Source organism: Brenneria roseae subsp. roseae (assembly GCF_003115845.1).
Taxonomy (GTDB): domain Bacteria; phylum Pseudomonadota; class Gammaproteobacteria; order Enterobacterales; family Enterobacteriaceae; genus Brenneria; species Brenneria roseae.
The window spans coordinates 230,686-288,356 of record NZ_KZ819024.1; the positions used below are offsets into that span (position 1 = coordinate 230,686).

Genomic DNA, 57,671 nt, shown 5'->3' on the forward strand with positions numbered 1-57,671 from the left:
TAACGCTGGGAACCTGCATCAATAGCCGGGTGGTTGAAATCGATAGTGAAATCCAGGCTGAAACCGTTGAACGGCGTCATCTCGGCCCACTTATCGCCATCTTCAACCCGCACAGGCTGTTTGATACGCACAAATTTCTTGGCACTGTTCAGCTCTTCAATACCGGCATCTAACAGCAGGTAAACGAAAGGACTGGCACTACCATCCATAATTGGAATTTCCGGTGCATCAACTTCAATGACAATATTGTCAATTCCCAACCCTGCAAGGGCAGCGTTAAGATGCTCCACCGTAGAAATGCGCACGTCATGCTCATTAACCAGGCAAGTACAGAGCATGGTATCACGCACGGATTTTGCATCAGCCGGAAAATCAACCGGGGGATTCAAGTCAGTGCGACGATAGATGACCCCGGTATTTGCCGGTGCAGGACGCATAGTCAGGGTGACTTTCTTGCCGGTATGTAAACCGACCCCTGTCGCCTGAACAATACGTTTTAATGTACGTTGTTTGATCATCATTTTATCTCGCATGTTACTGAACCTACCGACCTAGTATATACCAGGCTCGGCGGGACAGTTTAGCACAAAGAGCGGAGATTCCAACGTTATATGACAGTATTAATCTGCCTGCTTACGCAAGAACGCCGGGATATCCAGATAGTCTGGCTCTTTATTGGTTTGCGGATTCTGGTCATTCACCACCTTCGCAACCGGTTTTTCCTGAGTCAGCGGCGTCATGCCATGCTGCTGATAGCGATGATCCATCACTGGCTGAGACTGCTTATTGGTCACCAGCGTAATTTCAGGACGCTTGTCCATACCGATACCCGTGGCAACAACGGTTACACGCAGCTCATCATTCATATCAGGATCGAGGGAGGTACCGATAACGACCGTCGCATTGTCGGAAGCAAAGGCACGGATGGTATTACCCACCGTTTCAAACTCATCCAGACGCAGGTCGAAGCCGGCGGTGATGTTAACCAGCACACCGCGTGCGCCAGACAGATCGATATCTTCCAGCAGCGGGCTGGAAATCGCCATTTCGGCCGCTTCTTCAGCGCGATCTTCACCACGGGCCACACCGGAACCCATCATGGCATAACCCATTTCGGACATCACTGTGCGCACGTCCGCAAAGTCGACGTTCATCAGGCCAGGGCGGGTGATCAGTTCGGCAATACCCTGCACCGCACCTTTCAACACGTCATTGGCTGCGCCAAACGCATCCAGCAGGGAAATACCACGCCCCAATACTTTCAATAATTTATCGTTTGGAATTGTGATCAGAGAATCGACGTGCTTGGACAGCTCGGCGATACCCTGCTCAGCAAAAGCCATACGTTTTTTGCCTTCAAAATTGAAGGGTTTGGTCACGACGGCCACCGTCAGAATACCCAGGTCTTTCGCGACTTCAGCCACGACAGGTGCCGCGCCGGTACCTGTACCACCGCCCATACCGGCGGCGATAAACACCATATCCGCGCCTTCAAGCGCAGCACGCAGCGCTTCACGATCTTCTTCTGCGGAATTGCGGCCGACTTCCGGATTGGCGCCAGCCCCCAGACCTTTGGTAATACCGCTACCAATCTGAATCGTCTGGCCCACGGCGGTTTTACGCAATGCCTGCGCATCCGTATTGACCGCGAAGAATTCAACGCCCTCGATGCGCTCGCGCACCATGTGTTCGACAGCGTTACCGCCGCCGCCGCCGACGCCGATGACTTTAATCACCGCGTCGTTGGTTAATTCCATTGGTTCAAACATAGTTTCTCTCCGTTTTGTGCCTGTAACTGCGAGATCATAAAATTGTGCCAGGTGATCTCTTTGATAAAATTAAAATTCTTTCCTCAACCAGCTATTGATTTTTTTGAACCAATTGCTCACTGAGGCACGTTTTTCGACTTCATGCTCACCGCCAAGGTGAGATTCCTTACCGTAATGCAGTAACCCTACCGCAGTGGAGTAGTAAGGCTCCTGAGCATAGTCGGTGAGACCTGTAATATTTAGTGGCTGCCCAATGCGTACCTGTGTATGAAACACACGCTGCGCGCAAGCGGCCAATCCGTCGATTTGCGCGGCACCGCCAGTCAGTACAATACCCGCTGCCAGATGGTGCTTGACGCCCTGTTGACGTAACTGCTCCTGCAACTGTAAAAGTTCGTCGTTTACCAAATTCAAAAGTTCGGTATAACGTGGCTCGATCACTTCAGCCAGCGTTTGCCGTTGTAAACTACGCGGCGGACGCCCCCCAACGCTTGGGACTTCCACATTTTCATCTTTGCCGACAATCGCGCCCAATGCGCAACCGTGGCGAACCTTGATCGCTTCCGCATCCGTCGGCGGTGTACCGAACGCATAGGCAATATCGCTGGTCACCACGTTGCCCGCGTAAGGAATCACTTTGGTATGCCTCAGGGCGCCGCCGGTATAAACGGCGATGTCCATCGTGCCGCCGCCGATATCCACGACACACACCCCCAGCTCACGTTCATCTTCCGTCAACACGGCGTAGCTGGACGCCAGACCAGCGAAAATCAGCTGATCTACCTTCAGACCACAGCGTTCTACCGCTTTGACAATATTCTTCGCCATATCGTTATGGCAGGTAATCAGGTGGACTTTCGCCTGCATGCGCACGCCGGATAATCCAACCGGATTTTTAATCCCTTCCTGATAGTCAATGGCATACTCCTGCGGGATCACATGAAGCACCCGGTGTTCATCACGCACGCGCACGGACTTGGCGGTATGCACCACGCTTTCCACATCTTCCTGAGTCACCTCTTCTTCAGAAATAGGCACCATCCCTATTTCATTCTGGCAACTGATGTGTTTTCCCGACAACGCCAGATACACAGAGGAAATCTGGCAGTCCGCCATCAGCTCGGCCTGGTCAATGGCGCGCTGCACGCATTTGACGACGGATTCGAGATCGTTGACGCCGCCTTTATCCATACCACGTGACGGGCAACTGCCCACGCCAATAATATTGACCATGCCATCGGGCAGAACCTCCCCTACCAGCGCAGCCACTTTCGCTGTACCGATCTCCAGCCCAACTACCAGTTTTCTGTCCGTCGACTTGATCATTGTTGTTTAGCCTGTGCCTGATTCTGTTTCTGATTACTGTTCTGTTGCTGATCAATGTCTTGTTTCTGATCAACGCTTTGCTGATCAAACAAGGCCGGCGCCCAACCTACGGCTGCTCCAGAGTCATAACGCAGATCAACATAGCTGATACGCTTGTTATCGCTCTGCGCCTGCCGTTGCAACAGCGGATAAAGCTCGATAAAGCGTTCCAGTCGCCGCTCCCGATCATCTCGACCCAATTCAAGACGGATGTCGTCATCCAATGCCAGTTGCCACGAGTGACGTGCGCTCATCGCAACCATTTTTAACGTAAACTTTCTTGCCGCCAGTTCCTGATTCATTGTCCGGTAACCCTCCAGCACATCGGTTTCACTCCCTTCCGGGCCGTACAGCAATGGCATCTTGCGGTTACCTACCCGCTCTGCGGGAACACTGAAAGAATTGCCTTGAGCATCAACCATCAACAAATCATTCCAACGAGCCACCGGAACATATTCAACCAGATGAATCTTTAATTCATCCGGCCACTGCTTACGAACACTGGCCTGTTTTATCCACGGCAAACGTTCAATCTGCTGCTGGATAACATTCACATCCTGTGTCATGAACGTGCCGGGCGATCCCAGCGCTAAAATCGCCTGACGAATATCGTCATTGGTGGTGTATTGCCTCTCGCCTGTCACCACCATTCGCGATAAAGGTAAACGGCTGGCATCTTTCATCCATTCGACAACCATCCAGCTACCCCAGACGATCGTCCCTATCACCATCAGCAGGAACAATATTCCCGCCAGCTGTCCCCCGTTACTGCGGCGCGTTCCTTTAACTTCCGGCTCCCGGCCGCGTGTATTCAGCGCTGCCTGCGACATATCAGCCAGCCAGCTCCAATACCTTTGCCACCAGTTGCGAGAAGCTCAGGCCATGTTGACGCGCCGCCATCGGCACCAGGCTATGACTTGTCATGCCCGGAGACGTATTCACTTCCAGCAGATAGAACGCGCCATCGCTATCCATCATCAGGTCAACGCGTCCCCAGCCGCTGCAATCAAGCGCGCGGTATGCTGCCAGCGACAACGCCGCCAGCTCCTGCTCTTTCTCAACCGACAGACCACTGGGACAAAAGTACTGGGTATCATCGGACAGATACTTCGCTTCGTAATCGTAAAACGTGCCCGCCGCCTGAATACGGATAGAAGGCAATACTTCATCGCCAAGAATCGCGACGGTATATTCCGGGCCGCTCAGCCATTTCTCCACCAACACTTCGTCGTCATGACGGAACGCTTCTTCGATCGCCGCATGCAGTTCGCTGGTTTGATTCACTTTGCTCATACCAACGCTGGAACCTTCACGACTTGGCTTCACAATCAGCGGTAGTCCCAGATGCGCCAGTTTCTCCAGCAGTTCGTCCTGACTGATCGCGGCAAATTGCTGACGATTCAACGCAACATACGGAGAAACAGGTAAACCCATCGCCGTCCACACCAGCTTGGTGCGTAACTTGTCCATCGTCAGCGCCGACGCCATCACACCGCTGCCGGTATAGGGGAGTTGCAAAAACTCCAGAACCCCCTGCAATGTGCCATCTTCCCCACCACGACCATGCAAGGCGATAAAGACTTTGGTAAAGCCTTCATCTTTTAAATGCGTTACCGGAAACTCGCGGGTATCGACAGCGTGGGCATTAATCCCCGCTTCTTTCAGACCGTCCAGTACCGCCTGACCTGAAAGTAACGACACTTCGCGTTCAGCCGAGGTTCCACCAAGCAATACAGCAATTTTCTCAGTCATGATGAGCCTCATTCATTTATCTGCGGCTGCAATCGGGAATCAGCCAGTTTGCGCGCCAGTTTGCCGATATTGCCGGCGCCCTGAACCAAAATCAGATCGCCGTCTCGCAGGGCCTGTGACAATAGTTCAGGCAAGGTATCCACATCCGTCACCAAAATCGGATCTATCTTACCCCGTCCGCGGATGGTGCGGCACAGAGAGCGGCTATCCGCGCCAGGAATCGGCGATTCCCCTGCCGGATAGACATCCAACATCAACAGAACATCGACCTGCGATAACACGTGAGCGAAATCATCATAGAGATCGCGGGTACGCGTATAGCGATGCGGCTGGAAAACCATCACCAGACGTTTGTCCGGCCAGCCCGCCCTTGCCGCTTTAATCGTCGCATCCACTTCCGTCGGGTGGTGACCATAATCATCTACCAGCATCGCACTGCCGCTTTGTCCGTTCACCGTCTCAAGCGCGTATTCACCCAGGAAATCAAACCGACGTCCCGTACCTTGAAAACGCTCCAGCGCCCGCAGAATAGCGTCGTCGTCAATCCCTTCATCTGTCGCGACCGCGACGGCCGCCGCCGCATTCAAGGCATTGTGACGGCCAGGAGCATTCAACGTCACATTCAGCACCGGCTTATCCTGGCGTTCCAGCGTGAAATGCCCCTGCGCCCCGATCTGTTGATAGCCGGCGACACGGACATCCGCATCGTCGCTGAACCCGTAAGTCGTGATATGACGCCCAACGCGTGGCAGCAATTCCCGGATAACCGGATCGTCAATACACATCACGGCCTGACCATAAAACGGCAAATTATGTAAAAAGTTGATGAACGTCTGCTTCAGGTTTTCAAAATCACCCTGATAGGTATCCATATGGTCGGCTTCAATATTGGTGACTATCGCGACCATGGGTTGCAGATGCAGGAAAGACGCATCGCTTTCGTCCGCTTCGGCAATCAAATAACGGCTCGATCCCAGACGCGCATGCGTTCCCGCCGCCTTAACCAAACCACCGTTTACAAACGTTGGATCCAATCCCGCTTCGGCATAAATACTGGTTACCATTGCCGTCGTCGTGGTCTTACCATGCGTTCCCGCAATCGCAATGCCATGGCGGAAGCGCATTAGCTCGGCCAGCATTTCGGCCCGACGAATCACCGGGATACGCGCTTCATGCGCGGCGACAATTTCCGGGTTATCCGCTGAAATCGCCGTGGATACCACCACCACGCTGGCATTCAGAACATTCTCGGCACGATGGTGGAAATAGATCTGCGCGCCCAGATCAGCCAACTGCTGCGTTACCGCATTAGGAGCCAGATCGGAACCACTGATTTCATAACCTTCATTGGCCAACACTTCGGCGATACCACCCATGCCGGCACCGCCGATGCCGACAAAGTGTATGTGCCGGACGCGATGCATCTCGGGCACGATTGAACGTAGTTTCGCCAGTTGTTGAGTATTCACTTTTTTCTATCGCTACCTTGTTTCATCCCCGGACACGCTATCGTCCGGCAATACTGTATGAATTAACCATGAACCATTTACCCATGAACGACACGGGTGGTTCGACTGTCCGCTACGGCGCTCACTTCCGCCGCCACACGTTCGGTGGCGTCCGGAATTGCCGCCGCGCGGGCCTGCTGCGCCATTTTCATCAATGTTGCCCGATCCCAGCCCGCCAGCGTTTCACTCACGGTGTCAACATTGAACTGCGGCTGCTCGATAATCTTCGCCGCCCCCACGTTTTCCAGCGGCAAAGCATTCCAATACTGCTGTCTGTCTTTATGCTGAAACGGCACAAATAACGCCGGCAACCCGGCAGCGGCAATCTCACTGACCGTCAGCGCGCCAGCGCGGCAAACCACGACATCCGCCCAGGCATAGGCGGCGGCCATGTCATCGATAAATTCCGTAATCTTGTGCTGCGACTGCCCCGCCCGTTGATAAGCCTGTTCAACCTCCGGCTGAGCGCCTTTCCCAACCTGATGCCAAATCGTAACGCGGTCACCCAATCGTGCGGCGACGCCGGGGAGCGTCTGATTAAGCACCCTTGCCCCCTGACTTCCCCCGAAAACCAGCACGCGTACGGGGCCGGTACGGTCAGCCAGACGGCGCTCGGGAGCCGGTAATGCCAGCACATCCGTTCTCACCGGATTACCCACGACGTCAGCGTCAGGAAACGCGCCGGGGAAAGCCTGCAACACTTTTTTGGCAATGCGAGACAACCAACGGTTGGTCAGTCCGGCAATGCCATTTTGTTCATGCAACACCACCGGGACGCCACACAGCCATGCCGCCAGACCACCGGGGCCGGAAACATAGCCGCCCATACCCAGCACCACATCCGGCTTATACGCGCGCATAATCGCCTGAGCCTGACGAACCGCACGGAAGATGCGCAATGGCGCACTTAGCTGGGCACGAAGCCCCTTTCCACGCAGGCCGGAAATACGGATAAAATCAATTTCAATCCCATGCTGCGGCACCAAATCCGCTTCCATACGATCCGCTGTCCCCAGCCAGCGTACCTGCCAGCCTTGCGCCATCAGATGATGCGCAACAGCCAGTCCCGGAAAGACATGTCCCCCCGTTCCTCCCGCCATCACCATCAAACGCTTGCCTTCGCCACTCATCGGGCACTCCTCGTAAACGCCTGTGCTTTTGTCAGTCGCGTTTCAAAATCAATACGTAACAGTAAAACGATAGCCGTCGACATAATGAGCAGACTGGAGCCACCGTAGCTGATCAAGGGTAATGTCAGTCCTTTCGTCGGCAACATACCCGCAGCGGCGCCCACGTTTACCAAGGTCTGAAAGCTGAACCAGATGCCGATGGAACAGGCCAGAAAACCCGAAAAACGCTGATCAATCTCCAGCGCGCGCCGCCCGATGGACATCGCACGAAAAGCGACGAAGAATATCATTAACAGCGCCAAAACCACACCGATATAGCCGAGCTCTTCACCCAGAATAGAGAAAATGAAGTCGGTATGCGCTTCCGGCAGATATTCCAGTTTCTGCACCGAGTTTCCCAATCCTTGTCCCCACAGTTCGCCACGTCCGAACGCCATCAGGGATTGCGTCAACTGGTAACCGCTACCGAAAGGATCTTCCCAGGGATTCCAGAAGGAAGTCACACGCCGCATACGGTAGGGTTCGGCAATAACCAACAGGACAACCGCGAACATGCCGCACCCGATAATCGCCAGGAACTGCCATAATTTCGCCCCGGCCAGAAACAACATCGCCAGCGTCGTAATAAACAGTACAACCACTGTCCCCAGATCCGGCTGGGCAAGCAGTAAAACCGCCAACACCACCATGACGCCCATGGGTTTGCAAAAGCCCCAGAAGTTGTTACGGACTTCTTCCACCTTGCGCACCATGTAGCTGGAGAGGTAACAAAACAGCGACAGTTTCGATAATTCCGCAGGCTGAATACGCAACGGCCCCAGTGAAATCCAGCGAGACGCTCCGTTAACCGAACTGCCTACCGCTAGCACCACCAGCAGCATCACCATTGATGCCAACAGCAACACCGGGCTGTAACGCTGCCAAATCTCCATCGGCACACGCAACGTCACCAGCGACAAAGCAAACGCCAGCCCCAAATACAGAGCATCACGCTTGGCGAACAGAAATGGATCGCTGGCAAGGCGCTGTCCAACCGGCATTGATGCGGAGGTCACCATCACAAATCCCGTCACAGCCAGCCCCAGCGTCAGCCATACCAGCGTACGGTCGTACAGAACGATGCTCAGCGTATCGCTTTCACGCGTTCCCATGACCCAGCTTTTTAGACGCTCGATAAATGCCAGCCGGAAAAAACTCATCAGCCTAACTCCTCCGCCAGTCGGGCAAATTCCTCACCCCGATGCTCAAAACTGCGGAATTGATCGAGGCTGGCACAGGCAGGCGACAGTAAAACAAGGTCACCCGCTTTCACACGCGCAGCGATCAGTTGCATGGATTGTTCCATCGTTTCGGTTTGCTCAGCGATCTCCGGCCGCAAAGCGGCCAATTGGGCGCCATCACGACCAAAGCAATACAAACGGATGTTGTCGCCCTGGAAATAACGCTGCAATGGCGAAAAATCGGCCGACTTACCGTCTCCGCCCAATAGCAGATGCAATGTTCCTTCTACTTGCAGGCCGCTGAGTGCCGCCTCCGTACTACCGACATTGGTCGCTTTGGAATCATTTATCCATCGAACGCCATTGCGCTCCCACACCAGTTGGAAACGGTGCGCCAGTCCTGTAAATGTCGTCAGCGCCGTCAAGGCGGGCGCACGGGGAATACCGACCGCATCTGCCAACGCCAGGGCGGCCAGCGCGTTGGTATAGTTATGCTGTCCCACCAGCTTGATCTCGCGGGTGTTTAATACACGTTCGCCCTTGACCCGCAACCAGGTTTCACCCTGCTGTCGATTCAGATGATAATCACCAACGTCAACCCCGAAACTCCGGCAGCGCGCGTCTGCGCCCCGCACCGGCATGGTCAGCGCGTCATCAGCGTTAACCACGCACACCTCGGCGTGTTCATAAATACGTAACTTTGCGGCACGATACTGTTGTAAACCAAAGGGATAGCGATTGGTATGATCTTCGGTTACATTCAGAATCGTCGCAGCGGCGGCATGCAGGCTGCGGGTAGTCTCCAACTGAAAACTCGACAATTCAAGCACATAGAGCTGATACTCTTGCTGCAACAATTGCAGTGCCGGTAAGCCGATATTACCGCCAACGCCGACTTGCCATCCGGCAGCTTTTGCCATTTCGCCGACCAGCGTAGTCACCGTACTTTTACCATTAGAACCGGTAATCGCCACAATAGGCGCCTGAGCCTCGCGGCAGAACAGTTCAATATCACCAACAATCTCAATGCCGGCTTCCTCAGCCTCACACAATATTGGCGTTGCCAATGCAATCCCCGGACTTGCCACAATCAGGTCGGCATCCATCAACCAGTCATCATTGAGACTGCCCAGATGACGTTCTATCGTCGGTGGCAACTTATCCAGGCTTGGCGGACTGACACGGGTATCCACCACGCGCGGCACCACGCCACGCGCGAGAAAGAAATCAACACAGGAGAGCCCGGTCAGCCCCAACCCGATAATGACAACTTTTTTACCCTGATAGTCCACCATCTTTTACCGTACCTTCAGTGTTGCCAGGCCAATCAGAACCAGCATCAACGAAATAATCCAGAAGCGCACGATCACGCGCGGCTCTGGCCAACCTTTAAGCTCATAGTGATGATGAATCGGCGCCATGCGGAAAATCCGCTGACCACGCAGCTTAAAGGACCCGACCTGCAAAATGACCGACAGCGTCTCGACAACAAACACGCCGCCCATGATGACCAGTAAAAATTCCTGACGCAGCAGAACCGCGATAGTGCCTAATGCGCCACCCAGCGCCAGAGAACCGACATCCCCCATGAACACCTGTGCCGGATAAGTGTTAAACCACAGGAATCCAAGCCCTGCGCCGACAATCGCGGTACACACCACCACCAGTTCACTGGCATGGCGGATATACGGAATATGCAGATAACCCGCAAAATTCATGTTCCCGGTTGCCCAGGCGACCAGAGCAAACCCGGCGGCAACAAATACGGTAGGCATAATGGCCAGACCGTCCAGACCGTCAGTCAGGTTTACCGCGTTGCTGGTGCCGACAATCACAAAATAGGCCAGCACGATATAGAGCAGCCCCAACTGGGGCATGATGTCTTTAAAGAACGGCACAACCAGCTGCGTGGCCGGCGTATCCTTACCAATCGAATACATAACAAAGGCGACCACCAATGCGATGACTGACTGCCAGAAATATTTCCAGCGTGCGATCAACCCTTTGGTGTCTTTACGTACCACTTTGCGATAGTCATCGACGAAACCGACCACGCCATATCCCATCAGAACAAACAGTACGCACCAGACATAGGGATTAGAGAGATTGACCCACATCAGCACCGAAATAATGATGGATGCCAGAATCATGACCCCACCCATAGTCGGCGTACCTCGTTTGCTGAAATGCGACTCCGGCCCTTCGTTACGAACGACCTGACCAATCTGCAAACGTTGTAGCCAGGCAATCAAATGCGGTCCCATCCATAGGGAAATAACCAATGCGGTCAGCAGGCTGACAATGGCGCGGAACGTCAAATAGGAAAAGACGTTAAAGCCGGAATAGAGTTTGACCAGATGCTCGGCCAGCCACACTAACATTTTGCATACTCCTGTAATGCGTGTACTACCTGCTCCATCGCTGAACTGCGGGAGCCTTTGACCAGTACGCTGATGGTTTTATGTTCAGACATCAGCCCGTTAAGACGAGAAATCAGTGAGGGTTTATCCTGAAAGTGCTCGCCATCACGACTGGCATGGCTAATCAGCTCACTCAGCGTTCCCACGCTCAATACTTTATCGATACCCGCCACCCGAGCGGCTTCGCCGACCTGACGGTGACATTCGGCGGCATCGTCACCCAGTTCGCCCATATCGCCCACCACCATCACACGGTATCCCGGCATGTCCGCAAGGACCTGCGCGGCAGCGGTCATAGAACCCACATTCGCGTTGTAACTGTCATCCAGCACTAACTTGCCGTCGGCCAGCACAATCGGGAACAAACGCCCGGGAACGGCCTTAAGCTGTGCCAACCCGGCTTTTACCGCTTCCAGCGTGGCGCCAACGGACATCGCCAGGGCGGTAGCGGCCAAGGCATTAGCCACGTTATGACGCCCCGGTAACGGTAAGGTAATCTCTGCCTGCCCGAATGGGGTATGCAAATTGAACCGGGTACCCTGCGTGACGGCATGCACGTCACTGGCAAAAAAATCGATATCACTGCCAGCCTGTGGGGAAAAACGCCATACCGTTTTATGATTCAACAATGTCTGCCAGTGCGGAAAGTCATGGCTGTCTGCATTGATAATCGCCACACCGTCGACAGAAAGCCCGGCAAAAATCTCCCCTTTTGCCTGCGCGACGCCGGCCAAAGAACCGAACCCTTCCAAATGCGCCGCCGCAAGGTTGTTAACCAATGCGCTTTCTGGACGCACCAGATCGGTGGTATAGGCAATCTCTCCGATATGGTTGGCGCCCAACTCAATCACGGCAAACTGATGTTCCGGCGTCAGACGTAATAATGTTAACGGCACGCCAATGTCATTATTAAAATTGCCCGCGGTATAAAGCACATCGCCACACTGACGCAAAATGGCCGCCGTCATTTCCTTAACCGACGTTTTACCGGAAGAACCGGTTAACGCCACGACGCGGGCCTTCGACTGCGTTCTTACCCATGCTCCCAGCGTCCCTAATGCCAGACGCGTATCCTGCACCAGCAGTTGCGGAACTTCGACGGGTAAGCGCTTACTGACCAGTAGAGCCGACGCACCGTTTTTTACCGCGTCCAGGGCATAATCATGTGCATCAAACTTCTCGCCTTTTAACGCGACAAACAGGCACCCGGCGGACAATTTACGGGTATCTGTCGACACCTCGGCGATATCAATGCTATCGCCGATCAATTGAGCGCTCAGCACGGAGGCTAGCTGTTGCAGGGAAACGCGAATCATACGATCACCCCCAGCAAACGAGCGACGGTAATGCGATCCGAGTAATCCAGACGGCGATTGCCAACCAGTTGGTAATCCTCATGCCCTTTACCCGCAATCAGCACAACGTCATTTTCTTTCGCTTGCATGATGGCGCTGGTCACCGCCTCGGCGCGACCGTGAATAACCTGAACGCGACCGGCATCCAGTAATCCCGTCAGAATATCCGCCACAATGGCCTGCGGCTCCTCGCTACGGGGATTGTCATCAGTGACGACGACCCGATCGGCCAGCTGTTCCGCTATCCCCCCCATAAGTGGGCGCTTACCTTTATCACGATCGCCACCACAGCCAAACACGCACCATAATTGCCCCTGGCAATGTAAGCGCGCGGCTTCAAGCGCTTTTTCCAACGCATCCGGCGTGTGGGCATAATCCACCACCACCGTCGGTTTGCCTTCGGCGTGGAACACTTCCATCCGGCCGCACACCGGTTGCAGTTGCGATCCGGCGGTAATCAACTGACTTAGCGGATACCCCAGAGACAACAGCGTCGCCAACGCCAGCAGCATGTTGCTGACATTGAATGCGCCCATCAATTTGCTCTGAATTTCGCCCTGTCCCCAGCTTGAATCGAAACGGATGGTGGCGCCGTTGTCGTGATAATCGACATCAATCGCTTTCAGCCAGCGGCCGCGACAGCCGGGAACCAGATTGTTTTCCATGGTAACGCTGACGGCATCAGGCAACTTTGCCAGCCAGCGACGTCCCACTTCATCATCCGCATTGATAATCATCTGCCCGACCTGGTGATCGACAAACAGCGACCACTTGGCCGCCTCATAGCTTTCCATATCACCGTGATAATCAAGGTGATCGCGGCTCAGATTGGTGAAGACGGCCGCCGCAAACGGTAATGCCGCGACCCGATGTTGAACCAGTCCATGAGAAGACACTTCCATCGCCGTGACGGTGGCGCCTTGCTCGGCCAATTGGCTTAATACCTGCTGTACGTCTACGGCGGAACCGGTGGTATTTGCCGTCGGCACAACGCGCCCCAGTAAACCATTCCCCACCGTGCCCATCACCGAACCGGTTTCCCCCAGCGCCTGACTCCACTGCGCCAGCAACTGGGTGGTGGTGGTTTTACCATTCGTACCGGTCACGCCGATAAGCTGCAATCGCTCCGCCGGTTGCTGGTAGAAACGCCCGGCCAGCGCCGAGAGGCGCTGATTAAGATTGCTCAGATAAACCACGGGTACACCGTGCATTTCACGCACCGTGCCATCACTGGTATCGCCTTCAGCCTCGGCAACGATTGCCGCCACACCTTGCGCAATTGCCTGCGGAATATAGCGCCGTCCGTCCGTCTTGTGGCCGACAACAGCAACAAACAGATCCCCGGCAGCCGCCGAGCGGCTGTCTAACGTCATTTCCCGCAGTACACACGCCGGCGTGTCTTGCACCCACGGCGCTAATAAATCGCGCAAATTACGATCTGCCACCTGAACCCTCTTTTTGGTTAATTACAAACTCGTTCTTGTCATCGGAGGGTAATGCATCAGGTTCTACGTTCATCGTACGTAAAACCCCTCCCATGATGGCGCCAAATATCGGGGCCGAAACCGCGCCGCCGTAATATTTCCCTGCCTGCGGATCGTTAATGACAACGACCAGAGCAAATCTTGGGTTACTGGCAGGTGCAACGCCTGCGGTGTAAGCAATATACTTGTTGATGTACTTGCCATCCGGGCCAACTTTTTTTGCCGTACCCGTTTTTATGGCGATTCGATAGCCTTTGATGGCGGCTTTCGTACCGCCACCACCCGGCAGCGCCACACTTTCCATCATATGAACCACGGTCCGTACCAGCGCTTCGGGGAAGATACGTTCGCCGGCAACGGGTGGATCAACTTTGGTAATCGACAGCGGCCGATGAATGCCAAAACTGCCGATGGTGGCGTAGACTCGCGCTAACTGTAACGGTGTTACCATCAGCCCGTAGCCAAAAGAAAAGGTGGCCCTCTCTATGTCAGACCACCGTTGTTTTTGAGGATATAAGCCACTGCTTTCTCCGACCAACCCCAAATTGGTCGCTTTTCCCAATCCAAAACGAGAGTAAGTATCTACTAACGCAGAGGAAGGCATCGCCAACGCCAGCTTTGACACGCCGACGTTACTCGACTTCTGTAAAACCCCCGTAAGGGTCAATTCGTTGTAGCGTGCTACGTCTTTGATTTCATGGCCATTGACGTAATACGGTAAGGTATTGAGAACGCTGTTTTCTTTTATCACGCCACGCTGTAGCGCGGTCATGACCACCATCGGTTTGACGGTAGAACCCGGTTCAAAAATATCGGTAATGGCGCGGTTACGCATCACGTCTTTAGGCGTACCAGACAGATTATTCGGGTTGTAAGACGGGCTGTTCGCCATCGCCAGCACTTCACCGGTATTTACATCAACCAGTACTGCCGTACCGGATTCAGCCTTATTAAACGCGACAGCATTGTTCAACTCACGGTAGACCAATGCCTGCAGGCGCTCATCAATACTCAGCACCAGATTATGAGCCGCCTGACTGTCAACTGAGGAAATATCTTCGATCACCCGCCCAAACCGATCTTTACGCACCGTCCTTTCACCCGGTTGCCCGGTAAGCCAGCGATCGAAGCTTTTCTCAACCCCTTCAATACCCTGACCATCAATATTGGTAAAACCAATCAGATGGGAGGTCACCTGGCCCGAGGGATAGTAACGACGTGATTCCTGACGAAGATTAATGCCGGGTAGTTTCAGTTTATGGATATATTCGCCGATGGCGGGATTAACCTGGCGGGCAAGGTAAACAAAGCGCCCTTTGGGATTGGCGTTAATCTTGGCGACCATCTGGTCAAGCGGGATTTCCAGTGCGTCGGAAAGTGCTTTCCAGCGCGTATCCAGCGTGATACCGCCATGATCGTTCAATTCCTTCGGATCGGCCCAGACCGCATTGACGGGCACACTCACCGCCAATGGACGACCGGCGCGATCGCTAATCATGCCGCGGGCCGTTGGCACTTCCTGTACCCGAAGAGACCGCATGTCCCCTTCACGAACCAATTGCTCAGGATGAATCACCTGAAGATAGGCGGCCCGCACCATCAGAGCAACCATCGCCAGCAGAATACAGCTACAAAGCAACGCAAAACGCCAGCTGACAAAGCTGGCTTGATCTTCCGGGCGCTTTAACTTTCCTGTACGGGCTGCTTTCATGCTGTATTTAGTTGCCTATTTAGTTCATTGCTTAACCACAATATTTTCCTGTGACGGATCGACATGCCCCATTTGCAGTTTTTCCATCGCGATCCGCTCTACGCGGCTATGATCCCCTAACGAATTCTCTTCCAGAATCAGGTTGCGCCACTCAATGTCCAGCGCATCACGCTCCAACAGCAATTGTTCACGTTCCGCCGTCAGCAAGCGCGTCTTGTGAGCCGTCGTCACGACAAACACGGCTGACACCAGAACCGCAATCATCAGCAACATGGGCAGTTTGGCATGACGCAGCAAATCGTCGCCGATAACGCCGACCAGCCCATGACGCTCATTGCCTATCATGCTGGCAATCTCTCAGCAAACCGCAGGACAGAACTGCGCGCGCGCGGGTTTTCCGCGACTTCCTCAGCGGAAGGCATCATTTTTCCCACGGCTTTTAACGTTTGTCCGCCCTGGCTACGCAACTGTTCTTCCGTCAGCGGCATACCCGCCGGTACCTGCGGGCCACGGCTTTGATGACGGATGAAGCGTTTAACAATCCGGTCTTCCAGCGAATGGAAACTAATCACGGACAAACGACCATGCGGCGCCAATACGCTCAACGCACCGTTCAATGCCTGCTCGATCTCTTCCAGTTCGCTGTTGATATAAATTCGGATCGCCTGAAAGCTGCGCGTCGCCGGATGCTTGTGCTTTTCACGAATCGGACTGGCGGCGGCAATCAGCTCAGCCAGCGCTTTCGTCCGCGTCACGGGTTCTGTACGGTTACGCTCAACAATGGCGCGGGCAATCCGTTTGGCAAAACGCTCTTCACCGAAGGTTTTCAGTACCCAGGCGATATCATCGGCTTCCGCTTTCATCAGCCATTCGGCCGCGGACACCCCGCGGGTGGGATCCATACGCATATCCAGCGGGCCGTCGCGCATAAATGAAAAACCGCGCTCAGGATCGTCGAGCTGCGGCGAGGAAACGCCCAGATCCAGCAGAACACCGTCAATGCGCCCGGTCAGGTCACGCTCAGCCATATAATCCGCAAGCGCGGAGAAAGGGCCGTGAATAATAGAAAAACGGGGATCGTCTATCGCTTTGGCGGCTTCGATAGCTTGAGGATCGCGATCGATAGCCAGTAAACGTCCTTCCGGTCCCAATTGGGAAAGAATAAGGCGAGAGTGCCCGCCACGGCCAAAAGTACCGTCTATATAGACACCGTTGCTGCGAATGTTCAGACCGTTAACAGCCTCATCAAGCAGTACGGTGGTATGTTTATAATTTTCCAGCATGTCTATAGTGATAAGTCCTGCAACCGCTCAGACAACGGTTCCTGAGTCGATTGTTCAGCATCGATATCTTCCCTGACCTGTTGATACCAGGTCTGTTCATCCCACAATTCAAACTTGTTGAACTGTCCGACCAGCATCACTTCTTTTTTCAGACCTGCGTGCTGCCGTAGCGTGTTGGCTAATAACAAACGCCCGGCGTTATCCATCTGACACTCACTGGCATGCCCCAGCAACAAACGCTGAACACGCCGTTCAGCCGGATTCATACTCGACAGACGAGAAAGCTTTTGTTCAATAATTTCCCATTCGGGCAAGGGATAAAGCAGCAGGCACGGCTGATGAAGATCAATGGTACAAACCATTTGACCTTGCGATTCCTCATTCAGCGTTTCCCGATAACGGGTTGGTACGGCAAGCCGCCCCTTGCTGTCGAGGTTAACCAGCGTAGCCCCACGAAACATGCGTGAATTACTCCTTCATAACCTTTTTCACCACTTTATCCCACAAATCCCCACATTGAAGAGTGTACGGAGGGTATTAAAACCTTGTCAAGCCAGAGCGGGCGTGCTTTGGAATTATTTCTATATGATTCTTGGCTGCCATGAGGGGAAAAAGAATAGCGGTGAAGAATTAATAAAGATTAACGTCATGAAAATTTAAGAGAAATTCGCTGATTAAATAAGATCGCTTAAAGATATAGCAATAATTTCATGCTGGCCGATTATTTTTCCTGTCACAGGATGATACCAAATATAAACCTTTCCAGAATAGTCTTAGTCCGCCTAAGGCCTTGCATCACAAGGCTTTCGCTTGGCATGTACAATTATACCGCAGTTGTTAACATTTGCTCAACGTCACATATCTGACATTGTCATCGTCGATTCTTTATTAATCAGTCGATTTACTTTAATTTACGTTTTTTAACGAGCTAAATCAGTCAGCAAAAAAGGAAACCTCCATTTTGGCTGACACGGAATAAATAGCGCCGCTCATATCCGTTTTCGCGCCATCAAAAAGAGAATGGGTATAACTCACCATTTTTTGCCGGCCATACCTCCCTTTCTTTAACGCTATTTTTCTAACCGCTGCACCTGGCGGCGTAACAACAGCAACCATTTGTTAAAAAACAACTTTTAACCGGGATAGCGCGGTAAATACGTAAAAAATTGGCGAATCGAATATAAAGTAGCGAAAAAGCTGACCACGAAGTCAAAAATAAAAATTTATAGCTACTTATTTATCCAATTAGTAGTGATGTAAACTACACATAACTTATAAAGCAAAAATAAAAACCTTTATTAAGCGTCATTACCTGATTTTTATCCTAGGCTTCGATTCGGAGTGAACTGGTATGTTTTCCCCTACGTCAAGATTGCGCAGTGCAACAGCAGATACCTTTGCATTAGTCGTGTATTGCTTCATCACCGGCATGATAATCGAGATGGTGTTGTCCGGCATGAGTTTTGAACAGTCGCTTTCGTCAAGACTGTTATCCATTCCTGTCAATATTGCTATTGCCTGGCCCTATGGCATTTATCGCGATCGCATCCTGCATTTTGCCAGACACCACGGTTCAAACCACTTCATCGTGCGTAATCTGGCCGATCTGTTCGCCTATGTCAGTTTTCAGTCCCCGGTCTATGCTGCCATCCTCTGGACCATTGGCGCTGACTCATCACAAATGCTGACTGCGGTTACCAGTAATGCAGTGATTTCGATGGTGATGGGCATCCTGTACGGATATTTTCTGGAATACTGCCGTCGGCTTTTCCGAGTGACCGTCTCAGGATAAAAGAAAAGCGCCATACGTCAGGAGTATGGCGCTATAAGAATAAAAGCGGAATTTAGTGCCGGCTGAGTGAACCGCGGCGATACAGATTACGTCGGATACGATTCAAGCCAGGCTTCGGTTTTTTCGGTTCATCCAGACTCGCCAGAACCAACTCCAACACACGCTCGGCCACTTCACGATGACGCTGAGCAACCGACAATACCGGACATTCCAGATAATCCAGTAGTTCATTATCGCCAAAGGTCGCGATAGCCAGATTACTCGGTAAACGTCCGCTTTGTTTCAGCGTCACATCCATCACGCCCTGCAACAGCGGGAAAGCCGTGGTGAACAGCGCCTTCGGCATCGGGTGATCTTTAAGATAGTCAGCAAATGCCGCCGCTGCCGCTACGCGTTCATAGCTATTGGCATAAAGATAATTAACCTCCCGGGGATCATCCGCCCAAGCCTGACGAAACCCCTGTTCGCGCAGAAAACTGACGGAAAGCTCCGGTAATGCGCCGAGATACAGGACAGACTCTGCCGGTATTTTCCTGAGTTCCTGAGCCAGCATTTCGGCGTCTTCCAGATCGGCGCCCACCACACTGGTAAAATGCTCACGGTCCAACGCCCTGTCCAATGCAATAATCGGCAGGCTGTTATTCGCCCAGCGTTGATAGAACGGATGCTCAGGCGGCAACGCCGTGGAGACGATGATCGCATCAACCTGGCGTTGCAGCAGGTGTTCGATGCAGCGCATTTCATTATCAGGTTGATCTTCAGAGCAGGCGATCAACAGTTGGTAGCCACGTTGCCGCGCCTGACGTTCCAGATAATTGGCAATTCGCGTATAGCTGGTATTTTCCAGATCCGGAATAACGAGCCCAATAGAACGCGTACGTCCGGCACGTAATCCAGCAGCAACAGCATTGGGATGATAATTGTACTTTCTAACCACAGCCATGACTTTCTCAACGGTCTTATCGCTGACGCGATATTGCTTGGCTTTCCCGTTAATCACATAGCTGGCGGTAGTGCGTGAAACACCCGCAAGACGCGCGATTTCATCCAGTTTCACGTTAACCCCTCAGTAAGCCGGATAAATAAAATAGCGATGACCATAAGCTCATCATGGATATCGCGTAGATCTAACAGCAGAAGTTGCCGAACGGCAACCGCTTTTATCATATCGCCTTCAGATTTCAAGCGCCGTGATGTTGGTTGAACCGGTCCGTTCTCTCCTTTTCCACGTGTTGAAATCTATTGGTATAGATAGGATATAGCAGGGAAAAATTAAGAGGCTCGATATATATTTATATTATCGAGCCTCTTAAGGGAAAAAGCAGCGAAAAATAAAATTAACGCATGATCTTATCGCCACGGGCGACGCCAACGATACCAGAACGCGCCACTTCCACGATTTCCGCCACTTCACGCACGGCGTTCAGGAACGCATCCAGTTTATCGCTGGTGCCGGCCAGTTGGACGGTATACAGCGAAGACGTCACGTCGACAATCTGTCCGCGAAAAATATCGGTGCAACGTTTCACTTCCTCACGCCCGTATCCCGTTGCCTGTAATTTGACCAGCATGATTTCACGTTCGACGTGGGATCCCTGCACTAACTCACTGACACGCAGCACATCCACCAATTTATGCAGTTGCTTCTCGATCTGCTCCAGCACTTTCTCATCACCAACGGTCTGAATCGTCATGCGCGATAGCGTTGGATCGTCGGTAGGCGCAACCGTCAGGCTTTCAATATTGTAGCCACGCTGTGAAAACAGACCGATAACACGTGACAATGCACCTGATTCATTTTCAAGTAATACTGATAAAATCCGACGCATGATCAGGTCCTCTCCGTTTTGCTAAGCCACATTTCATCCATTGCGCCACCGCGAATCTGCATAGGATAAACATGCTCACTGCTGTCGATCTTGACATCGACAAACACCAGACGATTTTTCTGCGCCAGCGCCTGCGCCAATTTTTCTTCCAGTTCATCCGGCGTATTAATGGAAATACCGATATGTCCGTAAGCCTCGGCCAGCTTCACAAAATCCGGCAGAGATTCCATATAGGAGTTGGAGTGGCGGCCTGAATAAATCATATCCTGCCATTGCTTTACCATGCCCAGAAAACGGTTGTTCAGATTAACCACCACAACAGGCAAGTCATACTGCAACGCGGTAGACAGCTCCTGAATATTCATCTGGATACTGCCGTCGCCGGTCACACAGACAACGGTTTCTTCCGGCAGAGCAAGTTTGATCCCCAACGCCGCGGGCAGACCGAATCCCATGGTTCCCAATCCACCGGAGTTCACCCAGCGGCGAGGCAAATCAAAGGGATAATAAAGCGCGGCAAACATCTGATGTTGGCCCACGTCTGATGCGATATATGCGTTACCGTCCGTCAGGCGGTACAGCGCTTCAATCACGGCCTGTGGCTTGATGCTGTCGCTTTCGGTGCTGTATTTCAGACAATGCCGGGCACGCCATTGCTCAATGTTCTGCCACCAGTCACGCAACGCGTCAAACTGCTGTCTGGTTTCATCCTGAGCCAGCAATTCGAGCATCAGACCCAGTACCTGTTTGGCGTCACCCACAATCGGAATATCCGCACTTACCGTTTTGGAAATTGATGCGGGATCGATATCGATGTGCAGAACGGTAGCATTAGGACAATATTTCGTCAGATTATTGGTCGTGCGATCGTCAAAACGCACGCCAACCGCAAAAATAACATCGGCGTGATGCATCGCCATGTTGGCTTCATAAGTACCGTGCATACCCAGCATGCCGAGACATTGGCGATGCGTCCCCGGAAAGCCGCCCAGCCCCATCAGTGAACAGGTAACGGGAATATTGAGCTGCTCGGCAAACGCCAGAAGCTCCTCGTGACAACCGGAATTGATAACCCCGCCGCCGCTGTAGATAACCGGTTTTTCAGCCGCCAGCAGCGTTTGCAATGCGCGGCGAATCTGTCCTTTATGTCCCTGAACCGTCGGGTTATAGGAACGCATGCTGACATGATCGGGATAAACGTAAGGCAATTTGTTGGCCGGATTCATCACATCCTTCGGCAAATCCACCACCACCGGGCCAGGACGACCGCTGGACGCCAGATAAAACGCTTTCTTCAGTACCGTCGGTACATCTTCCGCCTGTTTGACCAGAAAACTGTGCTTCACGATCGGCCGGGAAATTCCCACCATGTCGCATTCCTGAAATGCATCGTAGCCAATCAGCGATGTCGCCACCTGACCGGACAGCACGACCATCGGAATTGAATCCATATAGGCAGTCGCAATACCGGTAATCGCATTGGTTGCGCCGGGACCAGACGTTACCAGCACTACGCCGACGTCGCCCGTGGCACGCGCATAGCCATCGGCCATATGGACCGCACCCTGTTCGTGGCGCACCAAAATATGTTCAATGCCACCGACCGTATGCAGGGCATCGTAAATATCCAGTACGGCACCGCCGGGATAGCCGAACACATGTTTTACGCCCTGATCGATCAACGATCGAACCACCATCTCGGCGCCTGACAACATCTCCATGGGTTTGCCTCTTTTGTTCAGAAAGCGAATACGCTTCTGTATTGACAGGGGAAATCCCCGTACTCACATTGATTTAATACTGTTAACGTTTATGCCTGTCATCATTTCAGATTACAGGTGTATTGCCGCCCGCCGTCCGAAATCAGTCTGGCGCAAGCCACGCTTAATAGCATGACATTTTAATAAAACGGGGCTTTAAATATAACTAATTACAATAACGCCAGATTCTGATGCAGGCAAACAGCAAAACCCGTCCTACTTTAAGGGGAAAACCGGGAATGAATCGCAGAAAGAGCAAGAATTAAGATAAAACGCTGATGAGTGACCTTCGAGCCTGAAAAATCTGCCACGAAGGCCATAAATTACAGAGTGAAATCTTGATACCGAAAATTAACGATTCGGGTTCCGCAACACGGCCTCAGGACTCCGAATACATGGCGTCGATTTCCAACCGGTAGCGCTGATTAATCACCTTACGACGCAGTTTCAACGTTGGCGTAAGCTCGCCCTCCTCCATCGAAAACGGTACCGGCAGCAGAGTAAATTTTTTCACCTGTTCAACGCGGGATAACTCTTTTTGCATCTCGCGCAGGCGCTGCTCGAATAATTCGATAATATGGCTATGCCGCAGCAGTTCCAGACGATCGTGATATTTCAGATTAACGGAGCGGGCATATTCTTCCAATGCTTCAAAGCAAGGAACAATCAAGGCGGAGACGTACTTGCGTGTATCTGCAATAATCGCGACCTGATCAATGAAGCGATCCTGTCCCAACGTTCCCTCCAGATGCTGCGGCGCGATATATTTTCCGCCCGAGGTCTTCATCAAATCTTTCAGACGTTCCGTGATGAACAGATTACCGTCCGCATCCAACTCGCCGGCATCACCGGTTTTGAGCCAGCCATCATCGGTAAAGACTTCAGCCGTTTCCTGCGGGCGATGAAAATAACCGCGCATCACCGTGGCGCCGCGCACCTGGATTTCGTTATCCACACCGATACGAACGTCAATCTCCGGCAAGGGAGTCCCAATCGATCCTAAACGGAAATGCTGCTCTTCCCAGCAGGAAACCGTCGCACAGGTTTCCGTCATACCGTACCCGTATACGATACGCACGCCCATCGACAGGAAGAACTGGATGATATTGTCATCCAATCGTGCGCCGGCTGCCGGCATGAAACGGATCTGCCCGCCTAAAAGCTGGCGCAATTTACCAAGAACCAGACGATCGGCATAACGATGCATGATGCTGCGCAGCATACCAGGACGCCTTCCCGCACGGCGCATCTGACAAACGGCTTGTCCCTGAGCGATAGCCCAGCGGAACAAATGCTGGCGATACCAGGGCGCCTGAGCCACTTTTTCATGGACGGCGCTGTACACTTTCTCGTAGAAGCGGGGAACAGCACACATCATTGTCGGTTTAACCGCCTGCATGGCATCACGAACCAGATTGGTGTCACTGAGATACACATTCTGCGCACCGCTATGCATGATGAAAAAGCTCCAGGCGCGTTCAAACACATGGGATAACGGCAGGAAGCACAGCGAACGGTCAGCATCAGAGACGCTCAGGCGCCGCTCGTGGAGTTTAAGTTGCATCGCCATATTAGCGTAATCCAGCATCACGCCTTTGGGTTCACCCGTTGTGCCCGAGGTATAAATCAGCGTGAACAAATCACTGAGTTCGCGGTTATCAATGCGGTTTTGCAGTTCGCCATGCCAGAACTCTTCCACAGCCTGAGATTCAAATTCACCCAGGGTAACGGCAATGTCGCAATCGCGTAAATCCACACCATCCTCCATCACAATGATGTTACGCAGTTGCGGACAGATGTCGCGTAACGCCAGCAGCGCATCGAACTGCGTCTGGCTACCGACAAAAATGGTGTGGATATCGGCATCATTAATGATAAATGCGGCCTGCGACGCGGTATTGGTGGCATAAATAGGCACGCTGATGGCCCGCAGGTGCAGCAGGGATAAATCGGCGAGCGCCCAGTTCATCGAATTGTGAGAGAAAATGGCGACGCTTTCCTGCACCTCCAGTCCCAATGCCAGTAATGAACTGGCAATCCGCCGGATGCGCTGGCCTGCCTGTGACCAGGTGAGCTGTTTCTCTTCGGCTGATGCCCATTCACGTAACGCGATGCGCCCAGAGCAATGCGCGATCTGATGTTGTACCCGGTGTACCATATGGTATGGCTGTAAAGGATTATTCATCTGTAAAAAACTATTGATCCAGAGAAGGATGGATAGAGAAATGTGCCTGAAAAATTTTAGCGTACAGTTGTACATTATTTTGGCTGCAGTCTACCGGTATGGTTTAAAACCGCAACGATCTTTCAGGCATAAATAGCGGGTCATCGATAGCTTACTTGACCCACGTCACACTAAACCAGTAGTTGACATACCCATAGAAATAAAGTACCAATAGTGCAATATCGAATTTCAGATGACGAGACATCATGTTCAATTTCACTTTCCTACTAGGCCTACTACTAAACGCATCTACGTTGCGCGGTATGCTGGTGGGTAAAATTCTGAACTGATTTCACGCCACCCAATAAAAACCCGCGCCGATGCGCGGGTTTTTTTTTACTCGCCGGGCGCCAAGTAAATACGATAAGGAATCAAACCGATGAGCCAGCAAGTTATTATTTTTGATACCACATTACGTGACGGAGAACAGGCTTTGCAGGCCAGTCTGAGTGTGAAAGAGAAACTCCAGATTGCACTGGCGCTGGAAAGAATGGGCGTTGACGTAATGGAAGTTGGTTTCCCGGTTTCCTCACCTGGCGACTTCGAATCCGTACAGACTATCGCCCGCAACGTCAAAAACAGCCGGGTCTGCGGACTGACTCGCTGTGTAGAGAAGGATATTGATGTTGCCGCCGAGGCGCTGCGCGTGGCGGATGCATTCCGCATCCATACCTTTATCGCCACCTCGCCGATGCATATCGCCACCAAACTGCGCAGTACGCTGGACGAAGTCATCGAACGCGCCATCTATATGATCAAGCACGCCCGTAACTATACTGACGACGTCGAGTTCTCCTGCGAAGACGCTGGCCGTACGCCGATCGCGGATCTGAGCCGCGTTGTGGAAGCCGCGATCAATGCCGGCGCCCGCACAATCAACATTCCGGATACCGTCGGCTACACCATGCCCCATGAATTCGGCAATATCATCGCCTCACTGTACGAGCGCGTTCCCAATATCGATAAAGCCATCATTTCTGTTCATACCCACGACGATCTGGGGCTGGCGGTAGGCAATGCGATGGCGGCGGTTCATGCGGGTGCGCGTCAGGTAGAAGGCACGCTGAACGGCATCGGCGAACGTGCCGGCAATTGTTCACTGGAAGAAGTGATCATGGCGATTAAAACCCGTCATAACATCCTGAATGTCCATACCAATATCAATCATCAGGAAATCTACCGTACCAGCCAGTTGGTCAGCCAGATCTGCAACATGCCGATTCCCGCCAACAAAGCCGTGGTGGGCGCCAACGCTTTCGCCCACTCCTCCGGCATCCATCAGGATGGCGTACTGAAAAACCGCGAAAATTACGAAATCATGACGCCGGAATCCATCGGCCTGAAAGAAGTCCAGTTGAATCTGACTTCCCGCTCTGGCCGTGCGGCAGTAAAACACCGCATGGAAGAAATGGGCTATCAGGACAGCGACTACAATCTGGATGATTTGTATTCCGCCTTCCTGAAACTGGCCGACAAAAAAGGTCAGGTTTTCGATTACGATCTGGAAGCGCTGGCGTTTATCAATAGCCAGCAGGAAGAGCAGGACTTTTACAGCCTGGATTATTTCAGCGTGCAGTCCGGTTCAAGCGTGATGGCAACCGCCTCGGTCAAACTGAACTGCGGTGATGAAACGCAGGCGGAGGCCGCGACGGGCAACGGTCCGGTTGATGCCGTCTATCAGGCGATTAACCGTATCACCGGATACCAGGTTTCACTGGTTAAATATCAACTGACCGCCAAAGGACAAGGCAGAGATGCGTTGGGTCAGGTGGATATCGTCGCGGATTATCAGGGTCGCCGTTTCCACGGCGTCGGCCTGGCAACGGATATCGTTGAATCTTCCGCTCAGGCGATGGTAAATGTATTAAACAATATCAAACGCGCTCAGCAGGTAGAAAAAGAAATTCAGCGTCTGCAACAGCACAATAATCAACAACACGACAGCAAACAACAAAACAGTCAGGAAACAGTGTGATGAGCAAAAGCTACCATATTGCCGTCTTACCCGGAGACGGTATTGGCCCGGAAGTCATGGCGCAGGCCCACAAAGTGTTGGACGCCGTACGTCAGCGCTTTAATCTCCGTATTACCACCAGCGAATATGACGTCGGCGGCATTGCCATCGATCGCCAGAATACTCCGCTGCCGCAGGCAACCATTGCCGGATGCGAACAGGCCGACGCCATTCTGTTTGGTTCGGTCGGCGGCCCGAAATGGGAGCATCTGCCTCCTGCGGAACAGCCGGAACGTGGTGCGTTATTGCCGCTGCGTAAGCATTTCAGATTATTCAGCAACCTGCGTCCGGCTCGCCTGTATCAAGGGCTGGAAGCATTTTGTCCGCTGCGCGGCGATATCGCCGCCAGGGGGTTTGATATCCTGTGCGTGCGGGAACTGACGGGCGGTATCTATTTCGGTCAGCCCAAAGGGCGCGAAGGCAGCGGTCAACATGAACGCGCTTTCGACACCGAGATCTATCACCGTTTCGAGATTGAGCGCATCGCGCATATCGCGTTTGAATCCGCACGTAAACGCCGCAGTATCGTGACGTCCATCGATAAAGCCAACGTTTTGCAGAGTTCTATCCTGTGGCGTGAAATCGTTAACGAAATCGCCAAAGAATATCCAGATGTGAAGCTGTCCCATCTGTACATCGACAACGCCACCATGCAGTTGATTAAAGATCCGTCCCAGTTTGACGTGTTGCTGTGCTCCAACCTGTTCGGCGACATTCTGTCAGACGAATGCGCCATGATTACCGGTTCCATGGGGATGTTGCCTTCCGCCAGCCTCAACGATCAGGGATTTGGCTTGTATGAGCCTGCGGGGGGATCTGCGCCGGATATCGCCGGCCAAAACATTGCCAACCCGATCGCACAAATTTTATCGCTGGCGCTGCTGCTGCGTTACAGCGTGGGGGCTGATGATGCCGCCGACGCTATCGAAAAAGCGGTTAACACGGCGCTGGCTGAAGGCTATCGCACGTCGGATCTGGCCAGCGAAGGCAATGCGGTCGGTACGGATGAAATGGGCGATATCATCGCCCGGTTTGTGGCACAAGGGGCATAACCATGGGTAAGACGTTATATCAAAAATTGTTCGATGCGCATGTCGTCTACGAAGCGCCGAATGAAACGCCTCTGCTGTATATCGACCGTCATCTGGTGCACGAAGTGACCTCGCCACAGGCGTTTGACGGCCTGCGGGCGAAGGGGCGTAAGGTTCGTCAGCCGGGTAAAACCTTCGCCACCATGGATCACAACGTTTCCACCCAGACCAAAGATATCAATGCCTGTGGTGAAATGGCCCGTATTCAGATGCAGGAACTGATTAAAAACTGCGCTGAATTTGACGTACAGCTGTATGACCTGAATCACCCGAATCAGGGGATCGTCCACGTTATCGGCCCGGAACAGGGGATGACGCTGCCGGGGATGACCATCGTCTGTGGCGACTCCCACACCGCCACGCACGGCGCCTTCGGTTCTCTGGCCTTTGGTATCGGCACATCGGAAGTTGAGCATGTTCTGGCGACGCAGACCCTGAAACAGGGCCGCGCCAAAACCATGAAGATCGAAGTGGCGGGCGATGCCGCGCCGGGAATTACCGCCAAAGACATCGTGCTGGCGATTATCGGTAAAACCGGCAGCGCGGGCGGTACCGGCCATGTGGTTGAATTCTGCGGTAAGGCCATTCAGGCGCTGAGCATGGAAGGTCGTATGACGCTGTGCAACATGGCGATTGAAATGGGCGCCAAAGCCGGTCTGGTCGCACCGGATGAAACCACGTTCAATTATCTGAAAGGACGTCAATTTGCGCCGAAAGGCACGGATTGGGATGCGGCAGTCGCCTACTGGAGCACGCTGAAGTCAGACAACGACGCGCAGTTCGATACCGTTGTCACGCTGGATGCGGCCCAGATAGCACCTCAGGTTACCTGGGGCACCAATCCGGGTCAGGTTATCGCCGTCGATCAGATCATTCCGTTCCCTGAATCGTTCATCGATCCGGTAGAACGCGCTTCCGCCGCCAAGGCGCTGGCCTATATGGATTTACAACCCGGCATTAGGCTGACAGACGTTGCGATTGATAAGGTGTTTATCGGCTCCTGCACCAATTCGCGTATCGAAGACCTGCGCGCGGCGGCCGAGATTGCCAAAGGACGCAAGGTTGCTCAGGGCGTTCAGGCCATCGTGGTACCTGGCTCAGGCCCGGTTAAAACCATGGCGGAACTGGAAGGACTGGATAAAGTGTTTATCGAAGCCGGTTTCGAATGGCGTCTGCCCGGTTGTTCAATGTGTCTGGCGATGAACAATGACCGTCTGAACCCCGGCGAACGCTGCGCATCAACCAGTAATCGTAACTTTGAAGGGCGTCAGGGCCGTGCCGGACGCACCCATCTGGTGAGCCCGGCGATGGCCGCTGCGGCGGCGGTGACGGGGCATTTTGCCGATATCCGCGAGTTGAATTAAGAGAGAGACCAACATGGCTAAATTTACGCAACATACCGGTCTGGTGGTTCCTCTGGATGCCGCTAACGTCGATACCGACGCCATCATTCCAAAACAGTTTCTGCAAAAGGTCACACGAACCGGTTTTGGTCAGCACTTGTTTAACGACTGGCGTTTTCTGGATGAAGCCGGTCAGGAACCCAATCCTGATTTCGTGCTGAATAAGCCACGCTATAAAGGCGCCAGTATTCTGCTGGCGCGTGAAAACTTTGGCTGTGGTTCATCGCGCGAGCATGCGCCGTGGGCGCTGACCGATTACGGCTTCAACGTGGTGATCGCACCGAGTTTTGCCGATATTTTTTACGGTAACTCGTTCAATAACCAACTGCTGCCGGTCACGCTGAGCGAAGAAGATATTGATACGCTGTTTAAACTGGTCGACGGTGAAGAAGGCATTACTTTCACCGTAGATCTGGAGAACCAGACCGTATTGGCCGGTGGGAAAAGCTATCCATTTGAAATCGACAGCTTCCGCCGTCACTGCATGATCAACGGGCTGGACAGTATTGGGCTGACGCTGCAACACGAAGCGGCCATTGCCGATTACGAGCAAAAACAGCCGTCGTTCCTGCATTGATCTGATACGTTTCGCTCCTCGCTAAAAACCGCCCCTGACGCTGGACATGATTTCTGGCGGCAGGGGCGGCCAATCCGTAACGCCGTTCAGGCTTTCATGCCATTTACCCATAAATAAACCTTGTGTTCCGCTATCTTTCCCCCGGTAATAATATTTGCGAAGCGACACGCAGTATTTTATTTATTACAACCAATTGATAAATAAATTACACTTCATTCTGATTTAACACTCACGCACTGTTGACATTGGTCAACAGTGCAATTACCCTAATTTCATTATTCAGGATGAAGATGAAAAAACACCCGAATAAACATATTCAGGCAGCCATTGAATATGCTTTAGCGCAGGGATGGAGATTTCACCCCAGCAACGGTCATACTTTTGGCAGGCTCATTGCGGCACACCGAACCATCACGACCACATGATGAGCATCTGGTCCACGCCGTCAAATCCGGAAAATCATGCAAAACAAATCTGCCGTAAAGTCGATAGCTGTCTGGCAATATTGAAAAAAAACTAAGCGAGAAAACCGTTTAATGGGGAACTCATGACAACCTATCACTTTTCTCTCACGCTATCGGGCGTTACCGCCGAAACAACAGGATTGGAAAATGCGCTTTTTTCCAGCGGTTGCGATGATGCTCTGATCTGTTTTTACGGCAATGCCGTCTATCTCGAATTTGATCGAGAAAGTCCCCATTTTTCCGATGCGGTAATTAGCGCCATTCGCGATATTGAGTCTGCGGGTATTAACGCCAATGTCCAATCCGTTGACGCGGCATGGGTTGGGCTCAGCGATATCGCCGCATTATCAGCTATGTCACGACAGGCGATTGCGCTGTTAAAAGACGGGAAACGCGGCGCTGGCGATTTTCCTTCTCCCGTCCAGCGTTTGAAGGGCTCTTCCCCGCTGTGGGATTGGGGTGAAGTTGCAGACTGGCTTGCAAAACAGAAAAAGATACCGCAAGAAATCGCTGACAATGCCAGGGAACTTGCCTCCATCAATCTGGCATTACAACTACGCAACGCCAGCCAGAAAGGCAAACTGAACCACTACTACACTTTACTTAATGATCAATATCAGAATGTCGATAAAATACTCGACACAACGGGGAAAAATGCATAAAAAAAGCCAGCGAAAGGTTTCGCTGGCTGGTGAAAAGCACCATTACTCAGAATGTTTCTCTACCTTCTCTCACTACTAGATCCAGTGACGGTATTCCTCTTCCGACATCTCCCCAATTTGCCACTGCGTTGCCTGTTGCAATAATGCCACTCGCTGATGAGCAGACATCCAACGCAGCCATTTCGCCTTGCACGTCGAAAGATAAACCCGATAGAACCGATACAACGGTGAAATCGCCATAAGCCACCTCCGCGCTTTCATTATGTAAAAGTATCGGCGTAATATAGGGAAAGATAAATTGATGACTTTAAGGCCTGGAGTTCCTCTTTTATGTCTTCCAACCGTCTGCAACAGCAGTTCATCCGTCTGTGGCAACACTTTCAAGGGCAAACCACCGACACCACGCTGCAAGAGTTGGCCGGCGTCTTAAGCTGTTCACGTCGCCATATCCGTTCTCTTCTGGGGGCGATGCAGCAACAAGGATGGCTGACCTGGCAGGCGGAAGCGGGCAGGGGCAAACGCTCGCAGCTTTCGTTCATTTATACCGGGTTGGCCCTGCAACAGCAGCGCGCAGAAGATTTACTGGAGCAAGATCGCATCGATCAGTTAGTGCAGCTTGTCGGCGACAAAGAAACGGTACGTCAGATGCTGCTTGCCCACCTTGGCCGCAGTTTCCGGCAGGGTAAACACATTCTGCGAATCCTCTATTACCGCCCACTGCGTAATCTACTGCCAGGATCGGCATTACGACGTTCGGAAATGCATATAGCCCGGCAAATTTTCAGCGGGTTGACCAATATAAATGAGGAAAACGGGGAACTAAAACCCGATCTGGCGCATCACTGGCAAATGCTGGAACCGCTGCGCTGGCGATTCTACCTGCGTCCTTCTATCCGTTTTCATCATGGTCGGGAGCTGACGATGGACGATGTCATCAGTTCGCTTACCCGACTAACCGAACTGCCGCTGTTCTCTCACATCAAAAAAGTCACCTCGCCGATGCCTTTTGTGATTGATGTGCAGTTGCACAGCGCCGACCACTGGCTGCCGTGGCTGCTTGGCAGCATCCCCGCTATGATCCTGCCGCAGGAGTGGCGGACCCTGCCCGATTTTGCCCGACGCCCCATTGGCACCGGTCCTTACACTGTCGTGAGCAATAACAACAGTCATATGAAAATACGCGCATTCGATGACTATTTTGGCTATCGGACCCTTATTGATGAAGTGAATATCTGGGTATTGCCGGACGAACCGGAAGAACTGAGCGTTTCCGTCAAATTGCAGTCCGATGATTCCCACAATGAACAGTTGGAAAGCAGAATGGAGGAAGGATGCTATTTCATCCTGTTCGATAAACGTTCGCCGCTGGCTAAACGCCCGGAAATCCGCCGCTGGCTCTGGCAGGTGTTTAACCCCATCGCCCTGCTGAGCCACGCCGATGCTATCCGTCAGCTCGACTGGTCACCGGCCTACAGCCTGCTGCCACGCTGGCACCATCATCAGCCGGACAAGCCGCTGCCCATGCCGCAAGGACTTAAGCAAATTACGCTGACCTTTTATCAGGAACATCCTGAGTACCGGATACTCAGTGAAATCATGAGTAAGCTGCTGGAAAAGCATGGCGTGAAGCTACACGTACAGATCGTCAGTTACGAAGACTGGTATCAGGGCAATATTGAAAGCGATATCTGGTTCAGTAGCGTGAACTGCTATTTACCGATCGAATTCTCGCTGTTCGCGATGCTTTATGAACTGCCGCTGATGCAACACTGTCTGGATAGCGATCTGCACCATGATGCACAGCAATGGCGCAATCACACCCTGTCCATAGCTGAGTGGTGCGATAAGCTGGTCAACAGCGGCCAACTACAACCCTTACTCCATCACTGGCTGAAACTTCAGGGACAGCGCAGTATGCGAGGCATCAGAATGAATATGCTGGGCTGGTTTGACTTCAAATCAGCCTGGTTTGCACCGCCAGAAAACTGAGAACCTTTCCCTGCCCCCCTGAACCCTTTACAATGGGACGTTCTCAACGGGGTGCGGAAAAGGTTGCGCCACAAGATTGGCATTGGCGCGAGATTTTTCGCTGAGAAAACACCCGTCGAACCTGATCCGGTTAATACCGGCGAAGGGATTTGAGAGTGCTCATTGCTGACTCAAAGACCTTTGCCACCCCATGATTCTCAGGAGTGCAAAGTGTTAAATACATCATTATTAAAACGTTCGGCAGCCATGCTGAAAAAGAGCCTGCCTTGTCTTTTACTGATTTCCGCACCGGCCTTCGCCAAACCTGCGCTCACCGTTTATACCTACGATTCTTTTGCCTCTGAATGGGGACCGGGTCCGGTAATCAAAACCGCGTTTGAAAAAGAGTGCGAGTGCGAACTGAATTTTGTCGCGCTGGAAGATGGCGCCTCGCTTCTGAACCGCCTGCGGATGGAAGGTAAAAACAGCAAGGCGGATATCATTTTAGGGCTGGACAATAACCTGTTGCAGGCCGCGGAACAGACCGGTCTGTTTACAAAAAACGATCTGGATACCAGCGCGGTTAACGTGCCTGGCGGTTGGAACAACACGACGTTTGTCCCTTACGACTACGGCTATTTTGCGTTTGTTTACAACAAAGAAACGCTGAAGAATCCTCCCAGAAGCCTTCATGAGCTGATCGACAGTCCGGAAGCCTGGAAAGTGATCTATCAAGATCCGCGCACCAGTACGCCGGGTTTGGGACTGCTGTTATGGATACAGCAAGTGTACGGCGAGCAGGCTCCGCAGGCGTGGCAGAAACTGGCGAAAAAAACCGTTACGGTCACCAAAGGCTGGAGCGAAGCCTACGGTTTATTCCTGAAAGGCGAGGCCGATCTGGTACTCAGCTATACAACCTCTCCGGCGTATCACATTATTGAAGAGAAAAAAGAGAATTACGCGGCCGCGAATTTCAGTGAAGGACATTACCTGCAAATTGAAGTCGCCGGGCAACTGGCCGCCAGCAAACAGCCGGAACTAGCGAAACGCTTTATGCAATTCATTCTGAGTCCGGCATTCCAGCAGGCGATTCCCACGACCAACTGGATGTATCCGGCGGTCCCAACCGAACTGCCGGTCGGATTCGCCACACTCCCTGTACCGGAGAAAGCATTGCAATACAGCGCACAACAGGTGGCGGAGCAAAGGAATAACTGGATTCAGGCATGGCAACGCGCAGTCAGCCACTGACCGCAGGAAGTCTGTGGCCGGGATTACTGGCTGCCACGCTGTTAATTTCAGTCGCCGTTCTGGCTTTCGGGGCGCTATGGCTACAGGCCCCCGACAGCCAGTGGCAGACCTTATGGCAGGACAGCTATCTGTGGCATGTCATTCGATTCACCTTCTGGCAGGCATTCCTGTCCGCACTGCTTTCTACCGTCCCCGCCATTTTCCTCGCCAGAGCCTTGTACCGTCGCCGTTTCCCCGGCTACCGCTGGCTATTGCGACTCTGCGCCATGACGCTGGTGCTGCCCGTGCTGGTCGCCGTTTTTGGTTTGCTCAGCGTGTATGGCCGTCAAGGTTGGCTGGCGCAGCTACTGGGATTTTTAGGCCTGCCCTACCCGTTTTCACCTTATGGTCTGCAAGGCATTCTGCTGGCGCATATTTTCTTTAACCTACCGCTGGCAACCCGCCTGTTATTGCAATCGCTGGAAAGCATTGCGACAGAACAGCGCCAGTTGGCTGCTCAACTGGGCATGAATGATTGGCAGCATTTGCGTATCGTCGAATGGCCCGCACTGCGCAGACAAATTTTACCGACGGCCGCACTGATTTTCATGCTTTGCTTTGCCAGTTTTGCCACCGTGCTGTCTCTTGGCGGCGGTCCACAGGCGACCACCATTGAGTTGGCCATTTATCAGGCGCTGAGCTTTGATTACGATCCCTCGCGCGCCGCGTTACTGGCGTTAATCCAGATGAGCTGCTGTCTCGGGCTGGTGCTGCTCAGCCAGCGCCTGGGCCGAATCTTGCCGGTCGGCAGCACCCGGCAGTTAGTATGGCGTAACCCGCAGGACAGCCTGTTAAGCCGGTTTTGTGACAGCTTGCTGATTGGCGCATTACTGCTTTTGGTGGTCCCGCCCCTGCTGGCGGTGGTCGTTGATGGCGTTAATCTTTCCCTGATCGCCGTGCTGCAACAGCCGGTTTTGTGGCAAACCTTGTTTACCTCACTGCGTATTGCGCTGAGCGCAGGTCTGCTGTGTCTTGCCCTGACCATGATGTTGCTCTGGAGCAGCCGGGAACTGAAGTTGCGCCAACAACCTTTATACGGTCAGTTAATGAATCTGAGCGGCATGCTGATCCTCGCCATGCCCGGCATTGTGCTCGCGACCGGTTTTTTCCTGTTACTGAATAATACGGTGGGATTACCGGACTCCCCTTATGCGTTAGTCGTGATGACCAACGCGCTGATGGCGATCCCCTACGCGCTCAAAGTGCTGGAAAATCCCATGTACGATGTGGCCGAACGCTATAATCAGCTCTGCCTGTCGTTGGATCTGCGGGGCTGGCGACGTTTAAAAATTATCGAACTGACCGCGCTGAAACAGCCGCTGGCGCAGGCGCTGGCCTTTGCCAGCGTATTGTCGATCGGAGATTTTGGCGTTATCGCATTGTTCGGCAGTGAGCAGTTTCGCACCTTGCCTTTTTATCTTTATCAGCAGATTGGTTCCTATCGCAGCGCCGATGGCGCCGTGACCGCACTGTTACTGATGCTTATCTGCTTTACGTTATTCACCCTGATTGAAAAACTGGCAGGTCGTCATGATCGCTCTCGATAAGCTGACATACCTCTATCAGCACTTTCCCATGCGCTTTGATTTCCACGTTCAATCCGGCGAACGTGTTGCTATTCTCGGCCCCAGCGGCGCGGGGAAAAGCACGCTGCTGAATCTGATTGCCGGCTTTCTGATGGCGAACAGCGGTACATTGCGTTTGAATGGCGAAGAACACCGGCATACGCCGCCCGCCAAACGGCCGGTATCGATCCTGTTTCAGGAAAATAACCTCTTTCCCCATCTGACCATCGAGCAAAACATGGCGCTGGGCCTAAACCCCGGTCTGCGCCTCAGTGGCGCACAGCGGGAAACGCTGCGGCACATTGCCGACAAGGTTGGATTGACGACATTGCTCAGCCGTCTGCCGTCACAGGTTTCAGGGGGACAACGGCAGCGTGCCGCGTTGGCTCGCTGTCTGGTCCGCCAGCGCCCTATTCTGCTGCTGGATGAACCATTTTCCGCGCTCGATCCCGCATTGCGCCTGGAAATGCTGGAACTGCTCGACGAGATTTGTCTGGATCGCCAGCTCACGCTGCTGATGGTTTCCCATAATCTGGACGATGCGATCCGCATTGCGGAACGCACCATGCTGATTGTCGATGGACAGATTGGCTATGATGGACCGACACGAGCATTGCAGGATGGCAGCGCCGATGCGGCGAAAATACTGGGAATTCGGGGATAAACGCGCTTGCTCATCACCAGAAAAAGTGTGACCGCTCGCGGATTTCAGCTTTTTATCCCTCACGGGTATTGTGTCCTTTTCACGACCTGTGCTTATATGAATAAGTGACTTAATCGTTAATAACAGGATTCCCGTGACGCACTATTCTTCCACTTCAACACTACTAAGCACCGCGCATGTTGACGCGGTCGTCGTCGTGCGCGTGGTTGTGGTGGTGGTCGTCGGCAGCGCGCCGTAACGGGTTCCGAATCAAACCAAAGATTCCCAAACCCCGCCGGCGCCAGCCGAGCGGGGTTTCTTGTTTCTACCCTCCCGCTCTGAAAACGCACCGGCCCTGATGAAGGATATACATATGCGTTATACAGGCGCCCAGTTGATTGTCCGGCTGCTCGAACAGCAGGGCATCACAACAGTAGCAGGGATCCCCGGTGGTGCAGCCCTGCCGTTATACGACGCGCTCGGCCAGAGCAAAACCATCCGACACGTACTGGCACGTCACGAGCAGGGAGCAGGATTTATGGCTCAAGGCATGGCGAGGGCCAATGGGCGCGCCGCCGTCTGCATGGCGTCAAGCGGCCCGGGCGCAACCAACCTGCTGACCGCCATTGCCGATGCCAAACTCGATTCTATTCCATTGGTCTGCATTACCGGACAGGTGTCCTCCAGCATGATCGGGACAGATGCCTTTCAGGAAGTCGACACCTATGGCATTTCCATCCCGGTGACCAAACACAACTATCTGGTTCGTGACATCAAAGAGTTACCGCGCGTTATCCCTGAGGCCTTTCGCATCGCACAATCCGGCCGGCCCGGTCCGGTCTGGATCGATATTCCCAAAGATATACAAACTGCCGAGATCGAATTGGATATGCTGCCGCCAATAAGCCAAAACGATCGTCCGCCGGCCATCGATGCTCAGAAAATCGCGCAGGCAGCCGCCATGATTAACACGGCACAGCGTCCAATTCTCTATCTGGGCGGCGGTATTATCAGCGCATCGGCACACGAACAGGCCGTGCAACTTGCTGAACGCGCTAATCTGCCCACCACCATGACGCTGATGGCGTTAGGCGCCATGCCAGTGGATCACCCGCTGTCGCTTGGCATGCTGGGTATGCATGCCGCACGCTCAACCAATTTGATCTTGCAGCAGGCGGATTTATTAATTGTGCTGGGGGCACGCTTTGACGATCGTGCGATTGGTAAAGCGGAACAGTTCTGTCCTCAGGCCAGCGTGATTCACATTGATATCGATCCGGCTGAGCTGGGCAAGATCCGGCAATCGCATGTCGCGCTGAATGCCGATGTTGCCGAAGCGCTGGATCAACTGTTGCCGCTGATCGAAACGCAGCGACGCGACGTGTGGCGTAAAACGATCGGTGACTTGCAGCATGAATTTCCGTTCCACATGCCGAACGCTAACGATCCGCTGAGTCATTACGGCCTGATCCAGGCTGCCGCGCAGGCGCTGACGGATGATGCCATCATTGCTACCGATGTCGGACAACACCAGATGTGGGTTGCGCAATCTTATCCACTGCGCCGGCCACGACAGTGGCTGACGTCCGGCGGGTTGGGCACCATGGGTTTCGGTTTGCCAGCCGCAATGGGCGCCGCATTAGCCGAACCTGAACGTACCGTGGTGTGTTTTTCCGGTGATGGCAGCCTGATGATGAATATTCAGGAAATGGCGACCGCCGCAGAAGAAGGGTTGAATGTCAAAATTATCCTGATGAACAACCAGTCGCTGGGATTGGTTCATCAGCAGCAGGATCTGTTCTTCCAGAAACGCATCTTTGCCGCAGACTATCGTTACAGAACCGATTTCCTGGCCATTGCCGCCGGTTTCGGCTTCGCCACCTGCGATCTGAATGCGGCAGACGATCCGCGAACGGCACTGGCAGAAGCATTGAACCGCCCCGGCCCCGCGCTGATCCACGTCTTGATAGATGTGAATGAAAAAGTATATCCCATGGTGCCGCCGGGCGCCGCCAACATTGATATGATCGGAGATTAAGACCATGCCACATCAATCCACCTCAAAACAGGTCACGTTGGAACTCTCGGTGCGCAACCACCCCGGCGTCATGTCGCACGTGTGCGGACTGTTTGCCCGTCGAGCCTTTAACGTGGAAGGGATTCTCTGTATGCCGCTGGCCGGCGGCGATGAAAGCCGCATCTGGCTACTGGTGCAGGACGATCAGCGGCTACCGCAGATGATCAGTCAGGTCGAAAAACTGGAAGATGTGATTAAGGTACAGCGTCATGGCGAGGAAATGCGCATCTTTGATCAGGTAGCAGAGTTTTATCGATAGGACTGCTGACTGAAGTGGCACTGTTGACGTTAATGAACAGCGGAAGATACACGGGGTACACATCTCAAACCGGATAACCCCGTGCCTCTTCACCCTCATTATCCGCCAGGTTCACCCTGATAAACTTTACCCATGCAGCACCAGCCACAGCAGGTGACGATAAACAGGCATTAGCGGATGCGCGATCAGCATTGCCAATGCAACCCCTGCCGCCGCCAGCGTCAATGGAGCAACCCAGCGTAACCGACTGAGCGGCAAGCGTTTACTGAACCAGTCACGCTTTTTGCGTTTATCGCCTCGCCACCAGCGCCAGCTTAACCACGCGCCACTCCACACCAGTAACGCGGTAACCAGCAATAGCCATTTAAAACCGGTACTGTTGACGCCCGCAGGAATATCAATGGCAACGCCAGCCAATATGCCGGGTAAAAAATACGCCGGCGGCCACAGCAGACAACCGATGATATTCGGCACGGCAAATTTATAAGGCGGCAGCCCCAGCATACCGGCGACCATGGGAATCAGCGGACGAGTCGGTCCGACGAATCGTCCAATCAACACCGTCGGAATCGGATGTTGATACAAGGCATGTTCCGTTTTATTGAGCAACGTTTGATGCTTTTTCAGGAAAGACCATTGATGCAGCGGTTGCTTAAACGTTCTGCCGATGAAATAGGAACTCCAATCCCCCAGCAAACAGCCGACAATACCCGCCGCCCACGCGGGATATAACCCCATCTGACCGCTGCCGATCAGTGCCCCCAACGTGGCCATCATAACGGTGCCCGGCAGCAACAGGCCAACCAGAGCAAGGGATTCCAGAAAAGCAACCAGCATGACGGCGATCAGTGAATACGCTAATGATTGAGTAACCAGATGATCCAGCCACGCTTCCATAAATCCTTACTCAACGTTGGTGAAAAACAGGATTGTCTGGATCATAGCAGATAGAGTCAACTAGTCATTCCCAGCATGACCGTCATATCACGCATGTCGGACATCTTATGCAACGAACTGACACAAATTTACCGATAATAGTCTATGTAAATTCAGTGTTATTTCGTGCGCGAAGAAAGACGTGTTTTCATGCAACAAGGCAGCACGCGCCCGACAAGGAGCGCTCAATCGCCGCTGCTCCTTGACCACTGGCTTTTGGCGGAACAGGGGCCGCTACGCGGTTCCCTCGCCGGGAGGCGCCTTCTGACGGACCGCCAGTGACATGCTCCCGGCATGGCACTGGCTTTCGCCGCATCCCTGCGGCTCATCCTGAAGGCGCTTCCCGACTCAGCCCCTTTTACGCCAGAGGGGAAAACCTTTTGCTCTGCCGTGGGGATTTCAATCGAAAATTTATCCGCCTAAATACATTTTCTTCACTTCCGGGTTGGCCAGAATGGCCTGCGCCTGTCCCTGTAGCACAATCTTGCCGTTTTCCAGCACATAGGCGCGATCGGCAATTTTCAGCGCCGCCGTGGCATTTTGTTCAACAAGAAGGATAGTAATATTTTCTTTTTGTAGCTGTTTAATAATATTGAACATTTCGCCGACTATCTTTGGGGCCAGTCCCAGACTGGGCTCGTCCAACATCAATAAAACCGGCTCGCTCATTAATGCTCTGGCTATCGCCAGCATCTGCTGTTCGCCGCCGCTCATGGTGCCTGCCAGCTGGCTGCGACGCTCTTTCAATCGCGGAAACAGCGTGTACATTTTATCTTTCAGATAGTCAAAATTGACCGGGTTGTTGTACGCGCCCATGCGCAGGTTTTCTTCAATGGTCAAATTGGTGAAAACTTTGCGTCCTTCCGGAACCAATGCCAGGCCTTTACGCACAATCTGATGGGTCAGACTGTTGGAAATATCTTCATTCAGGAAATTGACGTTGCCGGTCGATTTCACCAGATTGATAATACCGTTCAGCGTTGAGGTTTTTCCCGCACCATTACTGCCAATCAGCGTAACGATTTCACTATTATTCACCTCAATGTCGATGCCTTTTAATCCCTGAATCAGTCCATAAAATACTTGCAGACTCTCGGCCTTAAGCATAATCCACCTCTCCAAGATAGGCGGCAATCACCTCTTTGTTATTAATCGCCTCATGAGTGGTGCCACTGAATAATGGCTTGCCGTAATCCAGAACCAGCACTCGCTCGCACAGGGCATTAACGAATGACATGTCATGCTCAATCAACAGCACCGTTAATTGATAATCCTCGCGCATTTTAAAAATCAGCTGCGCCAGTTCATTCGTTTCTCTGGGGTTCATCCCGGCCGCAGGCTCGTCCAGTAATAATAATTCCGGCGAAGTTGCCAACGCGCGGGCGATTTCCACTTTACGCTGATTGCCATAGCTCAGGTTGGTTGCCAGTGAATCGGCATGTTCGGCAATACCGATATATTCCAGAATCTCCATAGCCTGCGCTTTTGCCCGCTTCTCCGCCGAGAAAAAACGTCCCATATGCAATGCAGCCTCAATAAACGAATAACGAATGGCGCGATCAAAACCGATTAAAACATTTTCCAGTACCGTCATTGAATTGAATAACCGAATATTCTGGAAAGTACGGGCAATGCCGCGATTGACCACCAGATTTGGTTTCAAACCGGTAATGGTTTCCTGCCCCAGCATGACTTTGCCCGAGGTCGGTTTGTAATTCGAGGTAATCACGTTAAATAAAGTGGTTTTCCCCGCGCCGTTTGGACCAATCAGACCAAATATCTCCGCCTGATTAAGCGTAAAACTAACGTCATCAATTGCCCGTAATCCACCAAATTGCATAATGACGTGATCAACACTGAGAATAGGTTTATTTTCCATGATGGCGTTTCCTGTTCACTTCCCAGATCTCCTGCTTACCCAGTAACCCTTCGCGGGCAAAAAGCATAATAATCAGCAGCACCAATGAAAAAACAACCATCCGTAAACCGGGGTAGGACCCCAGGTCCTCACCAAACAGACTTAGCGGCTGGTCAAGGAAACGCAGCCATTCGCCGCTGCCCACCACCAAAATCGTTCCCAGAATCGCACCGGTCGTGCTGCCTAATCCGCCCAATACAATGATGATGAGCAGTTGAAACGTCAGCATGAAATCAAACAGATCGGGGGAAATAATCGTCAACAGCGAAGCCAGTAAACCGCCGCCGATTCCTTCCAGAAAGGCGCTGGTGGCAAAGGCGCAGGTTTTAATTTTGAAGGTATTAATCCCCATCGCGATCGCGGCGTCTTCATCATCACGAACCGCTTTCATCGCCCGCCCGTATTTTGAATACACGATCTGTAAAATAAGCAGCACGGCGATAAGGGAAATAAAACCGCACCAGTACAACATGTGGCTGGCCTGGGGAATCTCATTCAGACCAATGGCGCCATTGGTGATTTGCGGATTATTAATTGCCAGGATTTTAATAATAAAACCAAACCCCAACGTTACAATCGCCAGATAATCGCCGCGCACCCGGAAGACCGGAAACGCCAGACACACGGCTAACAGAGAAGCACAGATCCCACTAATAATGAGCGCGGGTAAAAAGGAGGTATGCAGCGCCAATACCACGGCGCTGGGAGACGCCATTTCATACATTTCCAGCTTGGTGTCCGCGCTTAACAACAGGATGGCGGTAATATAGGCGCCGACGGCAACAAAACCGTTGGGCTCAAGGGATAATTGCCCCGTTACCCCGTTAATCAGGTTGTAACTCACCGCCAGGATCATAAATATAAAAATATTACAGACAATACGGATGATGTAATCGTCAAACACATTCTGCAACGTGAACAGAACCAACAGCATTATCACAAATACCGCGGCATAGCCGATTAACAACGAAAATGAATTTGTGGGCATTCTCATCAGAAGCGGCTCCTTTCCAGTCTTTCATCACCCATAATGCCTACCGGTCTGAATAGCAGAACCAAAATCAGGAACATAAATGCAAAGGCATCTTTATATCCCCCCAACTCAGGAAATACCGCCACGGCGACCACTTCGGTGAAGCCCAGAATAAAGCCGCCAATTACCGCCCCCGTGACGCTGCCAATTCCCCCCAATACCGCCGCAGCAAATGCTTTCAGGCCAATCAGTACCCCCATTAATGGATCGATCGTCGGATAACTGGTGGCATAAAAAATACCGCCAAGGGCAGCCAGAGAACTTCCGAGAGCAAAGACAAAGGCAATAATATGGTTGGCATCGATCCCCATTAAGCGAACGGTATTCACGTCAAATGCCACGGCGCGAATAGCCATTCCCTGTCGGGTGCGATAGAGAATAAAAAGAATGCCGGCCAGCAGAATCAGCGTAACCAGCGGGACAAGCCAGGCGACATTGGTAATAATGATGCCGCCCATCGTGACCGTCTGATTAAAAAACGCCGGCGCCGAAAAAAAGCGCGGGCTCCCGCCAAAAATAACGTTAAACAGGTTCTCTAAAAAAAAGCTCACCCCAATCGCGGTAATCAGCATGGATATTTTAGAGGCATGACGTAATGGCCGATAAGCAATCTGATCGATGCACACGCCCAATAAGGCAGAAAAGAGAATCGCGAATAAAATAGCTGCCCCGAAAGGCAGCTCAAACGTCGTTGATCCAAACAGGGCAAGAAATGCCCCCACCATCATAATATCGGCATGGGCAAAGTTGATGAGCCGTAATACGCCGTACACCATGGTATAACCAATAGCGATCAGCGCATACATACTCCCCAGACTCATGCCGTTAACCACTTGCTGGAAGAAAATGGCAGCATCCATCATTCAATCCTTATTTGCCTTATGGATTAACAACTGTTTTAAAGGCCAATTGTCCGTCTTTAACCTCATTAATGACGGCGCTACGGATTGCATCCCCATCTTTTAATGTCAGCGTCCCGGTAATTCCGGCAAAATTACTGGTGGCGCGGATTTTTTCATTAACGCAAACACGGTCTTTCGGATCGCTGCACTGGTTCATCCCGTTGACGATCATTTTATAAGCATCAGCGGTCATCGCGCCCCAGGTATGGGTCGGCTCTTTATATTTCTCATCCCAGGCTTTGATGAACTTCTCACCTTCAGGCGTCTGATCTTTGGCGTTCGGCGAGTAGTAGTCGGTCGTCATATAGCCTTCAACCGCATCTTGCCCCAGCTTGAAGAAGACCGGGTCAGCCGCCAGCCCGTCGCCGCCGACGACCGGCACCTTCAGCCCCAGTTGTTTGGCCTGTACCGCGATCAATGCCCCTTCGGTGTAATAGATGGGCATATAAATCATATCGACATTTTTAGCTTTGATGGTGGAGAGCTGGGCTTTGAAATCCTTACTGCCGCCGGGGGCCTGTACTTCAACAGGAATGGTGCCGCCGTTTTTGAGAAACTGGGTCCGGAAGGATTTTGCCAACCCGACAGAATAGTCGTTGCTGCTGTCGAACATGATGGCGGCGGTTTTCGCCCCTAAATCGCGCGATGCCAGATTGGCCCCCACTACGCCCTGAAAACTATCGGAAAAGCACACGCGGCTGACATACTGGCGGTTGCGGGTCACACGGTCATTGGTGGCGGTCGGGGAAACCAGCGGGGTTTTGGTGTCTTCAGCCATTTTGGTCATTGCCATCGTATTGGTTGAGGTTACCTCACCAATTACCGCATCGACCTTATCACTGGAAACCAGACGCTGCATCGCGTTGGCCGCTTCAACCTTGTCACTCTTGTCATCAATGATAACGAGCTTGATTGTGTCGCCATTTTTCAGCGTCGGCTCCAGGCTATTAATCAGCTCAACACCTTTTTGGGAAGGCTGCCCGTAGCCGCTAAGCGGTCCGCTCAGCGGCAGAACCACGCCGATTTTCACCTCAGCCGCCAGTACACTATTGGTGCAAATGACGGAGGAAACCCATGCTGCAGCTAATGTTACTTTGACAAGTTTGTTATTCATGATCGCCTCTTTGGTAATGAGAGATTCAAATTCCAGTGGTGGAATAAAGCCGTCCTGTCTGACAATACGAACCTGAAAACGCCGCAGGGATATATCCTGCTGACGGAATTAAAATCAGCAACAAATATGCCAAAACGGAAAATTAATTATTAAGAACTTAATAATAAAGAAGAAAATGAAATTATTACTTAAAGATCAATCATAGGAAAAAGAGATAATTAACCAGAATGCACCAATTCGTTTCGCCGTTGCTTTTTAAAAGTGCGTCTTCATATATGGCCGGTTTCTTTAAATAAATCAGTCGCCGGCTGCAAATAATCCTCTCTTATTTTCATCAATATTAGATGATGAAGCACAATCCTTTTTATTCATCGGTAAAAACAATCTTTCAGTTATTATTTCTGCAATATATAATTTAACGATACTTTATGCTGTAAACGGAACAAGGATGCGCCTGACTCCGAAGAAACTGTAGCAGTATTTATGATTGACAGAAAAAGAGAGAGCAAGGACGCCGGCAGGAATCGACAATTTAAGCCATTGAGAATCATCAGACATTTGACATGAAGCCCTTCATGGTAACCAAACGGGTGCATAGGGCATATTAAAAAACATTTCACTAATCATCTTTTTATGGACAATTATTTTACAGCACTGTCCCCACCACTTATGATAATGGTCATTTTTAGCACAGCGCCAATCCAATTCTGTCCAAATATGTTGTTAAAACGCTTCAATCACATCGGATTACGACGACTCATTTTGCTCCTGGCCGTCACGAGCGCGCTGATTATGCTAGTTAACAGCCTTTATGCCAGTTACCGCGTACAGCGCCAGCTCCTGATCGACAATACATTAGAAGCCAATCGCGTTTACGCCGCGAAGCTGGCGGCCATAACTGATACTTTTTTCAAAGCATCATTGCAACGATTGGCTTACAGCGCTGACGAAATAGCGGAAAAAATGGGTGACAGCAACAGCCTTAACGGGGAAACCAGACGTATCGGGTTGCAGAGTCACAGTTTTAACACGGTATCTATCGTCGATGAACATGGCGTGGTCAAGTCAACCTTCCCCAATACGTCTCAATGGATAGGGCAAAAGGTCACCACGGCAGGCGTAAGGCAGTCCTTACAGGAAAAGCAGCCGCTGATCAGCTCGCCCTATGTTTCCGTGGCCAGTAATCTGATTGTACTGGTCTCAGCGCCGATCTTTACCCGGGATGGACGCTATAAAGGGTTTATCAGTGGTTCCATTCACCTGGAAAAACCCAGCATTCTCAATGAATTGCTTGACAGGCACTATTATCGGGACGGTTCTTACATCTATGTTACCGACCGCTATAGAAAAATTCTGTACCACAAAGATCCGGATCAGATCGGCGGCATCGTTCACAACAGCCCGATAATTGATAGCAACACAGACAAAAACGGCAGCCGGGAAATGACGGATTATCAGGGCAAAGCGGTGCTTGTCGGATACGCCGTGATCCCCGCCAGCCGTTGGGAAGTGATCGTGCTGCGTCCAACCAAAGAAACCTTAAAGCCTTTAGATAGCCTGATGTTGAGTGTGTTACGGCATACTTTGCCAGTCGCTATTCTGACGCTATTCTGCGTTTGGTTGTTCGCCCGGCTCATTGCCCAGCCGCTGTGGCTGCTGGCCCGAAGCGCCAATCAAATGGACTCGCTCAATGTCTCCGACGACATCAGGAAAATTCACTCCTGGTATTTTGAGGCGACACAGCTCAAACAGGCCATGCTGATTGGCATCGAACTATTACAGAAGAAAATCGGCAGGCTGCGCTCTGAAGCACAAACCGACCCCATGACCGGGCTGCTCAATCGCCGGGGATTGGAAATCGTTCTACAGTTCTGGCTGCTCAGCCAGAAAAGGTTTGCCGTAATCACGCTGGATATTGACCATTTCAAACGGATCAACGACACCTACGGCCACGACGTGGGCGACAGCGTGATCAAATACCTTGCTCAGATCATTCGCACCAGCTCACGCGATACGGACACATTGTGCCGCAGCGGCGGCGAAGAATTTCTGATCCTGTTGCCAGACACCGCTCTGGATATTGCCACCGGCATTGCCGAACGGCTTCGCCAGTGTACACAGGACTCGGAGATCCCGCAGGTCGGTCATATCACCATCTCCCTGGGCGTTGCCCTGTGGTCACCGGAAGTCAGTGGAATGACCATTGAACGCACCTTTAAAATGGCGGATAAAGCGCTGTATAAAGCCAAACAAGGGGGCCGTAATCGGGTGGTCACCGCACCGGAAGCGCGTTGATCTTTCGTCTGACGGCCTTGCTTTCTCCACCGCTTGTTCTTGCCCGGCACCCGTTAATCTCCGCAAACGGCTGGACATTCACTGTATAAATAACCATACTTACCTTTGACTTTTATGCGTTCCCGCTGACTTTTAACGCTATTATCTTTTGAATGGAAAGGCCGCCTTTGTGATGCAGACTCGTCAGGGTTTTCTGCTTACCCGCCACTGGCACGACACACCTGCCGGTACGCAGGTGGAATTCTGGTTGGCGACCGATGACGGTCCCGTGCTGGCTCGTCTTCCTGCCCAACAGGCTGTCGCCTTTATTCCTGTTTCACAAGAATCACAGGCCCGCGTGTTATTAAGTCAGGATAAGCATTGGCGGCTACGTCCGTTGGCATTGCAGGATTTCCATCACCAGCCGCTGCTTGGGCTGTATTGTTCTCAATACCGCCAGCTCCTCCGGTTGGAAAAACGATTGCGGGAAGGCGGCGTTCAGGTTTACGAAGCCGACATTCGCCCGCCTGAACGCTTTCTCATGGAGCGTTTTATTACGGCTCCCGTATGGCTCAGCGGCGAGACCGCGTCATCAAGCCTGCTAACGCAGGTTCGCATGAAACCGAACGCCGACTACCGTCCCAATCTGAAACTGGTCTCACTGGATATAGAGACCAACCGCCATGGCGAACTGTACTGCATTGGGCTGGAAGGCTGTGGACTACGTCAGGTTTATATGCTCGGCCCGGCGAACGGAACGCCCGCCGGCTCAGATGATTTCACGCTGGAATATGTCGCCAGCCGCCCCCAACTACTGGAAAAGTTGAATCATTGGCTGCAACTGCACGACCCCGATGCCATTATCGGCTGGAATCTGGTGCAGTTCGACCTGCGCGTACTGCAAAAACACGCCGAACGCTATCGCATCCCACTGCGTCTGGGCCGCAATGGCGGCGAGTTGGAATGGCGCGAGCACGGCTTCAAGCAAGGACATTTCTTTGCCAGCGCCGCAGGACGATTGATTATTGATGGCATTGAAGCCCTGAAGTCAGCCACCTGGAACTTTGCCTCATTCAGTCTGGAGTTTGTCGCGCAAACGTTGCTGGGTGAAGGAAAGGCCATTGATACCCCCTACCAGCGCATGGATGAAATCGATCGCCGTTTTGCCGAAGACAAACCCGCCCTTGCCCGCTACAACCTACAGGATTGCGAACTGGTCACACGCATCTTCGCCAAAACCGAGTTACTTTCCTTCCTGCTGGAGCGCGCCAGCGTGACGGGGTTGGCCGCCGATCGCAACGGCGGCTCTGTCGCGGCCTTTACCCATCTCTACCTGCCACGCATGCACCGGGTTGGCTATGTTGCTCCGAATCTGGGAGAGGTTGCGCTGGAAGGCAGCCCCGGTGGATTTGTCATGGATTCACGTCCCGGTTTGTACGATTCGGTTCTGGTACTCGATTACAAAAGTCTGTATCCCTCGATTATCCGTACCTTCCTCATCGATCCGGTGGGTCTTGCCGTCGGGATGCAACACCCTGATGAACAACACGCCGTTGCCGGGTTTCGCGGCGCCTGGTTCTCTCGCGACACACACTGTCTGCCCGCCATTGTCGATCAGATCTGGCAAGGACGCGAAGCCGCCAAGCGCGCCAATAATAAACCGCTGTCTCAGGCGTTGAAAATCATCATGAACGCCTTTTACGGCGTGTTAGGCGCCACCGGCTGCCGCTTTTTCGATCCTCGCCTCGCCTCCTCCATCACCATGCGCGGCCACGAAATCATGCGTAAAACGCGTGAACTGATTGAAGAACAAGGATATGAGGTCATTTATGGCGATACCGATTCCACCTTCGTCTGGCTTAAACGCGCTCATAATGAAGAACAGGCGGCGCATATCGGCAAAATGCTGGTGCAACACGTTAATCAATGGTGGCGACAGCATTTACAGCAAACCCAGCAGTTGACCAGCGCACTGGAGTTGGAATTCGAAACGCACTTTTGCCGCTTTCTGATGCCGACCATTCGCGGTGCGGAACAGGGAAGCAAAAAGCGCTACGCGGGGATGATGAGTACGCCGCAAGGCGAAAAAATGGTGTTTAAAGGTCTGGAAACGGTGCGTACAGACTGGACGCCGCTGGCGCAACAATTCCAGCAGCAGCTTTATTTACGCATTTTTCAGCAAAAACCCTACCAGGAATGGCTGCGAGAATACGTCAGCAACACGCTGAACGGCGAATTTGATGACCTGCTGATCTATCGTAAACGGCTGCGGCGTCGTCTTGACGATTATCAACGCAATGTCCCGCCACACGCCCGGGCAGCAAAAATCGCCGACGACTATAACCGCCAGCAGGGACGCCCGCTGCAATACCAGAACGGCGGCTGGATTAGTTATGTCATCACCACCAACGGACCGGAGCCGCTGGAAACCCGGCATTCGCCACTGGACTATCAGCATTACGTCGAGCGCCAGCTACAACCTGTCGCCGATGCGATTCTTCCTTTCCTTCACGATGATTTTGCTACACTGGTTACCGGTCAGATGGGGTTATTTTAATGACCGGAACCCGCTCAGGGCGTTTGAACAGGTGACGAACGCGTCGCCTTCCATTACCATAGCGCCCTTTCTGAATTGACGTCATCAGCATAATTATCTTATTCGTGCCGGGCAGACGAGCGCTGTCGGACATGAATGACAAAACAAACCCGACACTCCCCCGACACAGACAAAAATCGAGCTAAGAATCTATGCCTTTTACACTTGGTCAACGCTGGATCAGCGATACGGAAAGCGAACTTGGATTGGGGACGGTGGTTGCCGTCGACACGCGGATGATAACGCTGCTTTTCCCGGCCAGCGGTGAAAACCGACTTTATTCCCGCAGCGATTCGCCCATCACGCGAGTGATGTTTAACCCCGGTGATACCGTTACCAGCCACGAAGGTTGGCAGTTGAAGGTCGAGGAAGTCCGCGAAGAAAAAGGTTTACTGGTGTACTGCGGCCAGCGTCTGGACGACGAATCACCGGCGGAATTACGTGAAGTCCTGCTGGATAGCAGACTGACTTTCAATAAGCCGCAGGATCGGTTATTTGCGGGTCAGATTGACCGGATGGATCGTTTTGCCCTGCGCTATCGTGCCCGCAAGCATCAGAATGAACAGGCCTTGCAACAGTGGGGAGGACTGCGCGGCATGCGTGCCAGTCTGATCCCTCATCAGTTGCATATTGCCTATGAAGTGGGACAGCGCCATGCGCCGCGCGTATTGCTGGCGGACGAAGTCGGTCTGGGGAAAACCATTGAAGCCGGGATGATCATCCACCAGCAACTGCTTGCCGGCCGTGCGGAAAGGGTGTTGATCATTGTGCCGGAGACGTTGCAGCACCAGTGGCTGGTAGAAATGCTGCGCCGCTTCAATCTGCTGTTCTCGCTGTTTGATGATGAACGCTATGCTGAAGCCAAACTGGACAGCGGCAACCCCTTTGAAACCGAGCAGTTGGTCATCTGTTCACTCGGTTTCGTCCAGCGGGACGCCCAGCGTTTTGAACAGTTGGTTAACGCCAACTGGGGTCTGCTGGTGGTGGATGAGGCTCACCATCTGTCATGGAGTGAAGCTACCCCAAGCCCTGAATATCAGGCGGTTGAACAGCTGGCCAGAAATATTCCCGCCGTGCTGCTGCTGACCGCAACGCCAGAACAGTTAGGCCAGCAGAGCCACTTTGCGCGTCTGCGTTTGCTCGACCCCAATCGTTTTCATGACTATCGGGAATTCATTGCCGAACAGCAGCAATACCGTCCGGTGGCCGATGCCGTAACCCTGCTGCTGGCAGGAGGCAAGGCGCAAACCGCCGAGCTTAACGCGCTGAGTGAATTGCTGGGTGAACAGGATATTGAACCGTTGCTGAAAGCCATCAACAGCGACAGCGACGACAACCAGCGTGCGCGTCAGGAACTGATCACCATGCTGATGGATCGCCACGGCACCAGCCGCGTGCTGTTCCGTAATACCCGTCAGGGCGTGAAAGGCTTTCCGCAGCGTATTCTGCACCAAATCCGTCTGCCGTTGCCGGCGCAGTATCAAACGGCCATCAAGGTCTCCGGGATCGTGGAGGCGGGCAAACCGCCCGAGGCCCGCGCCCGCGATATGCTGTACCCGGAACAGATTTACCAACAGCTGGAAGGCGATGACGCGACCTGGTGGAATTTCGATCCGCGCGTTGAGTGGCTGCTCAATTACCTGACGACCCATCGTGATAAAAAAGTGCTGGTGATCTGCGCGCAGGCGGCAACCGCGCTACATCTGGAGCAGGTGCTTCGTACCCGCGAAGCCATCCGTGCCGCAGTTTTCCATGAAGGGTTGTCCATTCTTGAGCGCGATCGCGCAGCCGCCTATTTCGCCTCTGAAGAAGAAGGGGCGCAGGTATTGATTTGTTCCGAGATCGGTTCCGAAGGCCGCAACTTCCAGTTTGCCAGCCATTTGATCATGTTTGATCTGCCGTTCAACCCGGATCTGCTGGAGCAGCGTATCGGCCGACTGGATCGTATTGGTCAGACACAGCAGATTCAGATCCTGATCCCGTATCTGGAAAACACCGCACAAGCCCTGCTGGTACGTTGGTATCACGAAGGACTGGATGCTTTTGAACACACCTGCCCAACCGGACGAACCATCTACGACGCCCACTATACGCAATTGATTGAACGATTGCTGACGCCAGGCGAACAAGCAGGTCTGGATGAGTTTATCCATGCCTGCCGGCAACAGCATGAACAGTTGAAACAGCAGCTTGAACAGGGACGCGACCGTTTGCTGGAAATGCATTCCAACGGCGGCGAACAGGCTCAGATGCTGGCGCAAGGCATCGCCGAGCAGGATAATGATGTCAATCTGGTGACGTTTGCGCTGAACCTGTTTGATATCGTGGGCATCAATCAGGAAGATCGCAGCGATAACCTGATTGTGCTGACGCCGTCCGATCATATGCTGGTGCCGGATTTCCCCGGTTTACCGCAGGATGGCTGCACCATTACGTTCGATCGCGAGCAGGCGCTGTCTCGTGAAGACGCCCAGTTTATCAGTTGGGAACATCCGTTAATCCGGAATGGTCTTGACCTGATTCTCTCCGGCGATACCGGCAGCTGTGCCGTATCACTGTTGAAAAACAAGGCGTTGCCGGTGGGCACGCTGCTGGCTGAACTGGTTTATGTGGTGGAAGCGCAGGCGCCGAAACATCTGCAACTGACGCGTTTTCTGCCGCCGACGCCGGTCCGTCTGCTGATGGATCGCAAAGGCGCAAACCTTGCTGCGCAGGTTGAATTTGAAAGCTTCAATCGTCAGCTCAACGCCGTGAACCGTCATACCTCCAGCAAGCTGGTGAATGCGGTACAGGCGGATGTCCATGCGATGTTGCAGCAGGCCGAATCGCTGATGGAAGAACAGGCTCGCCAGTTGATTACGGACGCGCAACATCAGGCCGATCAACAGCTGCGTCGCGAACTGGAACGCCTGGAAGCGCTGAAGGCCGTGAATCCCAATATCCGTGAAGATGAACTGAAAGCATTGGAAGATCAACGCGAGCAGGTACTGAGCAACCTTCATCAGGCCAACTGGCGCCTGGATGCTATTCGTCTGGTGGTGGTCACGCATCAGTAAGCGCTTCCCACACCCCTCCCTTTACCGGGGAGGGACCATAGCGACCAACTTTATCAGCAGTCTGAAAAAAGGCACGACAGATGGAACCGTACAATCCTCCCACCGATCCCTGGTTGCATATTCTTTATCAGGATCAACACATTGTGGTGGTAAACAAACCCAGCGGATTATTGTCCGTTCCTGGTCGGGCGCCGGAGCACAAAGACAGCGTGATGAGCCGTATTCAGGCCGACTATCCGACGGCCGAATCCGTGCACCGTCTGGATATGGCTACCAGCGGGGTGATGGTGGTCGCCCTGACAAAAGCGGCCGAACGCGAGTTAAAACGGCAGTTCCGCGAACGTGAGCCGAAAAAATCCTATCTGGCCCGCGTGTGGGGATTGATGGAGCACGATGAAGGATTAATCGACCTGCCCTTGATTTGCGACTGGCCGAACCGTCCAAAACAGAAAGTCTGTTTTGAGCAGGGTAAACCCGCGCAGACAGAATACCAGGTTGTGTCCCGCGATAACGATGGTACCACCAGAGTCAGGCTGATGCCGATAACCGGTCGTTCTCACCAGCTCAGGGTTCACTTACTGGCGCTCGGCCACCCTATTCTCGGCGACGGTTTTTATGCTCATCCACAAGCCAAAGCAATGGCGCCTCGCCTGCTGCTGCACGCGCAGGAGCTCTGCATCACGCATCCTGAATTTAAAACGCCCATGCACTTTCGCTGCGAAGCGGATTTTTGAAGATCGTGTTCGTTGTCTGCAACAGGATGATGAAAACAGGAAAGCGATAAGAACGTGGTGAGGCAGAACAGAAAAAACCACCGGTGAGGAAAAAAGAGATAGCGTTATTTCACTTGATTCGCGCTTTTTAGCAGCTCATAAGCGGCCTGAATATCCTGCGCTTTCCGCTTGGCCATATCCATCATCCTTGGCGACAGCCCTTTCGCCACCAGTTTATCCGGATGGTGCTCGCTCATCAGTTTTCGGTAGGCTCGTTTAATCGTCGCCGCATCATCGTTGCGGCGAACCCCAAGCGTTCGACAGGCGCTTTCCACCGTTGGCCCACGCGGCACCGTAAAGGAGCGCTGGCCGCCATAAGAGTGTCCGCCGGATGACTGGCTGCGGCGCTGATGGGATTTATTGCCCTGCTTCGCACCGCCGTGTCTGGACTGGCTGGCGCTACTTTCCATGTTACGCAGGAAAAACTCGAACTGTTCCCGGGTAACGCCCAGCTCATCGGCGATAACATACAACACGCGTCTTTCGTTCGGATGCAACACGCCATCCACAAAAGCGACTTGAAGCTGAATTTCCAGAAACATCTTAATCAGATCAAAGCGGCCAAGGCAGGCATCGCGCAGCTTGCGTAATTTGATACGTAAAGGGAAATGGCTGGCCTTTCCTTCACGGAAAGCCTGTTGCGCCGCACTTCTCGCTTCGCCAAACAGCTCAAGACGATCCATTATTTTGGTCGCAATCTGAATATCGGCTTCCGTTACCCGGCCTTTGGACTTGGTAAGGTGCCCCATAGCCTGAAAAGTCGTGAGAAAAAACAGCGCCTGACGGGTCGATTGGGCTGAAAAAAAGTTACGGCGACGCGATGCCCTGGCCCTATCGACCCAATGCCCCATCAGCAGTCCCATAATCATTCCCCAGATGCCGCCGCTCGACATAATTCCCAGCGCAAGCCCCAGCAACTTTCCCCAATACCGCATATACTCCTCAAATCCTCATGCCGTCGGCTAAAAATTGCTTTATCATACCCGTCATTTATCTTTGCACCTAACGGCAGTGCGCATAAAGCAGTGGGGATTTAACACTGGCGCAACGCTGACGAGTGATATAGTCTCTGACCGTTTGCCGGCATGATGCCCCTGATGACGGAACACCTGATACCGCGTATGAAAAAAAGTTTCCCAACCCTGCTGGCCACTCTGATTTGGTCGGCGCTTTATAGCCAGCATGCGCTGGCCGATCTTGCCGAACAGTGTATGCTGGGCGTACCTACGTACAACAGGCCGCTGGTAACCGGCGATCCTGATCAACTGCCCGTCAATATTCAGGCCGACAAAACAGAGGCTAACTACCCCGATAACGCCCGATTCATCGGCAATGTCAACATTCAGCAGGGTAATAGTATCCTGACTGCCGAGCAGGTGGAGCTTAATCAGGTTGAAGCCGCCGCTCAGGGGTCTGCGCCCACACGCACCGTTACCGCAACGGGAAACGTGCACTATGATGATAATCAGGTCATTTTGAAAGGCCCCAAAGCCTGGTCGAACCTTAATACTAAAGATACCGATGTTTATGACGGTAACTACCAGATGGTTGGCCGTCAGGGCCGCGGTTCTGCCGACAAAATGAAAATGCGCGACAGTAATCGCTACACCATTTTGGAAAACGGGTCGTTTACCTCTTGCCTGCCGGGCGATAATAGCTGGAGCGTCGTCGGTTCGGAAGTGATTCAGGATCGCGAAGAACAGGTAGCTGAAATCTGGAACGCCCGTTTCAAAATTGGCAACGTTCCCGTGTTCTACAGCCCGTACTTGCAATTACCCATTGGCGATAGACGCCGCTCAGGCTTCCTGATCCCGAATGCCAAATACGGCAGCAGCAACGGTTTTGAATTACTGACGCCATACTACTGGAATATCGCGCCAAACTTTGATGCGACGATCACACCCCATCTGCAAACCAAACGCGGGGTGCAGTGGCAAAACGAATTCCGTTATCTGACGACACCGGGCCTCGGCACCATTCAACTTGACTGGCTGCCAAGCGATAACGAATATTCCAGAACCGTCCCGCAGGATGATAACGATACCCGCTGGTTGTTCCACTGGGACCATAGCGGCGTCATGGATCAGGTGTGGCGTTTTGACGCCGATTACACCAAGGTCAGCGACGATCGCTATTTCACCGATCTGGACTCCGAATATGGTTCGACAACCGACGGGTACGCCACCCAAAAGCTCAGCGTCGGCTATGCCAACCAGAACTGGGATACGGCGCTGTCCACCAAGCAATTTCAGGTTTTCTCCACGTCGACCACCCGGGATGTCTACCGTGCCGAACCGCAACTTGATATCAACTACTATCAGAATGATATCGGCCCGGTTGATCTGCACCTTTATGGTCAGGCAGTAAAATTTACCAACGTCAACGAGAACCGTCCTGAAGCGACGCGTATACATTTTGAACCCGCACTGAACCTGCCTCTGGCCAATCGCTGGGGGAGCCTGACGACCGAGGCTCGTCTGCTGGCGACACATTACCAGCAGGAAAATCTGGACCGTTACCGCGCCGATCCCACCGTTAGCGATACCAATAAAGATGCGCTGAAAGATTCGGTAAACCGCGTCATGCCACAGTACAAAGTCGATGGCAAACTGGTTTTTGAGCGTGAGATGGACTGGTCGCAAGGCTATACCCAGACGCTGGAGCCGCGGGCGCAATATCTGTACGTGCCGTACCGCAATCAAAGCAACATCCACACCTATGATTCGACGCTGCTACAGGCCGACTACTCCGGTCTGTTCCGTGAACGAACCTACAGCGGTCTGGATCGTATCGCTTCAGCCAACCAGATCGCGACCGGGGTGACTTCGCGTATTTATGATGATGAGCTGGTTGAACGTTTTAATGCTTCCATAGGTCAAATCTATTACTTCGATCGTCCGCGTACTGGCGACAACAATACCGCGCTCGATCAAAGTAAAAGTAACGGCAGTCTGGTGTGGGCTGGGGATAGCTACCTGAAAATCGACGATAGCTGGGGTCTTCGCGGTGGTTTGCAGTACGATAATCGTCTTAACGAAGTCGCGTTGGGTGATGCCGTAGTGGAATACCGCAGAGATGCCGAACGTCTGGTTCAGTTGAACTATCGCTATGCCAGCGCCCAGTACATTCAGGCGATGTTGCCCAATGTACAGAATCCGGGCTTCCAGCAGGGCATTTCGCAAATAGGCCTGACAGCCAGTTGGCCAATTGTCGATCGCTGGGCCGTTGTTGGTGCATATTATTACGATACCAAGGCCAATCAGCCTGCCAACCAGATGATTGGCGTGCAGTATAATACCTGCTGCTGGGCCGTCAGCGTCGGTTATGAACGTAAAATCACCGACTGGAACACGGCTAGCCACAGCAGTGAATATGACAACAAGGTATCGTTTAATATCGAATTACGTGGCTTAAGCAATAATTACAGCCTGGGTTCTGAGAAGATGCTGCGTTCCGGTATTTTACCTTACCAGCGCGCGTTCTGATGAGCATGCCATACGGCAGTCGTGCAGACAGGTTGTATCAATGAAACTTTTAACCCGCCTTGCGGATGAGATAATGGGAAAGGTATGAATAACTGGAGAACGCTTATTCTCGGATTGGCACTGAGTGCCTCTACCGCGTTCGCAGCACCACAGGTGGTTGATAAAGTCGCGGCGGTGGTGGATAACAGCGTCGTGTTGGAAAGTGATGTAAACAGCCTCTTGCAGTCGGTGAAACTGAATGCGCAGCAGGCGGGGCAGCAATTGCCGGATGACGCCACATTACGCCATCAAATTACCGATCGGCTGATCATGGATAACATCATTCTGCAAATGGCGCAGAAGATGGGCATCCAGATTACGGATGAACAGCTGGATCAGGCTATTGGCAACATTGCGGCCCAGAACCGTATGTCAGTTGATCAATTAAGAAGTCAGCTGGCTTACGAAGGACTGAACTACAACACTTACCGTAACCAGATCCGTAAAGAGATGCTGATTGCGGAAGTGCGCAACAATGAAGTCCGTCGCCGGGTAACGGTTTTACCGCAGGAAGTCGATGCGCTGGCCAAGCAGATTGCCAACCAGACCGGCGAAGACGCTGAATTAAACCTGAGCCATATCCTGATTCCACTGTCGGAAAACCCCAGCCAGCAGCAGGTGGATGAGGCAGAAAATCTGGCCGCTTCACTGGTAAAACAAATCAATGAAGGCGCCGATTTCGGTAAACTGGCGATGACCTACTCTGCGGATTCCCAGGCGCTGCAAGGCGGACAAATGGGATGGGGCAAGCTACAGGAAATCCCTACCCTGTTTGCAGACCGATTGACTCAGGCGCAAAAAGGCCAGATCGTCGGCCCGATTCGTTCTGGCGTTGGTTTCCATATTCTACGGGTTAACGACATTCGCGGCAGTGATAAAACGGTTTCGGTCACTGAAACGCACGCACGCCATATTTTGTTGAAACCTTCG

The 57,671-nt window shown here is 52.6% G+C and carries 47 protein-coding genes, 1 pseudogene and 1 riboswitch (2 of these 49 only partly in view); of the genes and pseudogenes, 20 read left to right on the plus strand and 28 right to left on the minus strand.

Going from position 1 to position 57,671, the window contains the following annotated elements:
- From lpxC to mraZ, 16 genes are all read right to left on the minus strand, one after another.
- On the minus strand, positions 1-518 hold the 5' portion of the coding sequence (gene lpxC / locus DDT52_RS05330) for a UDP-3-O-acyl-N-acetylglucosamine deacetylase (RefSeq protein ID WP_109052674.1). It extends 400 nt beyond the left edge of the window; 518 of the gene's 918 nt are visible here — the first part of the coding sequence; it begins with the start codon at positions 516-518; its stop codon lies off the left edge, out of view.
- A 102-nt stretch (positions 519-620) separates the two neighbouring features.
- A complete protein-coding gene (gene ftsZ / locus DDT52_RS05335) occupies positions 621-1,769 on the minus strand; it encodes a cell division protein FtsZ (RefSeq protein WP_109052477.1) in 1,149 nt (382 codons plus the stop codon).
- Between the two features lie 69 nt (positions 1,770-1,838).
- Positions 1,839-3,095 carry a cell division protein FtsA gene (gene ftsA / locus DDT52_RS05340; RefSeq protein WP_136155440.1) on the minus strand — a complete coding sequence of 419 codons (1,257 nt, stop codon included), beginning with the start codon at positions 3,093-3,095 and terminating at the stop codon, positions 1,839-1,841.
- A complete protein-coding gene (gene ftsQ / locus DDT52_RS05345) occupies positions 3,092-3,964 on the minus strand; it encodes a cell division protein FtsQ (RefSeq protein ID WP_109052475.1) in 873 nt (290 codons plus the stop codon). Before ftsQ ends, ftsA begins: the two co-directional genes overlap by 4 nt.
- Position 3,965: 1 nt before the next feature.
- Positions 3,966-4,886: a D-alanine--D-alanine ligase gene (locus DDT52_RS05350; RefSeq protein WP_136155441.1), complete on the minus strand. Its 921-nt coding sequence runs from the start codon at positions 4,884-4,886 to the stop codon at positions 3,966-3,968.
- Between the two features lie 8 nt (positions 4,887-4,894).
- On the minus strand, positions 4,895-6,355 hold the full coding sequence (murC, locus tag DDT52_RS05355) for a UDP-N-acetylmuramate--L-alanine ligase (protein ID WP_136155442.1): 1,461 nt from the start codon (positions 6,353-6,355) through the stop codon (positions 4,895-4,897).
- A 77-nt stretch (positions 6,356-6,432) separates the two neighbouring features.
- Positions 6,433-7,524, minus strand: coding sequence for an undecaprenyldiphospho-muramoylpentapeptide beta-N-acetylglucosaminyltransferase (gene murG / locus DDT52_RS05360; protein ID WP_136155443.1), 1,092 nt, complete (start codon positions 7,522-7,524; stop codon positions 6,433-6,435).
- Positions 7,521-8,723: a cell division protein FtsW gene (gene ftsW, locus DDT52_RS05365; RefSeq protein ID WP_136155444.1), complete on the minus strand. Its 1,203-nt coding sequence runs from the start codon at positions 8,721-8,723 to the stop codon at positions 7,521-7,523. Before ftsW ends, murG begins: the two co-directional genes overlap by 4 nt.
- Positions 8,723-10,039 carry a UDP-N-acetylmuramoyl-L-alanine--D-glutamate ligase gene (gene murD / locus DDT52_RS05370; protein ID WP_136155445.1) on the minus strand — a complete coding sequence of 439 codons (1,317 nt, stop codon included), beginning with the start codon at positions 10,037-10,039 and terminating at the stop codon, positions 8,723-8,725. Before murD ends, ftsW begins: the two co-directional genes overlap by 1 nt.
- A gap of 3 nt (positions 10,040-10,042) precedes the next feature.
- On the minus strand, positions 10,043-11,125 hold the full coding sequence (mraY, locus tag DDT52_RS05375; protein WP_136155446.1) for a phospho-N-acetylmuramoyl-pentapeptide-transferase: 1,083 nt from the start codon (positions 11,123-11,125) through the stop codon (positions 10,043-10,045).
- The gene (gene murF, locus DDT52_RS05380) at positions 11,119-12,480 is read right to left on the minus strand and encodes a UDP-N-acetylmuramoyl-tripeptide--D-alanyl-D-alanine ligase (RefSeq protein WP_136155447.1); all 1,362 of its coding nucleotides are present in this window, start codon (positions 12,478-12,480) and stop codon (positions 11,119-11,121) included. The genes mraY and murF overlap by 7 nt, the downstream gene beginning before the upstream one ends.
- On the minus strand, positions 12,477-13,964 hold the full coding sequence (murE, locus tag DDT52_RS05385; RefSeq protein WP_136155448.1) for a UDP-N-acetylmuramoyl-L-alanyl-D-glutamate--2,6-diaminopimelate ligase: 1,488 nt from the start codon (positions 13,962-13,964) through the stop codon (positions 12,477-12,479). The genes murF and murE overlap by 4 nt, the downstream gene beginning before the upstream one ends.
- Positions 13,951-15,714: a peptidoglycan glycosyltransferase FtsI gene (locus tag DDT52_RS05390; protein ID WP_136155449.1), complete on the minus strand. Its 1,764-nt coding sequence runs from the start codon at positions 15,712-15,714 to the stop codon at positions 13,951-13,953. Before DDT52_RS05390 ends, murE begins: the two co-directional genes overlap by 14 nt.
- 24 nt (positions 15,715-15,738) lie before the next feature.
- Positions 15,739-16,059 (minus strand): cell division protein FtsL, encoded by a 321-nt coding sequence (ftsL, locus tag DDT52_RS05395; RefSeq protein ID WP_136155450.1) that lies wholly within the window; start codon positions 16,057-16,059, stop codon positions 15,739-15,741.
- Positions 16,056-16,997, minus strand: a complete 942-nt coding sequence (rsmH, locus tag DDT52_RS05400) for a 16S rRNA (cytosine(1402)-N(4))-methyltransferase RsmH (protein WP_136155451.1) — start codon at positions 16,995-16,997, stop codon at positions 16,056-16,058. Before rsmH ends, ftsL begins: the two co-directional genes overlap by 4 nt.
- 2 nt (positions 16,998-16,999) lie before the next feature.
- Positions 17,000-17,458 (minus strand): division/cell wall cluster transcriptional repressor MraZ, encoded by a 459-nt coding sequence (gene mraZ, locus DDT52_RS05405; protein WP_136155452.1) that lies wholly within the window; start codon positions 17,456-17,458, stop codon positions 17,000-17,002.
- A gap of 890 nt (positions 17,459-18,348) precedes the next feature.
- Between mraZ and DDT52_RS05410 the strand changes: the two genes are divergently transcribed.
- Positions 18,349-18,789, plus strand: a complete 441-nt coding sequence (locus tag DDT52_RS05410; protein ID WP_136155453.1) for an L-alanine exporter AlaE — start codon at positions 18,349-18,351, stop codon at positions 18,787-18,789.
- A 52-nt stretch (positions 18,790-18,841) separates the two neighbouring features.
- Here DDT52_RS05410 and cra read toward each other — a convergent pair whose 3' ends face one another.
- The 4 genes from cra to DDT52_RS05430 form a co-directional block, all read right to left on the minus strand.
- On the minus strand, positions 18,842-19,846 hold the full coding sequence (gene cra / locus DDT52_RS05415) for a catabolite repressor/activator (protein ID WP_136155454.1): 1,005 nt from the start codon (positions 19,844-19,846) through the stop codon (positions 18,842-18,844).
- Positions 19,847-20,126: 280 nt separating this feature from the next.
- Positions 20,127-20,618, minus strand: coding sequence for an acetolactate synthase small subunit (gene ilvN, locus DDT52_RS05420; protein WP_168709736.1), 492 nt, complete (start codon positions 20,616-20,618; stop codon positions 20,127-20,129).
- 2 nt (positions 20,619-20,620) lie between these two features.
- On the minus strand, positions 20,621-22,339 hold the full coding sequence (gene ilvI, locus DDT52_RS05425; protein ID WP_136155455.1) for an acetolactate synthase 3 large subunit: 1,719 nt from the start codon (positions 22,337-22,339) through the stop codon (positions 20,621-20,623).
- A 418-nt stretch (positions 22,340-22,757) separates the two neighbouring features.
- Positions 22,758-24,563: an AMP-dependent synthetase/ligase gene (locus DDT52_RS05430; protein ID WP_136155456.1), complete on the minus strand. Its 1,806-nt coding sequence runs from the start codon at positions 24,561-24,563 to the stop codon at positions 22,758-22,760.
- A gap of 418 nt (positions 24,564-24,981) precedes the next feature.
- On the opposite strand from DDT52_RS05430, the gene leuA reads away from it, so the two are divergent.
- From leuA to DDT52_RS05465, 6 genes and pseudogenes are all read left to right on the plus strand, one after another.
- Positions 24,982-26,577 (plus strand): 2-isopropylmalate synthase, encoded by a 1,596-nt coding sequence (gene leuA, locus DDT52_RS05440; protein ID WP_136155457.1) that lies wholly within the window; start codon positions 24,982-24,984, stop codon positions 26,575-26,577.
- Positions 26,577-27,668: a 3-isopropylmalate dehydrogenase gene (leuB, locus tag DDT52_RS05445; RefSeq protein ID WP_136155458.1), complete on the plus strand. Its 1,092-nt coding sequence runs from the start codon at positions 26,577-26,579 to the stop codon at positions 27,666-27,668. The genes leuA and leuB overlap by 1 nt, the downstream gene beginning before the upstream one ends.
- Before the next feature lie 2 nt (positions 27,669-27,670).
- A complete protein-coding gene (gene leuC, locus DDT52_RS05450) occupies positions 27,671-29,071 on the plus strand; it encodes a 3-isopropylmalate dehydratase large subunit (protein WP_136155459.1) in 1,401 nt (466 codons plus the stop codon).
- 13 nt (positions 29,072-29,084) lie between these two features.
- Positions 29,085-29,687: a 3-isopropylmalate dehydratase small subunit gene (gene leuD, locus DDT52_RS05455; RefSeq protein WP_136155460.1), complete on the plus strand. Its 603-nt coding sequence runs from the start codon at positions 29,085-29,087 to the stop codon at positions 29,685-29,687.
- Between the two features lie 290 nt (positions 29,688-29,977).
- Positions 29,978-30,207 (plus strand): annotated as a pseudogene (locus DDT52_RS21140) (hypothetical protein).
- 27 nt (positions 30,208-30,234) lie between these two features.
- Entirely contained in the window at positions 30,235-30,813 is a 579-nt protein-coding gene (locus tag DDT52_RS05465; RefSeq protein ID WP_136155461.1) for a helix-turn-helix transcriptional regulator, read from the plus strand.
- 75 nt (positions 30,814-30,888) lie between these two features.
- On the opposite strand, the gene sgrT is transcribed toward DDT52_RS05465, so the two are convergent.
- Positions 30,889-31,053 (minus strand): glucose uptake inhibitor SgrT, encoded by a 165-nt coding sequence (gene sgrT, locus DDT52_RS05470; protein WP_136155462.1) that lies wholly within the window; start codon positions 31,051-31,053, stop codon positions 30,889-30,891.
- Between the two features lie 90 nt (positions 31,054-31,143).
- On the opposite strand from sgrT, the gene sgrR reads away from it, so the two are divergent.
- The 7 genes from sgrR to ilvN (DDT52_RS05505) all read left to right on the plus strand — a co-directional run bounded on the left by sgrR (position 31,144) and on the right by ilvN (DDT52_RS05505) (position 38,615).
- A complete protein-coding gene (sgrR, locus tag DDT52_RS05475) occupies positions 31,144-32,802 on the plus strand; it encodes an HTH-type transcriptional regulator SgrR (RefSeq protein WP_136155463.1) in 1,659 nt (552 codons plus the stop codon).
- Between the two features lie 37 nt (positions 32,803-32,839).
- Positions 32,840-32,968, plus strand: a riboswitch (TPP riboswitch).
- Between the two features lie 80 nt (positions 32,969-33,048).
- Positions 33,049-34,032, plus strand: a complete 984-nt coding sequence (thiB, locus tag DDT52_RS05480; protein WP_136155576.1) for a thiamine ABC transporter substrate binding subunit — start codon at positions 33,049-33,051, stop codon at positions 34,030-34,032.
- Positions 34,008-35,618: a thiamine/thiamine pyrophosphate ABC transporter permease ThiP gene (thiP, locus tag DDT52_RS05485; RefSeq protein WP_136155464.1), complete on the plus strand. Its 1,611-nt coding sequence runs from the start codon at positions 34,008-34,010 to the stop codon at positions 35,616-35,618. Before thiB ends, thiP begins: the two co-directional genes overlap by 25 nt.
- A complete protein-coding gene (gene thiQ / locus DDT52_RS05490) occupies positions 35,602-36,300 on the plus strand; it encodes a thiamine ABC transporter ATP-binding protein ThiQ (protein ID WP_136155465.1) in 699 nt (232 codons plus the stop codon). The genes thiP and thiQ overlap by 17 nt, the downstream gene beginning before the upstream one ends.
- 133 nt (positions 36,301-36,433) lie before the next feature.
- Positions 36,434-36,538 carry an ilvB operon leader peptide IvbL gene (locus tag DDT52_RS21460; protein WP_136155466.1) on the plus strand — a complete coding sequence of 35 codons (105 nt, stop codon included), beginning with the start codon at positions 36,434-36,436 and terminating at the stop codon, positions 36,536-36,538.
- 114 nt (positions 36,539-36,652) lie between these two features.
- Positions 36,653-38,317 (plus strand): acetolactate synthase large subunit, encoded by a 1,665-nt coding sequence (gene ilvB / locus DDT52_RS05500; RefSeq protein WP_168709737.1) that lies wholly within the window; start codon positions 36,653-36,655, stop codon positions 38,315-38,317.
- Between the two features lie 4 nt (positions 38,318-38,321).
- Positions 38,322-38,615 carry an acetolactate synthase small subunit gene (gene ilvN / locus DDT52_RS05505; RefSeq protein WP_109052444.1) on the plus strand — a complete coding sequence of 98 codons (294 nt, stop codon included), beginning with the start codon at positions 38,322-38,324 and terminating at the stop codon, positions 38,613-38,615.
- Between the two features lie 126 nt (positions 38,616-38,741).
- Here ilvN (DDT52_RS05505) and DDT52_RS05510 read toward each other — a convergent pair whose 3' ends face one another.
- The 6 genes from DDT52_RS05510 to DDT52_RS05535 all read right to left on the minus strand — a co-directional run bounded on the left by DDT52_RS05510 (position 38,742) and on the right by DDT52_RS05535 (position 44,518).
- Complete coding sequence (locus DDT52_RS05510) at positions 38,742-39,512, minus strand: DedA family protein (protein ID WP_136155468.1); 771 nt, start codon at positions 39,510-39,512, stop codon at positions 38,742-38,744.
- 450 nt (positions 39,513-39,962) lie between these two features.
- Entirely contained in the window at positions 39,963-40,658 is a 696-nt protein-coding gene (locus tag DDT52_RS05515) for an ABC transporter ATP-binding protein (RefSeq protein WP_136155469.1), read from the minus strand.
- On the minus strand, positions 40,651-41,433 hold the full coding sequence (locus DDT52_RS05520) for an ABC transporter ATP-binding protein (RefSeq protein ID WP_425591535.1): 783 nt from the start codon (positions 41,431-41,433) through the stop codon (positions 40,651-40,653). Before DDT52_RS05520 ends, DDT52_RS05515 begins: the two co-directional genes overlap by 8 nt.
- The gene (locus DDT52_RS05525) at positions 41,420-42,403 is read right to left on the minus strand and encodes a branched-chain amino acid ABC transporter permease (RefSeq protein ID WP_247595490.1); all 984 of its coding nucleotides are present in this window, start codon (positions 42,401-42,403) and stop codon (positions 41,420-41,422) included. Before DDT52_RS05525 ends, DDT52_RS05520 begins: the two co-directional genes overlap by 14 nt.
- Before the next feature lie 59 nt (positions 42,404-42,462).
- A complete protein-coding gene (locus DDT52_RS05530) occupies positions 42,463-43,362 on the minus strand; it encodes a branched-chain amino acid ABC transporter permease (RefSeq protein WP_136155472.1) in 900 nt (299 codons plus the stop codon).
- Positions 43,363-43,381: 19 nt separating this feature from the next.
- The gene (locus DDT52_RS05535; RefSeq protein WP_136155473.1) at positions 43,382-44,518 is read right to left on the minus strand and encodes an ABC transporter substrate-binding protein; all 1,137 of its coding nucleotides are present in this window, start codon (positions 44,516-44,518) and stop codon (positions 43,382-43,384) included.
- Positions 44,519-45,235: 717 nt separating this feature from the next.
- Between DDT52_RS05535 and DDT52_RS05540 the strand changes: the two genes are divergently transcribed.
- From DDT52_RS05540 to rluA, 4 genes are all read left to right on the plus strand, one after another.
- Positions 45,236-46,813 carry a sensor domain-containing diguanylate cyclase gene (locus DDT52_RS05540; protein WP_136155474.1) on the plus strand — a complete coding sequence of 526 codons (1,578 nt, stop codon included), beginning with the start codon at positions 45,236-45,238 and terminating at the stop codon, positions 46,811-46,813.
- A gap of 169 nt (positions 46,814-46,982) precedes the next feature.
- On the plus strand, positions 46,983-49,349 hold the full coding sequence (locus tag DDT52_RS05545; protein WP_136155475.1) for a DNA polymerase II: 2,367 nt from the start codon (positions 46,983-46,985) through the stop codon (positions 49,347-49,349).
- Positions 49,350-49,540: 191 nt separating this feature from the next.
- Positions 49,541-52,444, plus strand: coding sequence for an RNA polymerase-associated protein RapA (rapA, locus tag DDT52_RS05550; RefSeq protein ID WP_136155476.1), 2,904 nt, complete (start codon positions 49,541-49,543; stop codon positions 52,442-52,444).
- Positions 52,445-52,524: 80 nt separating this feature from the next.
- A complete protein-coding gene (gene rluA / locus DDT52_RS05555) occupies positions 52,525-53,178 on the plus strand; it encodes a bifunctional tRNA pseudouridine(32) synthase/23S rRNA pseudouridine(746) synthase RluA (protein ID WP_136155477.1) in 654 nt (217 codons plus the stop codon).
- A 104-nt stretch (positions 53,179-53,282) separates the two neighbouring features.
- Here the strand turns inward: rluA and djlA are convergent, their stop codons facing one another.
- Positions 53,283-54,152 carry a co-chaperone DjlA gene (gene djlA / locus DDT52_RS05560; RefSeq protein WP_136155478.1) on the minus strand — a complete coding sequence of 290 codons (870 nt, stop codon included), beginning with the start codon at positions 54,150-54,152 and terminating at the stop codon, positions 53,283-53,285.
- Between the two features lie 150 nt (positions 54,153-54,302).
- Here djlA and lptD point away from each other — a divergent pair, with 150 nt between their 5' ends.
- On the plus strand, positions 54,303-56,702 hold the full coding sequence (lptD, locus tag DDT52_RS05565; RefSeq protein WP_210732675.1) for an LPS assembly protein LptD: 2,400 nt from the start codon (positions 54,303-54,305) through the stop codon (positions 56,700-56,702).
- 84 nt (positions 56,703-56,786) lie between these two features.
- Positions 56,787-57,671, plus strand: partial view of a peptidylprolyl isomerase SurA gene (gene surA / locus DDT52_RS05570; protein WP_136155479.1) — the 5' portion only. It continues 408 nt past the right edge of the window; only the first 885 of its 1,293 coding nucleotides appear in the window; it begins with the start codon at positions 56,787-56,789; the stop codon falls past the right edge of the window.

Coding starts and splice junctions, on each gene's coding strand:
- ftsZ (WP_109052477.1), bottom strand. CDS start 1,769: ATGTTTGAACCAATGGAATTAACCAACGACGCGGTGATTAAAGTCATC.
- ftsA (WP_136155440.1), bottom strand. CDS start 3,095: ATGATCAAGTCGACGGACAGAAAACTGGTAGTTGGGCTGGAGATCGGT.
- ftsQ (WP_109052475.1), bottom strand. CDS start 3,964: ATGTCGCAGGCAGCGCTGAATACACGCGGCCGGGAGCCGGAAGTTAAA.
- DDT52_RS05350 (WP_136155441.1), bottom strand. CDS start 4,886: ATGACTGAGAAAATTGCTGTATTGCTTGGTGGAACCTCGGCTGAACGC.
- murG (WP_136155443.1), bottom strand. CDS start 7,524: ATGAGTGGCGAAGGCAAGCGTTTGATGGTGATGGCGGGAGGAACGGGG.
- ftsW (WP_136155444.1), bottom strand. CDS start 8,723: ATGAGTTTTTTCCGGCTGGCATTTATCGAGCGTCTAAAAAGCTGGGTC.
- murD (WP_136155445.1), bottom strand. CDS start 10,039: ATGGTGGACTATCAGGGTAAAAAAGTTGTCATTATCGGGTTGGGGCTG.
- mraY (WP_136155446.1), bottom strand. CDS start 11,125: ATGTTAGTGTGGCTGGCCGAGCATCTGGTCAAACTCTATTCCGGCTTT.
- murF (WP_136155447.1), bottom strand. CDS start 12,480: ATGATTCGCGTTTCCCTGCAACAGCTAGCCTCCGTGCTGAGCGCTCAA.
- DDT52_RS05390 (WP_136155449.1), bottom strand. CDS start 15,714: ATGAAAGCAGCCCGTACAGGAAAGTTAAAGCGCCCGGAAGATCAAGCC.
- ftsL (WP_136155450.1), bottom strand. CDS start 16,059: ATGATAGGCAATGAGCGTCATGGGCTGGTCGGCGTTATCGGCGACGAT.
- rsmH (WP_136155451.1), bottom strand. CDS start 16,997: ATGCTGGAAAATTATAAACATACCACCGTACTGCTTGATGAGGCTGTT.
- mraZ (WP_136155452.1), bottom strand. CDS start 17,458: ATGTTTCGTGGGGCTACGCTGGTTAACCTCGACAGCAAGGGGCGGCTT.
- DDT52_RS05410 (WP_136155453.1), top strand. CDS start 18,349: ATGTTTTCCCCTACGTCAAGATTGCGCAGTGCAACAGCAGATACCTTT.
- ilvN (WP_168709736.1), bottom strand. CDS start 20,618: ATGCGTCGGATTTTATCAGTATTACTTGAAAATGAATCAGGTGCATTG.
- ilvI (WP_136155455.1), bottom strand. CDS start 22,339: ATGGAGATGTTGTCAGGCGCCGAGATGGTGGTTCGATCGTTGATCGAT.
- DDT52_RS05430 (WP_136155456.1), bottom strand. CDS start 24,563: ATGAATAATCCTTTACAGCCATACCATATGGTACACCGGGTACAACAT.
- leuA (WP_136155457.1), top strand. CDS start 24,982: ATGAGCCAGCAAGTTATTATTTTTGATACCACATTACGTGACGGAGAA.
- leuB (WP_136155458.1), top strand. CDS start 26,577: ATGAGCAAAAGCTACCATATTGCCGTCTTACCCGGAGACGGTATTGGC.
- leuC (WP_136155459.1), top strand. CDS start 27,671: ATGGGTAAGACGTTATATCAAAAATTGTTCGATGCGCATGTCGTCTAC.
- leuD (WP_136155460.1), top strand. CDS start 29,085: ATGGCTAAATTTACGCAACATACCGGTCTGGTGGTTCCTCTGGATGCC.
- DDT52_RS05465 (WP_136155461.1), top strand. CDS start 30,235: ATGACAACCTATCACTTTTCTCTCACGCTATCGGGCGTTACCGCCGAA.
- sgrT (WP_136155462.1), bottom strand. CDS start 31,053: ATGGCGATTTCACCGTTGTATCGGTTCTATCGGGTTTATCTTTCGACG.
- sgrR (WP_136155463.1), top strand. CDS start 31,144: ATGTCTTCCAACCGTCTGCAACAGCAGTTCATCCGTCTGTGGCAACAC.
- thiB (WP_136155576.1), top strand. CDS start 33,049: ATGCTGAAAAAGAGCCTGCCTTGTCTTTTACTGATTTCCGCACCGGCC.
- thiP (WP_136155464.1), top strand. CDS start 34,008: ATGGCAACGCGCAGTCAGCCACTGACCGCAGGAAGTCTGTGGCCGGGA.
- thiQ (WP_136155465.1), top strand. CDS start 35,602: ATGATCGCTCTCGATAAGCTGACATACCTCTATCAGCACTTTCCCATG.
- ilvB (WP_168709737.1), top strand. CDS start 36,653: ATGCGTTATACAGGCGCCCAGTTGATTGTCCGGCTGCTCGAACAGCAG.
- ilvN (WP_109052444.1), top strand. CDS start 38,322: ATGCCACATCAATCCACCTCAAAACAGGTCACGTTGGAACTCTCGGTG.
- DDT52_RS05510 (WP_136155468.1), bottom strand. CDS start 39,512: ATGGAAGCGTGGCTGGATCATCTGGTTACTCAATCATTAGCGTATTCA.
- DDT52_RS05515 (WP_136155469.1), bottom strand. CDS start 40,658: ATGCTTAAGGCCGAGAGTCTGCAAGTATTTTATGGACTGATTCAGGGA.
- DDT52_RS05525 (WP_247595490.1), bottom strand. CDS start 42,403: ATGCTGTTGGTTCTGTTCACGTTGCAGAATGTGTTTGACGATTACATC.
- DDT52_RS05530 (WP_136155472.1), bottom strand. CDS start 43,362: ATGGATGCTGCCATTTTCTTCCAGCAAGTGGTTAACGGCATGAGTCTG.
- DDT52_RS05535 (WP_136155473.1), bottom strand. CDS start 44,518: ATGAATAACAAACTTGTCAAAGTAACATTAGCTGCAGCATGGGTTTCC.
- DDT52_RS05540 (WP_136155474.1), top strand. CDS start 45,236: ATGTTGTTAAAACGCTTCAATCACATCGGATTACGACGACTCATTTTG.
- rapA (WP_136155476.1), top strand. CDS start 49,541: ATGCCTTTTACACTTGGTCAACGCTGGATCAGCGATACGGAAAGCGAA.
- rluA (WP_136155477.1), top strand. CDS start 52,525: ATGGAACCGTACAATCCTCCCACCGATCCCTGGTTGCATATTCTTTAT.
- djlA (WP_136155478.1), bottom strand. CDS start 54,152: ATGCGGTATTGGGGAAAGTTGCTGGGGCTTGCGCTGGGAATTATGTCG.
- lptD (WP_210732675.1), top strand. CDS start 54,303: ATGATGCCCCTGATGACGGAACACCTGATACCGCGTATGAAAAAAAGT.